The following is a 50,008-nucleotide window of genomic DNA, read 5'->3' on the forward strand; positions in this document are numbered from 1 at the left end:
AATCAACGGTCTACCCAGACCACCCCCGCGCCAGTGCTAGCTTTGCGTACCGTCACTTATTGCACTGAAAACGAGGAGACCCCGATACCGGGGCGGCCGGTCGTCATGCGCCCATACTTGGCGCGTGTCGTGGCTGACCTTGGTAATGATGATTTTCTTGCCGACTTCTCCCTTGAAAGCGTGATGGTGAACGCTGACCACTTCGCACCTGGCACCGGGCCGGAAGCCGCCCGCCGCTTCTTCCTTGGCGTACAACTCGGCGGCCTCGGCCGCCTTGATCTTCGCCTTTGCCTCGGCCGCCCACTTGCGGGCAATGAACGCCCGATGCGCCGGCAGCACAACATCGACCAGGACAAAACCCGTGGGCACCTCCACGGTCGCCGGCTCCCGGCGTGCCGGCGGGATCAAGTCGGCCGTCCAGGCGGGCAGGGCATAGCCGGCCAGCCGGTCGCGGCTTTCCGGCTCGATCAGCTTGGGCCGCTTTTCCTTGAGGATAGCCGCGAAGATCGCGGCCGCCACGGCATCGACGGTCATGCCGCCGCGCAGCCGGTCGAAGTGCGAGCGGTAGCCGGTTTCCGAAATGAATGGCTTGTCCAGGTCAACGGCATTGAACTCGAAATGGCTTCCCATGACGCCTACACCGCCACCAAAATCAACCAGAGCGCGCAGGCCCTCGACTTCGACCAGGAACTGGCCAGCCTGGCCCCAGCAAGGCACGTCACCAGGCGCGGCGCTGCAATGTCGGTCAATCACGCACCCAGCGGCCTCCGGGCCAGCCTGGCAACCAAAAAACGTCCCACCATTGAGTTTCCAGGGGTCGTCTCAGAAAACGGAAAATAAAGCACGCTAAGCGTGCGTGGAGGCTGGCACCCAGCGGTACAGCGTCGGAATGGACACGCCGAGGTTCTTGGCCACGTCCTTGGGCGGCACCCCGCTGGCCAGCAGCTTCTTGGCCGACTCGATCTTGCTGTCGGTCATCTTCGGCTTGCGGCCGCCTTTGCGGCCGAGCTGCTTGGCGACTTCCAGCCCGGCGCGGGGGCGCTCGACGGTCAGCTCGCGCTCCATTTCGGCAAGGCTCGCCATGACGTGGAAGAAGAACCGCCCGGATGGTGTGCCGGTGTCGATGGAGTCGGTGAGGCTCCTGAACTGGACACCGTGCTTGTGCAGATCGCCGACCAGATCGACCAGTTGCTTGACCGACCGGCCCAGCCGGTCGAGCTTCCAGACGACCAAAGTATCGCCTTCGCGCAGCATTTCGAGCGTCTTGGCCAAGCCAGGCCGGTCTGCCCGCGTGCCACTCACCTTGTCCTCGAAGACCTTTTTACATCCGGCCTTGCTCAAGGCTTCGCGTTGCAGCTCCAGGTTCTGATCCTGCGTCGAGACGCGCGCATAGCCAATCAACATGGCTTGTCTCGCGCCCGGTCGATGCGTTCCTGCATCGCCTGCATCACTTCTTCGTGGGTGTACGATCTGGCGTTGGCGTCGGTGGCTTGCCGCAGGGCTTCCTCAACCTCGCGCGTCATCCGCTCGTAATCCTCCGGCCACAGCGCTTGCTCCATGCGCAGCGACGCCTGACCCAGCAGGTGCAGCAGGCTGAACAGCCGCATGTCGTTGGTGGCGACGATGCGCTCCCGAATCTGCTCCTGAATAGCTTCGCTAGCCCGATGCGCTTGTGGTGTGGCAGTCCCCTCGTAGTCAGCGGGGAATTCCGCTTCCTCGGCAATCCTTGCCCAGGCGCTGGCCAGCGCCTCGATGGTTGACGTGCTCATTTCCGCCGCTCCTGTGCTCTTTGGCGAATCAACCGGCCAAGGGGCCTCGACGCGAAAACCAGCAGCATCACGCCTATCGGATACCAGGTCGAGAAGACCACCAAGGCATCGAAGGCTGGCCGTCCGGTGTTGGTAGGCAGTACGGCGGTCACAGCCATCAACCCGCCGACCGTCCAGATGATGCGCCACACGTAGGGCATCACGCGGGGCACGTAGCCGTCATCGAAAGCGGTCTGGTAGTAGCGGCGCAGGCCGCGCTCGGCAAGCGCCTGGCGCTGCCGCTCCGACAGCGCATCCGTCCGGCCATACCAGCGCCGGAATGGTGGACAGCGCAGCAGCAAAGGGGTGAAGAGGATCATCACCGCCACGATCGCGACACCCCACGCCATGACGGCGCCGGCATCGGGCCGCTTGGCGTTCTCGATCACGGGCGCGAAGACGCCCGGAGCACCGATCATCCAGAACAGCGCAATGTGCTGATGGAAGGAGAGCTTCATTTGCTCATCCACTTGCGCAGCAGGCGCTTTTTCAGGGAGGCGCGTTCTTGCGGGTTGCGTCCCTTGTGATTGGCGATGCGATCCGCCGTGGCGGCCTGGCGCTTGACGGGCCAGTAGGAGCGGCCATCCTTGCCCATCGACCAGACGCTGCTGGCCTGGTTTTCCAGCAGGGGCAGATGGGCGCTCAGGGCTTCGGGCGACGCGCTGGTCAGCGCCGTGCGCTCACGGGTGCGCCAGCGCTGATGCCAGAGCTTCTTGTCCTCGCGCTCGCTGCCGCAGGTCGTGTGCCCGACGATGGGTGTTTTGCGGCGGCTGCGGCTCATAACGTAGTGGTCTCCAAGAACATTCAGGACTGATCCCAGGCGTCGATGGTCAAGACCTGATCGGCAGGACAGGCGGCTACGCGGTCGGGAACTGGATGGTGTTCAGTCTCATGCCGACCCCATTCGATTGATCGCGTCGCTTGCGGCACGCTGCGACGCAAGGAGGTTTGCGACCTGGTTTAGCAGCCGTGTCCGCTGCATGTCTGTTACCTATCTCCCCGACCGCTCATTGGACCAACTCCAGAGATTGGGCTCTATCGCTCAGCCAATACGAAACCGGCATTGGCTGATGCCACAACCGAGACGAACACAAATGGCTCGGTACCTGTATTTCGCGCCCCGTGCACTTGGCCCGGTCTTGCCACGGCTATCTCACCTTCCCTGAGGGCACGAACAATCCCATTGCCCTGAAAGTAATCAGCCATTCCCGACAAAACAGTCCACGTGTCTTGGCCGTGAGGATGAATGTGAGCCGCAATTTCCTGCCCGGGATGGACATGCCAAACCACGATAATTGAGTCTCGGGTTTCAAGCACAACGGAACGAATAGGCTCGCCTTCGGACGGCTGAACATACTCGGCTACAGAAAATATTCTCGATTCAACAGTCATCGGAGATCCCTCTTTCACAGTGCCCCCAGACAGGCTGGAGATGAGTTCTAACTCGAATTTGAACGGGAGGCTGGTCGTGCGGTCGTGCAGTTGCCGATGAGCGTGTCGGCTGCTGCCTCCTTGCCCACCAGCGAACTCACGTCCGTTGCGGCCATCCAGAAGGTCTTGCCCGAGCGCGGCTCATAGGTCGCGGGATCGAACACGCCAGAGGGGCCGAACATCGGCGGCTTGATTGGTCATGGCTCCATGCCTTTGTCGTTACGGTCTTCATCGTCGGCATCCTGACGCACGGCGGGCAATTGCTGGAGCAACGCCGGCAGCCATTCCTGTACCGTCTCCCACACCACATCGAGGTTGATGTCGAAATAGCCGTGAGCCATGCGATTACGCATATTGCGCATGCTGCGCCACGGCACGTCGGCATGCGCCTGGGTGAACTCGACGTAGCCATCCATCACCTTTGTGGCCGCCTCGCCGATGACGATCAGGCTCATGATGACGGCCTGCTGGGTGCGCTTGTCGGCCAAGAAGTCGTCCTTGGCCATCCCTTCCACGAAGCTGCGCGCATCGGTTGCGGCCTGCTGAATGTGGTCGAGGTAATCGGGCAGGCGGTTCTCGCTCATATCGGTTGCGCCTCCGCGAGCACCTTGGCCCGGAACTTCGGCGGCAGGTCGCCGGGAGTCAGCAGATCGACGTCAACGCCGAGCAGCGATTTCAGTTCTTCTTCCAAATCGCCCAAGTCCAACAACGTGGCACCGGGCAGCGCATCGACCAACAGGTCGAGGTCGCTGCCATCCCGGTCGGTGCCATGCAGCACCGAGCCGAAGACGCGCGGGTTCGCGGCGCGAAAGCGGCCTACCGCTTCACGCACTGCGCTTCGCTTCATGTCAAGCACAACAGACGGTCGCATGGGCATCCTTTCTTATCGAAACTCGTTGAGATGATATGCAATCAAGAATAGAATTTCAAGAACTATTTTCGAGAATCGCAATGCCTTGATTCCCGTGCCGCGCCGGTTGCCTTGGCGGGCTTGTCACAAACCTACGTTTTCAAGAAGAAGGAAACCGCATGCCCCGCCGTTCGATCCTCTCCGCCGCCGAGCGCGAAAGCCTGCTGGCGTTGCCGGACACCAAGGATGAGTTGATCCGTCACTACACGTTCAGCGAAAGCGACCTCTCCATCATCCGGCAGCGGCGCGGCCCGGCCAATCGGCTGGGCTTCGCGGTGCAGCTCTGCTACCTGCGCTTTCCCGGCGTCATCCTTGGCGCTGATGAGCCACCGTTCCCGCCATTGCTGAGACTGGTCGCCAACCAGCTCAAGGTCGGCATCGAAAGCTGGGACGAGTACGGGCAGCGTGAGCAGACCCGACGCGAGCACCTGGTCGAGCTGCAAACGGTGTTCGGCTTCCAGCCGTTCACGATTGGCCACTACCGGCAGGCTGTCCAGTTGCTGACCGAGCTGGCCATGCAAACCGACAAGGGCATCGTGCTGGCCAGAGCCTTGATCGAGCACCTGCGGCGGCAGTCGGTCATTGTGCCCGCCCTCAACGCCGTCGAGCGGGCGAGCGCCGAAGCGATTACCCGCGCCAACCGGCGTCTCTACGACGCCTTGGCTGAGCCGCTGACGGACGTGCATCGCCGTCGCCTCGACGATCTGCTCAAGCGCCGCGACAACGGCAAGACGACGTGGCTGGCCTGGCTGCGGCAATCCCCGGTCAAACCGAACTCGCGGCACATGCTGGAACACATCGAACGCCTCAAGGCGTGGCAGGCGCTCGACCTGCCCTCCGGCATCGAGCGGCTGGTTCACCAGAACCGGCTGCTCAAGATGAGGGTCGGCAGGGATTCATGTAAAACCCAGCAGAAACGACCCTAAGTCTATGATTCCATTGGGATTATGGTGGCATCGAAGTTCAAGGGGCCAATCTTCCGCCGAAAATCCAGCGTGTAGTCACCAAACCGGTTGATGTGCGCCGTGCGGAACGGCGCCAGGCCGCCCAGGATCTCCAGCGTGATCTCGGTCCCCTCGTCGCGAAGCTCCTGCAGCACCTTCGTCATGCCCACCACGTTGTGCAGAATGATCATGTTGGCCACCAGGTGGTTGTACTTGATCACCTTGCGCTGCTCGTGCCGGATGTTCTCCGCAATGATCCCTTCTCCCCCAAAAAATGACCACTGAGCAAAGCCGTTGAACTGCTCGCTCTTATTGGTTTCGGCATGGATTACCTTGCGCAGCCCGACATCGCCGATGTAGCTCAGCAGGAACATGGTCCGGATGACCTTGCCAAGCTCTACAAACGCGAAATACAGCTTGTTCTTGCGGCTGTAGGTGCCGAGCCGGCGCAGGATCGCCGACGGCGTGATCTTGCCGGTCTTGATGGAAACCGCCACCCGCAGCATCGCCGGCAAATGCAGCTCAATCAGCCGCCAGTCGATCACATCGCTGAACAGCGCATTGATGTTGCGGTAAACATTGCCCGGCTCCGGGCGATGGAATTTGAGGTCTTGGATGCCCCGGATGCGCGGCATGAGCTGGATGCCCAGGAGGTGCGCCAGCGCGAAGACCGGGTAACTCTGGGCCTGGGTGTCCCCGTGAATCGTGTCCGGTCGAATGTCCGATTCGTTGGTCATCAGCCCGTCAAGGATGTGGATGCCCTCATAGGTGCCGCAGGAAATGAAATGGCTGAACAGCGCGATGAACTTGTCCGATACATGGTAGTAGCCGATACCGCCGTACCCACCATAGCGGATATGGTGCTCGGACAGTAGGTTTTGCTCGTAAAGATTCCACTTGGTGCCGTCCGCCGACGCGTGTTTGCCCGTGCCCCAGTAGCCTGGCAGCTCAAACTTGTTGTAGGCGTTGATCACCTTGACAATGGCCTTGTCCAGGAGGTCCTCGCTGACGTATTTCAAGTTCAGCCAGGAAATCTGCCGGCGGCTCAGACCTTTGATCGATTTGGCGGTCTGCACGGGCCCCAGGTTGCAGCCGTAGCAAAACAGCGTCGTGATGACGCGCATGCGCAGATCCTCCAGGCGGCTGTCGGTCCCGGCGAGTGGCCGGAACAGCTTGTGCAGGTCCAACCAGCGCTCGGTGTCGATCATGACGTCCACGATGCTGGCCGCCTCCATTCGCTCGGTGATCAGGGCGTCGATCCGCGCGGCCGCCTCGACGATTTCTGAGCGCGGCGGTTTCCGCAGGATCAGGCGGCCGTCGACGATCTCGGCATGGGCGTTTTCCGGGAAAGTGGCGTCGATGTCGTGGGCCCGCTGGGACATCGCCGATTTGAGCATCGCCACAAAGGTGCCGGGATCTGTCTCGATGCCGGTGACCTGGCCATAGTCGCCCACTTCTCTTTCAAAGGTTTCGTCATCGACCAACTGCTCGCGGTAATCGTCATAGCGCTCGCCGTACTTGATGAAGAGATCGCCCGACTTCAGGTCGTCTTTGACAGCATGCATGACCGCCAGTTCAAAATACCGGCGGTGGACAGCCTCCGCCCGGCCCTTGCCGGATGGACGGACCAACACCAACCGCTTCCACTGGCCTGACATCCAGCGGAAATCCTTGTCTTCAGTCAGGCCCAGCATGTCCAGCGGCACGATGTCCGCACGGTTGTCGCGCAGCTTGTAAAGGGCCTCGATCAGCCGCTCCGCTACCTGGTCCTCGCTGCTGGCCTTGGGCGAGGCGATGCCGATGCAGTTGAGCAACTGGGCCCGGACCATCTTGTAGGGCTGCAGCAGGAAAGGCAGATGGTTGCGGCCCGCATAGGCCAGGTGCTGTTCGCATTCGTTGAGCAGCTCGTCCACGTCGGCCACCAGGGTGGTGCCGATGGCGTCCACACGCTGCGTGTCGGTGCCCTCCAACTGGTAGGCGCCCAGGATGTCCTTGAGCTGGCCAACCAGCATGTCGGTTTTCTGGACCCGCTCCTGCTGGAAGGAGAGCAGTTTCTGCCTGGCGTTGTTTTCCAGGTTCTGCATGAGGCGAATAAACAGGTCCGCGGCGTCATCCAGCGACTGGGCATGCTGCGCCCGGATAAAGATCACCGCCAGGGCGTAGCGCTTTTGCGGTTTGAGCTCGGCCATCTCGGCCGCATTGAGGGCGCGCGCAAGGTGCCGGAACTGCTTGAGCTTGGGCACCGGCACGTCGGGCTTGGGAAGCTGCTCCACCAAGTACTGCAAGCGCCGGATGTGCTGGATGTAGGTACGCGTTTCCTTGTTGGTCGGCCGCTTGGGTTCGCGCTTGAGCATTTGCCAGGCGGAAACCGACTCGCCGGTGGCGGTTTTAAGCAAACTGTCGATCAGGGTCCGGGTATGGGCTGTCAGCTGGTTGGTGATTGCGGAGAAATACCGGTTGTTGCTCTTTTCCCGGGCTCGAAACGCCATCCGGTCCAGTGTCGAGAAGGCAGGCAATTCGTAGCGATGGTGGACCAGCTCCTCCAGCATCACGTTGATGATGTCGGCCACCGCGTGTTTGGTCTCGGCCGCCGTGTCGGCCACGACCTCCAGCCAGGCCAGGCCCGCCGGGTCCAGCGGTTTCACATTCAGGTGCCGGCGCAAAGCCGCGAAAAGCGCCGTGCGCGAGCCCGAGGCCTCGAAGCGCTTGAGGTCCGCAGCCGGGGGCGGCCGAACCACGCCCACCTGCTGCGCAATGTGCTCCCGGATCATTGGGGGCACCTCGGCCAGGGAAATGAAATAGCCCAGGCGCTGGAAGATCTTCAGATGGATCAGTGCCGCCATGCGCGGCAAGGCGCGCTTGCCGATGCCCGCAGCCAGGAGTTGTTCGTCCTCGGTCGGCGTGTAAAGCTCCGCCAGCTCACGCGGTGTCGGATCGAGTTTCAGGCTGGGATAGGCCGTCTCATGGAGCGTGGTCATTCGCGGGGACTACCCCGCCTGGCGGCGTTGCTACCCATCGCCTCAATCCCAATAGATGTCGGTGGCGGGTTCGTGAAACGAGGTTTCCAGCAGGCACTGGTTGTCCTCGGCGATTCGGTACATGTCATCGAGCAGCGTGGCGATCACCTCGTCCAGCAAGTCGCGGGACAGGTAGGGAACTGCCAGCTCGTAGAGCGTCCCCTCGGTGTTCAGGCGTTGCATGGCGAAACGCTCGAAGCAGGTTTGTTCGATTAGCCGGTGGCCACGAGCCAGGCCGCGCGACTGCTTGCTAAAGCGGGCCAGCACCAGCGTGACGCGCAGGACCGCCACGGTCGTCGTCCCTTCGGCCTGTTCGGTCAGCAACAACAAAGGCGGCGGTGGCTGCGGAACTGCCGGTGCCAGGGCCGTCAGGCCCTGCTCGAACCGAGCCTGCAAGCTGGAATCCGACGCATCGAGGTAGCGCATGGCCGATTTGACATCCTTCCAACCGACGTATTCCATCAGCTCTTTGATGTCCCAGCCGCTGGCGCGGGCCCAGCCGGCAAAGCCGCGGCGCAAGGAGTGACTGCTGTATTCCTCGGGCGACTCGACACCGGCTTCGGCGAACAGGCTGCGCAGTAACGGAATCAAGCTGTCGGCATGCAGGCTTTCGGCGGCCACATTCCCCCAGCGGTCAATCTTGCGAAACACCGGGCCCTCGGTCAAACCGGCCAGGTCGATCCAGGCATTGAAGGCCGTCACCGGGCACAGGCGGGACAAAGCCGGGCATCTGAAAACGCGGCCCTGCAGCTGCCGGTCGCCTTTGCTGCGGCCCAGGTAGCAGGCCATGCCCTGGCCCGGCGTTACCTCGGTGTTCTCAACGCGCAGGTTGACCAGTTCGTCGGAGCGAAAGCCGCGCCAGAACCCCAGCAACATCAGGCTGCGGTTGCGGGTGTGGCGCAGCAAGGCCGGCCGGTCGCCGGACCGCTGGGCGTTGCTGATCGCGACATCGAGCCACTGATCGATCTGCTGGAGCACCGCCAGCTCCAGGGGGCGCGCGCGCTTTTCTGGCACAGCGTGAATCGAGCGAATGCCTTTGAGGACCTGGCGCACCAGGGGCGACTTGGTGGGATCAGGAAAGCCTTGATCGCTATGCCAGCGGGACAGCGCCGCCAGGCGCTGGCGCAGTGTGTTGATGGCCAGGGTGGGCGCGTGGTCGGCCAGGTAGCGGGCGATGGCATCGGCGGTGGAAGGCAGCAGGCCTTTCCATTCGATTTCAAAATGGCGGATGGCCGAAGCGTAGCTCCGGCGCGTGTTGTCGCGCTCGGCAGCCTCAATATACTGGGCAAGACGGGTCATGTCACTGTCGTTAAGGCGTGCTTCTTTGAGCGGTCTGAAGGCAAGGATACTGGACACCACAGCAAGCGGCGCCGGAGATTTTCAGCGAGAGTACACGATTTGGGATACATCTGGAACGTCTGGTCCGCTGCGCACCTAGTAATGGCATTTTTTGAAAGTCGACATGAGTACCCGAATAAATAAACGGCGGATTTACAGGCTGTTTTATCACCGCTTCCACGGTGAATTCCTCTGGAGATCGAAAGAGGAACAGGCTTGGCTCGATGTGGCCTCTGTTGGCCGGGAATTTGGTAGCCCGGACTATGAGCGCCTTCAAGTCCTGGATCTCTATGCTGCAGGGAAGATGAACCGCGAAGATGCCATGCGCATGCTTGGCGTCAACAGCCTACAAGCGCTGCAGCAACAGATCTTGGCAGCAGGCCTTAATGTCCCGGTGCGCTGAAATTAGCCAATCGTTCGAAGACAGCGACGGCATCGATGGCGGGAGTAATGACGACCGCTCTTCTGGATCGACTCACCCACAGATGTCATATCCTTGAGACTGGAAACGACAGCTACCGGTTCAAAAACAGCTCTGCAAAGACTCAGCCCAAAAAGGAGAAAACCAAGAACTTATCCACATCGTGAGCACCTTCTGCTCACAAAGAGTGTGGGTCAATATTCGATGGAAAACTCGGGTCAGACTTCAGTGGAATTCAACAGCATAAGTTGGTTCGCCGGGCGATCGACGTGCGCTTTCTATCACCTGTGCTACGTTACTAGCTTTTACTTTTGAACCTGCAACCAGCACCATCGGCATATCAACAACCAACGAGAGGGGAACGAAATCATTTTGTGTATAGGGGAGCTTTTGGTACAGACTTGGGTTCGTCGCCAAAGTGGATTCGGTAGTTAACAACAACGTATTTCCGTCTGGAGCGGCACGTGCAACAAATTCAGCTCCAACAATGGTGCTCGCGCCAGGCTTGTTGTCGACGATAACCGTTCTCTTAAGTCTTTCTTGCAGCGCAATACTAAGAAGACGAGCAACTCCATCCGCTGCTCCACCAGGAGGGTATGGCACGACAATCCTTAAAGGCTTCTGTTCTTGCAGCTGCGCCATACTCAGCATCGGAACACTCAACAATAGGACAATGTGCGCAGTAATCACACGGCGTAGAAATTCCGAGGTCATAGATGAACTCCAGACTTTGTGAATATCGAAAAAGGAAGGCGCAGAATGATGCGCAAAGCGCCGCCTTAGAAAATAGTTGGGCTGGCTGGAATCGTTTAGGTGCTCCCAGCCTGCGAGTTTCAATCTACGGTGGCACCAGTGTCTTTAACGACTTTGGCCCATTTAATATCATCTGCTTTCATCAACGTCGCCAATTCGCTTGGCGATGACGGCGAAACCTCTATATCGATTGTCGAAAGCGACTTTTTGACACCATCATCGGATAGCGCCCTCCTAACGTCGGCATTTATCTTTTGAATAATATTGGCCGGAGTTCCAACAGGAGCAACTAACCCAAGCCAAACCTCGCTGTCAAAGCCCGGCACGCCGGATTCCGCTACCGTAGGAATCTGTGGAAAAGCCGCTAAGCGCTTTGAGCCGGCGACGCCGAATGCTTTCAGCCCTCCCGCCCTAACCTGAGGAAGCACCGTATTAGAGACGCCGAACATAACGTCAACTTGTCCCCCAACCACATCAGTGACTGCAGGCACAGCTCCACGGTACGGAATATGGACCAAGTCGGTTCCGGTCATATTCTTGAACAATTCGGCACTGAGGTGATGAGGTGTACCAACTCCCGCCGAGGCATAAGTCATCTTGCCACCCCTAGACTTCGCTAGGGCGATGAGTTCTTTTACATTAGTCGCCTTTACGCTCGGATTTCCGACGAGAATAATTGGAGCAATTCCCATCTTCCCAACTGGCGCGAACTCCTTAAACGCGTCATAGCCCGCTTTCCCAGGCGTATACAAATGTGGATTAATGACAAAGCTATTTGCAACCACCAACAGCGTGTAACCGTCTGGAGCGGATTTAGCCACCTCTTTTGATCCAATATTACCTCCAGCCCCAGGACGGTTATCGACTACAACAGCTTGACCCCAATATTGCGCGAGCTTTTGTCCGACAACGCGCGCGATGACATCATTACTACCACCTGGTGTAAAAGGAACAACAATCCGTACTGGCTTTTCTGGAAACGCAGTTGTCTGCGCGTATGCATGTAGCGAGTGTGCCGAAGCGTAAGCCGCTACAACTAAAGCAAAGCGCTGTACTAATTTATTCAATGTGCAATTCATTTTTTGTCTCCAATTAATCGAATCAATTTAATGGGCTCACGGCGCTAGACTGCACCGCGCAACGTATCCACGATCACATCCGCATCATCCGCACTCTCACCACGCCATCCCACATGCCCATCTGGTCGGACAAGTACAAGCTTTCGTTCGTATACAGAAAGAACCTCTGGATCTTGGATGCTCACCACAGTCAAAGGCACTTCGCGCCTACCAAAGGCGTCAGTAATCTTTGATATCTCACTGCTGTCACTATTAGCTAACACAAGAAGCGTGAAGCTCTTACCAAAAAGATCTAGAGTGGAACGACCGTCCTGCAGCCAGACATGTGGTGCGCGGGAGCCAGGTCTGGATGAAGGTATGTATGTCGAATACTCATCGGCTGTGGGAGGACTCCCATCTGACACGCAGATGGGAGAGTTCTCGTAGCGATGTCCAATCTGCAAGCCCAACGACTCCCACTCAACGCGGGTGGATTCACGCAACCTAAGCCCTACCTTTGCCCTCGCCTGCGCGCCTAGCTCAGTATCGTCACAGACGGCAGAAGGATCAGGCGTGTCTAACCACGATTTGAAGTTGAATGTAGAAAATCCAATATTGCGCGCGGCAACAGGCTTGCGTTCGCTTTCGAAACTTGAAAGCAACTTTTTACCTCCCCAACCATTCAGTATCCCTTCCAGCTTCCAACCCAAGTCAAGCACTTCTTGCATGCCAGTGTTCATTCCCATGCCACCAGTCGGTGACATGGTGTGAAGCGAGTCCCCAGCCAACACAACACGCCCACTAACAAATCTTTCAGCCAACATTTCGCTGCGGGCCCATGGCTGTACAGAGTGGATTTGAAATTCAATGCTGTCGTCACCCAACGCGCGACGGACCCAAGAATTTGCATCGAACGATGCCAAATCCATCTTCTCTTGATTTCCTAATACGGTGAGCCGCCATATTTCGCTTCCGTCCACAACCGTAAGGTTGCCCCAGGTTCCTTCAGGTCCGACAAAAAGATATCGCTCCGCGGGGCCCATTCGGTGTTTAGACGTCAGGTTGGGCGCTGAAATTAGTATGTTTATCGAATAGCTCAATAACCTCCCCTGAAGTTCTATTCCGAGCTGTTTTCGAACATTACTTGTTGCACCATCTGCACCAATGAGAAACTGGGATTTGAAGATCAGTTCTTGTTTGGTGTCTAAATCCATAACTTTCGAGGTAACGCCGTCTCCACTTTGTTCAAAAGATTCGAGGCGGCGTCGAAACACAACACTGCTATTAGGCTGAGATTGCGCTTTCTCCGTCAACATTGGTTGCATCCAAAGTTGGGGGCATCGTTGCTTTTTTTCTGGGGTTTCTTTTGGCGTCGGTGTGTCCTGCATGCTTGGATAAAACTCCTTATCCAGCATGAACCCATTCAAAGACGTACAAAAGACCATCGACAACTCATAGTCGTCTGGAAATCCACAATGCCGGATGTTTTCGGCAAAGCCCCAGCGCCTAAACATCTCCATCGTCCGAACAGCGACCAATCCCGTGCGCGGATGCTCGAGGGTGCCATCGCCCTGATCGATTAGGGTATTTTTTATGCCTCGCCAGCCAAGCTCAATAGATAGAGCAAGTCCTACCGGTCCTGCTCCTACTATGAGGACAGGGGTTTCAATCACGTTACTCAACTTGCCTCCTAGGTTTCAAATCCCCGCCTTCTGCGGTAGATAGCTTGAGTTGCGATGATGGCTATAAGGTGCTACGCTGTCCAATGAATACCAGAGAACAACAATATCTCTAACGTGAATATCAATACTTTTGACCTTAATCTGCTGCGCGTTTTTTCCGCTATTTATACGGAGCGAAACGTCTCCCGAGCGGCTTTAAAGCTAGGCATGACCCAGCCGGCAATTAGCAACGCCCTTATTCGTCTCCGGCGTAGTTGTGACGATCCACTGTTCGTCAGAACAAGCAGGGCGATGGAACCGACGTCTACTGCAACCGAGATGTTTCCGCCCATCAAGCAAGTGCTGTCGATATTGAAAGAATCCTTTGACCAGCCTTCAAAGTTCGATCCACTTACCTCGCAGCGCAGGTTCAAACTCCTGATGTCCGATGCAGGTGAAACGGTAATTTTGGCCAAGCTCATGGCCGCCCTGTATTTACAGGCTCCTCGCGTCGAGGTGGAGGCGGTGCAGATGCCTCACTCCTCCTATGCTCAGGCGCTAGAGGACGGTTCAGTCGATTTGGCTTTCGGCAACCTGCCGTTTCTCAAAGCGGGTTTCTATCAGCAAAAGCTATTCTCCGATCCGTACCTTTGCATTGCAAGCAAGCACCATCCTTTAGTGAAAAAGAAGAGTTTGAAATTGAGCGATTTTCTTTCCGCTCCGCATATCCTTGTAACGTCGGGGAATGCGGATGCTTTGGTGGAGCAAGCTCTCACAAAAAAGCGCGTAAAGCGGAATATCCCGCTTAGGCTGTCCAATTACCATGTCGCAGTGGAAATCGTCAGTAAAACAGGTTTACTGGCTACGGTTCCATTGAAGGTAGTGACGCCAGCAGTTCAAGCATTGGCACTACCGTTTTCAATTCAGCCGGCAGAGGTCAGGCAGTTTTGGCATCGCCGTGCCCACCACGATGTTGCAAATAAATGGCTAAGAAATCTTTTGGCATTGATGTTTGAAATCTCCGCCGACAAAGCATCTCTATAGCCCTCAGCTCGTTTGTGCGCCCATGAAGCGCGCACGTGGCCTTAGCATTGTGCCGGTAAGACGCTGTTCTGTCGCATGGGCTATCCAGCCAGCCGTTCTGCCAAGCGTGTGTATGAAAGCACCGCTGCCCAGCGGGAGGCCCAAAATATAACTTGTGAATACCAGTGCAGCAAAAATATTTGGGTATTGCCCTGTGGCGTTGGCATCGCCCAAAATGTTCCACAACCTGTAGGCATCTGGCGGCTGCGGCGTGAATTGTCGCGCCAACTCTAGAAGTACTGTTGCCCTAGGATCTTTGTCATAAAGAGGATGGCCAAAACACGGTAGCGCGGACGTGAACTTTGGGCTGTCGCCTCCAGGTTTTGTGGTGACTTCGGCAACCAGTCGCTCAACCTCTAAAGTTCCCCCAACTTGCATAGGGCCCGACTGTACTGAAAGTCCGGCAGCGACGCATGCAAATAAGTCGGCGCCGGTGGACGCACAGATTCTCACCGCAAAGGTAGGAGCCGACAATTCGTGCTCAGCCGAAAGCACAAGTGCAGCGTCTAGCAGTTGTATTGCCTGCTCGGTCGTCTCAATCGCAAATCCCCGAGCCAAACAATGCGCTATAGACTCTCCAGACGTTGGCTCCGAAAATTTTTGCTGCGGACCAAGAAGCCCAGCTGCACCGGCAAATAATTGGATCAGCGCCCTTGCGTTTGCACTCACGTCCGGTGCGTCCGGGTCATTAATGCCCAATTCCATTGCACTCAGTCCAGCGGCAATGAATGCTAATTGCCGTAGCGGTGAAGTTTGAGCGTAATAGCTCGAATTCTTCTCAAGAATGGCGCCAATGTTCAGCGATGCAAGGGGTTGAGGCCACGCGACGTTGCGAGTTCGCGGCAATCCCGTCCATAGGAGTTCAGCCACAAACTCGAACGACCTCTTTTGGGCAACAAGATCCAAGGCAAGATGTCCTCGATACCTTGGCCCGCGAGCCGTTATCTCGCTAATCCATGTTTGAACTATTGGCTCACCGTATCTCAGTGATTGAGACACAGTTGGTACGCCAGTTCTCGCCGCTGCGCGTGTGCGCAATTTTTCAACGTCCGCCTTTCGATAAAGTTTGGTTTTTGTGCCCTGCTTCTGCTGAGACTTGATCAAACCCCTACTGACGTAGGTATAAAAGGTTTCGCGCCGGACACCCAGAACCGATAGGGCTTCGGTGCTAGTGATGTACTGAACATCGTTAACTTCACGCCTCTTCCCTACCTGTTTATTTGACATCGCTTTGGGTGTCGGAAGTTGCTTGGTGCTGTTTTCCATCTGGTCGTCTTCCTGAGTTCCACCGTAGGTCGATTTGAAAGTCGATCTATACAGCGATCGACATGAAAGATAGCATTTATACCCTTAGCAGGCCCCAACGGGCATCTTTCAATCAACTTCTGAAAAAAAGGACCCCCGATGCAAACGGCAGAACACCAGCTCCATGACCTCCGGCCAAAATTTAAGAACACTCAACAGAAGCTTCTCACCGCACGCCATTTGCCAGGAGAGGTCTATAGCTCTCCTGAAATATATGCACTTGAAAAAGAAAAAATTTTTATGAAGTACTGGCTCTCTGTGGGCCGGGCAGAAGAACTTCCAAACGTTGGCGATTACTTCACTTTCAAAGTGATGAATGAATCCATCGTTGTATCGCGACCAACCCCCGACAAGATCGTGGCGTATATGAACCAATGCTTACACCGAGGTGTAGAAGTTGCCGAAGGAAGCGGTAACGCGAAGGAGTTCAGCTGCCCTTACCACGCATGGCTTTACGACGTAGGCGGAAACCTGGTCCTTGCGCCAGGCATGAAAGCTTCGGAAGTCGATCTGAAAAACTGCAGCATGCGACAGCTCAAACTGCATATCTGGCGGGGCTGGATTTTTGTCAATTTTTCTGCAGACCCGATACCATTCGAAGAATTTATTGCTCCGCAAGAAGAAAGCTTGTGGTGGTTTAAAACAGACGATTGCAAGTTGGCAGGAAAGGTTGTGATCGATGTGAAGTGCAACTGGAAATTTCTAGCAGAAAATCTGATTGACATTTATCACGTCGGTGTTATTCATAAAAGTACTTTTGGCGGGTTTGTTAAGGGGGAGCAGTTGAAGTTCCATCTCGAACCGAATGGGGCGTGGCACACGAGTTATGAAGCCCGCCCCCACTCCAAGAGCGGAGTTCAAGTATTCCCTACGTTACCTTGGGCTGAAGATAAGCCTTCTGGCATTGCTTGCAAGGCAGGCATCTACCCAAATCTGAACCTTTCTATGCGCGCAGACAGCGTTCGCATGTGGCACATATGGCCTATTTCTCCCAGCGAAACTAGGATTGTTTGCTATTTGCTTTTTCCGGAAGCGGCATTCTCAATTCCAAATTACGAAGCGGAAATGGAAAAGTACCGCAGCTTTGTCACCCAGATCATCGCGGAAGATTCGGTGATGGTTGAATCACTTCAAAACTCAGCAAGTTCCAAGTTCTTCGTTCCGGGGCCAATGTCACCCCTGGAGGAAGCTCTGTACCACATGGAAAATCACTACATTGACGTGATGACCACTGAATAACCATTGAAATGAACAACGACTGGATTAAAGCAGCAGAGGTCTCAGAAGTTGAATCAGATGGCACGTTTGGCGTTGAGCTTGGCGGGCAAGAGATTTGCCTGTACAAGCTCGACGATGGCATCTACGCGACTGACGGCAAATGCACACATGGGGACGCCTACCTAGCTCAGGGATTTATTGTGGAAGGATCTTTGATCGAGTGCCCGCTCCATGAGGGAACGTTCGACATTAAGACTGGTGCCCCAACAGGAGCACCGTGCAGCGTCGCACTGAAATGTCACAAAGTTAAGGTCACCGATGGCGTTATCTACATTCATCTTGACCGCTGAGCTTTGATATGAAAATTGTGATCGTCGGCGCAGGCCAAGCAGGCGGCTGGGTGGCGCGCACGCTACGTGACCGCTCGTTTCAAGGCGAGGTTGTACTGCTTGGCGCGGAGACGCTTCCGCCTTACGAACGTCCATCCCTTTCCAAACAACTACTTTCAGGAAAAGAAAACAAGCCACCATTCATTTTTGGCGATACCGAGTTGGATGCGGCACGAATCGATTTCCATGCAAATTGCATCGTTAAAAAAATCAATCGCGACGACAGGTATGTGGAATGTGCTAACGGTCTTCAATTTTCATATGACCGCCTGGTATTAGCAACGGGAGGAAGAGCGCGAGTTCCTGCGATTCCCGGAATCGATTTACCGGGCGTCTATACGCTCCGCACCGTAGAGGATAGTGCCAATATTTTCTCCCAGATTGCAATCGGGCGGAGGATGCTCGTTATAGGAGGAGGCTGGATCGGTCTTGAAGTAGCAGCTACAGCACGGGCAAAGGGAATGGAAGTTACAGTAGTTGAAGCCGGGGATAGACTCTGCGCGCGCTCAATTCCATCAGAGATTTCTGAATTTTTGTTGCAGAAGCATTCAGCGGCGGGTGTTTCAATTCATTTCAACACGTCAATCAATAGCATTGAACGCGAAAGCAACACGCTGATGGCAAATATTGGCGACGCTAGATTGCTTGCAGACATCATTGTTGTTGGAGTAGGCCTAATCCCAAACTCCGAATTAGCAAAAGACGCAGGATTGGCACTCGATAACGGCATCGTAGTGGATGAACGTGGTCAGACTTCCGACGCAGTTATTTATGCGGCCGGAGATATTACAAATCATCCGAATAATTGGATTGGCAAACGCGTACGCCTAGAGTCTTGGGCTAACGCTCAGAATCAAGGCATCGCGGTTGGCAGAGTGCTAAGCGGAGAAGAATTTGCTTACGATGAAATTCCTTGGTTCTGGTCTGATCAATATGACACCAACCTTCAAGTTATAGGAATACCACAACCTGAATGCGTAAATGTTTTCCGAGGCTCGGTCCACGATCCGGCATTTACGGTATTTCAGTTTCTCGGCGACCGTCTAGAAGCAGCAATAGCAATAAACAATCCAAGGGACATCAAACTCGCTAAGCGTTGGATGAAGGCGGGAAAATTTCCGCCAGTTTTTGCACTGGCTGACACGCAGACTAGGCTTGACAAGTTCTAATTGAGTGGGCTGGAGCCTAAGCTCTGCCGCTTGGTCGAAGACAACTTCGACCAAGCGTTGCTAAATTTTCACAGCCCATCAGAGCGAGCGTCCTCTCCACTGGGATTCCCCTGAAATAACGGACACTTTCTTAAACGCTGAAAGAGCGAGGAGAGTGAGAAATGGGAAATACCCGAAGAAAGTTTGGAGCCGAATTCAAGCGCGAAGCGGTCAGGCAAGCCTTGCAGCCGGGCAACGCAGTTGCCACTATTGCGCAGGATTTAGGCGTCCACGAAAGTGTGCTGCGTCGCTGGCTCAAGGAATACGGCTCAGGGCCGGCAGACAAAGCCACTGAACGACCTTTGAAGAACGCACAGACCCAGGAGATCGATCGGCTCAAACGCGAGCTGGTCCGGGTCAAGATGGAGCGCGACATCATAAAAAAAGCGCTCGGCTACTTCGCGAAAGACCCGTCGTGAAGTACGGCTTCATTGCCCGGCACCGTACGGTGTGGCCGGTCAGGGTGATGTGCCGGGTGATAAGCGTCTCAGCCAGTGGGTATTACGACTGGGCGGCGCGTTCGCCCAGCCAGCGCAGCCAAGCCAACGCACATCTGACGACACGCATCCGCGAGAGCTTTGCGGCCAGTGACCGTACGTACGGCTCACCCCGCGTCTGGCGCGATCTTCAGGACTGGGGCGAGGCCTGCTCAGAGAACCGGGTGGCCCGCCTGATGCAGGCTGCCCAGCTAAAGGCACGCAGCAAACGCAGACGGCTGCCCGGGGATACCGGTCAACGTCCTGGGCACAGCATTGCGGCCAATATCCTGGACCGGCAGTTTGAGGCAGCCGAGCCCAATCAACGCTGGGTAGCTGACTTCACCTACGTCTGGACGGCTGAGGGCTGGCTGTATGTGGCGGTGGTGCTGGACTTGTACTCTCGCCGTGCAGTGGGCTGGTCCATGAGTTCGAGCATGACGGCCCAGTTGGTGATTGATGCCTTGATGATGGCGCTGTGGAGAAGGGGCAAGCCCACATCGTTGATGCATCACTCCGATCAGGGCAGCCAATACACCAGCGAAGACTTCCAGCGCCTGCTGGCCGATCAGGGCATCACCTGCAGCATGAGTCGCCGGGGCGAGTGCTGGGACAATGCGGCGATGGAGAGCTTCTTCTCGACGCTGAAGATTGAAAGAGTGTTTCGCTCCAGGTACAAGACCCGGGACGACGCCCGTGCAGATATCTTTGACTACATTGAGCGGTTCTACAACCCCCGGCGTCGGCATTCGACGCTCAATGGATTGAGCCCGGTAGAGTTTGAAGAACGCTACGCAAGCTTAACTGTGTGTCCGTGATATTGAGGGGAGTCGTACTTTTTGTGCAAATCGGTGCGTTTAAGATCGAAAACTTGAATCAAATCAAAGGCTTATGCAGGAACACTTGGCGTGTCACCGTGCTTTCGTCAAGTGCTTGTTTTGCAACGGCTTTTTCTTGCCATCCGCACCGATTTGCACAAAAAGCACGATTACCCCGTTGCCCAAAGTCAATTCGTCTGCGGACGTCGCCCGGCTTTCAAATTACCTTGATGCGCTTGAGGTTCGCGAAGGTGTGGCGCAGGGCGCCATTGCCATCATGCCGGTAGCAACCGAAACGCCGCAGTCCCTGTTTTCGCTGGGGTCCTATGAAGCCTGCAGCCCGCGTCTGGCGGCCCTGACCTGGGGTGCGGAGGATATTGCTGCCGCCCTTGGTGCCAGCACCAACCGTGGCCCGGACGGCGAGTACGACTCCGTCTATACGCTGGCGCGTTCGCTGTGCCTAGCCGGTGCAGTGGCTGCGGGTGTGCAGCCGATAGACACCATATGGGCTGATTTTTCGGATGAGCCAGGTCTTGTCAGGGATTCGAAGCTCGCAAGGCAACGCGGGTTCACCGGCAAGATTGCCATTCACCCCAACCAGGTGGCCGCCATCAACGCGGCCTTCACGCCGGGTGATGACGAACTTGCCTGGTCGCGCAAGGTCATTGAGATTTTTGAAAGCAATCCCGGAATGGGGACGGTGGGTCTTGAAGGCAAGATGCTCGACATGCCGCATTTGAAGCAGGCCAGGCGCGTGCTTGAACTGGCTCAACGCTTTCGCGCCTGATACCCGGCATTGGGCCAGATGATCTGGCGGCCCGTTCTTTTTGATGTGGCTGGACGTCGACCCTGGACGTTCAGCCAGGTATCGAGGTGCGGGCTGTGTCGGCGCGAAAATGTCATGCAGCGCCACTCAGTAAGACTTCGGAAGCTGCAGTACCTTTTCTGCAATAAACGACAGGATGAGTTGCGGTGATACAGGCGCAATGCGTGGCAGCATCGACTCGCGGAAATAACGCTCGACGTGGTATTCCTTCGCATAGCCCATGCCGCCGTGCGTAAGTACGGCGGTTTCGCAGGACCGGTAGCCTGCCTCGGCGCAAAAGAATTTCGCGGCGTTGGCTTCTGCGCCGCAGGGGCGGCCCTGGTCGTAGAGCCAGGCGGCACGTTGATAGAGCAGGGTGCCTGCCTCCAGATCCACCCAGCGCTCCGCGAGAGGGTGCTGTATGCCCTGGTTTTTCCCGATGGGCCGGTCAAAGACGATGCGTTCGCCGGCATACCGTGCGGCGCGCTTGAGAGCGACCCGGCCGAGCCCGGTGGCCTCGGCAGCCAACAGCACACGCTCGGGGTTCAGCCCGTGCAGGATGTATTCAAAACCCCGGCCTTCTTCGCCAATGCGGTCTTCGACGGGAATCTCCAGTCCGTCAATAAACAACTGGTTGGAATCAACCGCCTTGCGGCCAAGCTTTTCAATTTCACGGATTTCAATTTTGGCGCGGTCAAGGTCGGTATAAAAAAGGCTCAGGCCATGCGTGGGTGATTTGACCTCTTCTATTGGGGTCGTGCGGGCAAGCAGCAGTATCTTGTGCGCAACCTGCGCGGTTGAAATCCATATTTTTTGACCGTTGACGATGTATTTGTCGCCCTTGCGCACCGCCATGGTTTTGAGCTTGAGTGTGTTCAGGCCGGTGTTGGGTTCCGTCACGCCGAAGCACGCCTTGACTTCGCCCTTGATGATGGGCGGTAACCAGCGTGCTTTCTGCTCTTCATTGCCGTGCATGACGACCGGGTGGAGCCCAAATACATTCATGTGAATGGCCGATGCCCCGGATAGTCCTGCGCCAGAACCCGAAACAGCCTCCATCATCACGCAGGCTTCGGAAATTCCCAGTCCGGCGCCGCCATACTCGGTGGGCATCGCGATGCCTAGCCAGCCGGCCTTTGCTATGGCGCTGTAGAAGTCCTCCGGAAAGCCGCCTTCGCGGTCCTTTCGTAGCCAGTAGTCGTCGTCGAAATCGTTGCATACCTCACTGATGGCATTCCTGATTGCGAGCTGGTCTTCACTGATGTCGAAATTCATGGGTGCTCCGGTGGAGGTGTCTGGTTGGCGTAAATGTTTACATATTATATGCAAGCAAACTATATAGATAAACCGCGAAATGAGCAGGTTCTAAGCTGGTGGTTTTTGGGTGAACCCTAGCTGGAAAACTGCGCCCGGCACAGTGAATACCCGCAACCTGCGCCGGGGTGGGATCGGTCGCCTAGTTGAATGGCAACTCGTCTTTGATGGCAAGCAGGTTCTTCTTGACCAGGGTGAGCATGTCGACCAGCGCGTGGCGCGGAGCAGTATCGAGGCCAGCGAGTATGCGCTCGCTCATTTCGTGGCTTTTCGAACGCATTTCCGTGATGATCTGCGTCCCTTTTGATGTCAGGTAAATGCGCTTGACGCGCCTGTCGTTGTCGTCGGCACGGCGCTCAATGAATTTCGAGACTTCCAGCCGGTCAATCAAACCGCCCAACGCGGCTTTGCCGATGTCCAGGACATTCGCCAGATCGCTCTGGATCATGCCGTCGTGGCGTGACAAGTGAGCAAGAATCCACCACTGCGAACGCGTCATCGCCATGGGCTTCATGAACTCGTCAAAGACGCTGCGCCTCAAGCGGGACACATCGTGCATCAAAAACCCGAGGCGGCTGTCCCAGTTGTCAGCCTCGGTGGGTTTGGCCCTGGACTTTGCGGGCGCTGCAGCTTTGGGAGGTTTCTGTTTTACGGCCGGTTTGGCAGGTTTTTTGGGCATGTCGCATTTTCTCCCTGTCGTCATGTCGTGCCGGTTGTTCCGGCCGCAAGATTGTGTGAATATTTTTATTTTACGCTAGCATCCGTTTTTCCACGCCAGCCGGCATGGCTTCAGGCAGGATCCCACGAGGTAGCGAGGAGCGGGGGCCTGCGACACAATAGGCTCATGCGAAAACATCTCTCGGAAACCACCGGTCTTCAGCGCCTGGCTTATGGCTTGTCGGGTGGTGTGCTTGCTGCCCTGACGCCACTGCCCACGGGGTGGGCATTTCGCGGGCTGCTGGGATGGTGTGTAGGGGTGTGCATTTACCTGGCGCTGGCGTGGTGGCTCTGCGTACGCTTTGATGCGAAGCGGACACGTGCGCGCGCACAGGCGCAGGACGAACCCAGTTCCGTGCTTTTTCTTGTATTGCTGCTGGCAACCATGGCCTGCGTAGCCGCCATCACTGTGCTCATGCAGCAAAGCCGCGGCCTGTCGGGCCTGGAACGGGGCTTCAACATTGGCCTGTCCGTGTTTGCATTGGCGCTGTCCTGGCTATTCATCCAGACCATCTTTACCTTCAGGTACGCGCACCGTTATTACCAGGAAGAGCAGCAGGGCGAGCCCGATGGCCCGGGCCTGGAGTTTCCCGGCGGACTGGACCCGGACTATTTCGACTTCCTGTATTACTCACACGTTGTCGGCATGACTTCGCAAGTGTCCGACGTACAGGTGACGTCACGCGAAATGCGCCGCCTGACATTGCTGCACGGCGTGCTGTCATTTGCCTTCAACATGCTCATCGTGGCATTGAGCATCAACGTGGTGGCGGGACTGCTGCAATAGCGGCAAGCAAGCGCGTCGCTTATCGCCGCGCTGCCTTTTCGCGCCCGGTTTGCTCATACCTGGCTTCAGGGCCGGACGGCGGAAGGACGCTCAGGAACAACTCGGCGATAAGCCTTCGCAGCCAGCGGTTGGCTACATCATGATGATTGCGCTGGTGCCAGAACTGCTTGATCTCAAAGCGGGGTGTCTGTATCGGCAATTGCAGCAATTTGACCTTGGGCATGGGGCGGATGTAGGTCATTACCGAGCCGGGCACGGTTGCCAGCAGGTCGGTTTGCTGGACTATCTCGGGCACCACCATGAAGTGCGGAACACGCAGGGCGATGCGGCGGCTTAAACCCTGGTCGGCCAGGTAGCGTTCGATAAACGTGGTGGTCGATGATTGCAGCGATACCGTGCTGTAACGCGATCCAGCCGGTTCGATCAGTACGTGCGACTCCTGTGAAAACTGCTCCAGGGACAGGCTGGCACCTACGCGCGGGTGCCCTTTCCGGGCGATGCAGATATAGGAATCCTCAAAAAGACGTTGCTGGTAGAAACCGGCCTTTAATGCCGGCAGGAAGCCGATAGCCAGGTCCGCCTCGCCCGATACAAAGGCGTCGTGGTAAGACTCGCGGGGCAGTTGCAGAACCCGCAGGTTGACATCGGGCGCTTCAGCCTTGAGTTTTGTAATGAGGCGCGGCAGGTAAACCATCTCGCCAATGTCGCTCATCAATATCTGAAAGGTGCGGTTACAGGTTGCGGGGTTGAACACCGCGGCCCCGTCCAGTGCTCCGTGAAGCAATGCAAGGCCATCCCTCACGGCGCCCGCGATCTGCTGCGCGAAAGGGGTTGGCTCCATGCCCGAAGGCACGCGCACAAAAAGCGGGTCACTGGAGATCTTTCGCAGGCGTGCCAACGCATGGCTCATGGAAGGTTGCGACAGTCCCAGCCTGAAGCCCGCGCGGGTCAGGTTGCCATCCTGCATCAACGCGTCGAAGGCCAGCAGCAGGTTCAAGTCAACTTTTCTGATGTCCACCGTTTGTCTCCATGCCGGGCGGCGATGCCTGGCATTATTCATTTTTCTAATCTAACAAATGCCAACCATCGATTGTATTGATTGACGGCCGGTGTTACCTTCGCGCCATTCACAGAGCAGGAGACAACAGGCTATGGCCCGTACGCGTAAAGCGCTCAAGTCCGATATGGGCTGGAGCAATAAAACCAGCATCACCGTCAAAGGGCTTGACCTTTGCGACGATGTCCTTGGCAAGCTCAACCTTGGCGACTTCGCCTTCCTCGAGATAAAAGGCCGCACGCCAACATCGCGGGAATCCTTGATCTTCAACGCCATGCTGGCCACCCTGGTTGAGCACGGCATGACGCCGATGGTGATAGCTGCCCGTCTGACCTACCTCGGCGCGCCGGAATCACTCCAGGGCGCTGTGGCGTCGGGCATCCTTGGCATGGGGTCCACCTTCGCTGGTACGGCTGAAGGTTCAGCGCGTTTGCTGCAAGAGGCGATCAAACCAGAGACCACCTCCGCCGAACTGCCGGCACTGGCTGAGGCTATTGTGGCCAGGCATGTGGCGTCGAAAATGCCCATACCGGGCATAGGCCATCCGCTTCACAAACCTGTCGACCCGCGTACACCGCGCCTTTTCCAGCTTGCGAGGGAAAGCGGCGTGAGCGGCAGGTATGTCGAGCTCATGACCCTGATTGCGTCAGTTGCCGAGCTTGCCTTCAACAAGCCCGGCCAGTTGCCGGTCAATGCAACCGGTGCCATAGGCGCGCTTTCCTCTGAACTTGAAATCCCCTGGAAGCTTTGCCGCGGCCTGGCTGTGATTGGCCGGACCATAGGCATCGTCGGTCATCTCGCCGAGGAGTTACGCAACCCGATTGCGCGCGAGGTATGGGAGCGCACCGAGGAAGAGTCCAGTGAGCACAACAGGGCCTGACACGGAAGACGAATGCAAAACCTCGGACTAACTGAAGAGCAACGCCTGATACGGGACAACGTGCGTGCACTTGCACGCGAGAAATTCGCGCCCGGTGCGGCTGCTGCCGACCGGCAATACAAGCCGCCGATCGAAAATTTAAAGATTCTTGTAGATCATGGCTACACCGGCATGTTCATGCCGGAGGAATATGGCGGGTCTGGCCTGGGCCTGATGGAAAACGTGCTGGTTGTCGAGCAGATTGCACGCTATTGCGCCAACACGGCCATGCTGTTTTCCTGCACCGACGGCGCCACGCCGCGCGCCATCCTCGGCATAGGTTCTGAAGACCACAAGGCCAAATACCTTGCGCGCATCGTCAAGGGCGAGTTGCTCACGGCCTGGAGCATGTCCGAACCGAATGCCGGTTCAGACGTCGGTAACGTCCAGACCAAGGCGGTGCGTGAGGGTGATGAGCTCATCATCAACGGCAGCAAGCTTTGGTGCACTGCCGCCCAGGTTTCAGACCTCTTTCTTGTCCTGGTGCGCCTGGATGCGGCCCCTGGCATGCGCGGCGTAGGCGCTGTGTTGGTGGAGCGCGATACACCCGGCTTCACCATAGGCAAGCACCTGGACCTGCTCGGTCTGCGCGGTACCGGTATGGCGGAACTGGTGTTCGATAACTGCCGTATTCCGGCGGGTAATCTTTTCCTCGAGGCGGGCCGCATGCGCGAACTTCTGGGCGTGCTTGACGCGGACCGCATCAGCGGCAATCCGCCGGTTTGCCTGGGCATCGCACAGTCGGCATTTGAAAATGTCGTGGCCCATGTGAAGGAGCGCCAGCAATTCGGCAAGCCGTTGGCCGATAACCAGGGGCTGCAATGGAAGCTTGCCGAAATGGCGATGGATATTGAAGCAGCGCGGGCTTTGCTCTACCGCGCCGCAGCGCGTGTTGATGAAGGTCATCCCAGCATCGTGGACACGTCGATCACCAAGGCCTACGTCAATCAGATGGCTGTGCGTGTGACCAACGAAGCCATGCAGCTTGCGGGTGCCTGCGGGTTGTCGGAAGAGTACCCCTACGAACGTTATTTCCGTGACGCTCGTGGCATGTCCATTGGCTACGGAACTGTGGAGATCCATCGTTCATCCATAGCGCGAGAAATCATCTCCGGCCGCTACACCGCCTGACGGCGCCTTAAACCAAGACAAGAGAAATCATGCCAACAAGAAACGATCAAATCATTACGCCCGACGGAAGTTTTGGCGCCTACATCAGCGTTCCGGACAAGCCTAACGGGCACGCTGTCGTGGTTGTGCAGGAAATATTCGGCGTGACACCGCACATTCGCGAAGTGACCGACCGTTATGCGCGTGAGGGTTACCTTGCGGTGGCGCCGGACCTGTTCTGGCGCGTTGAGCCCGGCTTGTCGCTCACCCATTCAAAAGAGGATATGCAGCGCGCTTTTTCAATTGTTGGGCAGTTCAGCGAAGAGCTCGGCGTCCTGGATATCGGTCACGCCGCAGCCTACGCCAAAGCGCAGCCGGGCATTACCGGCGGGGTAGCCGTGGTCGGGATGTGCCTGGGCGGCAAGTTGGCCTACCTTGCGGCTGCAAGATTACCGGTGGATGCGTGCATCGCGTTTTATGGCGTAGGGATTGAAAAGGATCTGGCCGAGGCTGGCGGTATTACTGCCCCGCTGCTCATGTTCTTTGGCGGCAAGGACAAGTACGTGTCTGCGCCCGTACGCCATGACATAAAAAAGGCGGTCTCCGGCAACGCGAAGGTGGCTATCCGTGTCTACGAAGAGGCAGACCATGGGTTTTACACCCGAGGCGAACCGGATGTCATCAAGTCGGCGCATGCCGAAGCAAAGGATTTCCTGAGTAAAAACCTGCCGCATGGCGCGGGGGCTGCATGACGCTATCGTTTGAAGACCTGCAGGTCGGTCAGCGCTGGGAGAGCACCGGCCGGACACTGACGGACGCGGACCTGACCATTGCCTGCATGACCAGCGGCGACTGGCACCCGATTCACGCCGATGCGGAATTTTCAAAAAACTCCGTTGCGAAGCAGCGCATATTCCAGGGCACTTATGGCTTGCACGTCGCCATGGCGCTGGCCACCCGCTTTCCTGAATTGGGCGACAAGGTTATCGGTGCGCTGGGACTCAGTGAGTGGCGCTTCAGTGCACCGCTGTTCGTCGGCGATACGGTTCACGTTGAAGTGGAAATCGCTTCAAAAAGACTGACTTCGCGTGCGGGGCGTGGCCTCGTCGAGCGCCGGATCACACTTAAAAAATCCGATGGCAGCGTTGCTCAGGAAGGCGTCGCCACCATGATGATGCATTGCGGGAGTGCGCAGCCATGATTCTCGGTGACGTCATCGAGCGCAATGCGCAGTGTTATGCCGATCACCCGGCCGTGCTGTTTGAAGGGCGAAGCATTACCCATGCCGAGTTTTACAGGCGCGTCAAAAAGCTCGTTAATGCCCTTGCAGCGTTGGGCCACCGCTCCCAGGACAGACTGGCCGTGCTTTCACGCAACTGCCCCGAGTACCTTGAGGTTTATGGCGCCGCTTCCCTTGGCGGCTTTGTAGGGCTTGGCCTGAATTACAGACTCTCGGCGAAAGAGCAGGCGGGCATCCTCGTGGATGCGCAGCCGGCAGTGTTCTTCTTTGAGCAGGAATACGCGGAGCGCGCGCAGGAGCTGCGACAACACCTTCCCGGAAATGTTGATTTCGTCTGCCTGGACGGCGCCGTGGCTGGTGCGCTTGACTACGAGACACTTGTGGCCGGAGGCTCTGAAGGCGCGCTGGCGTTTCGCGCAAAAGAGGACGACACGGTATTGCTGATTTATACAAGCGGCACAACCGGCGTACCCAAGGGCGTGATGCTGGGCAATGAAGGGCAGTTCGAGCAGGCACGGACGCAGGCGCTGTCACATGCAGCCGCGCAGACCGACCGCATGCTGATCGTGATGCCTTTCTATCACATAGGGGGTCCGACGGAGCTGCTTTCCTACCTGGTCGCGGGCGCCACGATTGTGCTGCACCGTACCTTTGATGCGGCCACAATACTGCAGAGCATTCAGGCATTGCGCGTCACCTCCGCGCATCTTGCGCCGACCATGATCACGATGATGCTGGAGGTGCAGGAAAAAACACCTTACGACCTGTCTTCCCTGCACACGGTCTGTTATGCATCCGCACCCATGTCGGTGGCCCTGTCAATACGTGCGCGGGCGGTTTTCGGTCCCATCTTCATGCAAATTTACGGCATGACCGAAGCTGGCCTGGGCACCACCCTGCTCAAGCACCAGCACATCCTGGAAGGCACGCCTGCGCAAACAAAGCGCCTGGCATCCGCCGGCCAGGCTTATCTTGGCACGGACCTGAAAATCCTGGCCGACGACGGAAGCGAATGCGCCGCAAGCGAAGTGGGCGAGGTGTGTATGCGGTCGATATCAGTGATGCAGGGTTACTGGCAAAAGCCGGAAGCAACAGCGGACGCGGTCAAGTCCGGCTATCTGCACACCGGTGACATGGGTTACCTTGACGAGGAAAATTTCCTCTTCATCGTTGACCGAAAAAAGGACATGATCATTTCGGGTGGGGAGAACATCTATTCGCGCGAAGTGGAAGAAGCCTTGCTCATGCATGCAGCGGTGTCAGAGGTCGCCGTGATTGGCGCCCCGGACGAAAAATGGGGTGAATCGGTCGCCGCGATAGTGGTGCTAAGGCCGGGCAAGCAGGCCACGGCCGACGAACTCTCGGAGCATTGCAGGACGCTCATCGCAGCCTACAAGCGGCCCAAGATCGTGCAGTTCGTTGAAATCATGCCGCGCATCCCCAGTACCAACAAGATCGACAAGCGTGCGCTCAGGGCGCCTTTTTGGGCCGGGCAGGGCAGGCAGGTGTCCTAGGCACCTGTCTGCAGGGCGAGGGCAGAAATGACCAGAAACACAAACAAGGAGACAAGACATGAGAGTTTTGAAAGCACTGATTCCGGTGATCGCATTGGCTGGAGTTTTTTTTGCAGATTACGCCAGCGCCCAGTCATTCCCGTCGAAGCCGGTAAAAATCATTGTGCCGTTCACCGCAGGAGGCCTCGCGGATGCACTGGCGCGCGGCATTGCGCAGGAGCTCGGGCGTGAATGGCCGCAACCTGTCGTGGTTGAAAACAAGCCAGGCGCCAACACCATCATTGCTGCGGAAGCGACCGCCAAAGCGCCGGCCGATGGCTACACCTTGTTGATGGCCAATGACCCGACGCTGTCTTCTAACCAGTATCTGTATTCAAAGCTGCCATATGACCCGGTGAAGGATTTCATACCGGTCATCAATGTCGCTGAAACCCTGCAACTGCTGGTGGCTGGGCCGGCTTTTTCCGGCAAGACGCTGGCCGACGTGATTGCAGTGGCGAAAGCAAAACCCGGCGAGGTCAGCTACGGGACCTACGGCGCCGGCAGTAAGGCGCATATCGACACGGAAGCGTTTGCGCGCCAGGCCGGCATCAAGCTTCTGCATGTGCCTTACAAGGGCGTAGCTGACGTTGTACCCGCGCTGTTGGGCAGCCAGATTCAAATTGCGATTGCCGGTGTGCCACCCGTTTTGCCACTGGTGCAGAGCGGGCAGTTGCGTGCCATTGCCATTGCTTCGCCGAAACGATCAGCCGTGTTGCCCAATGTCCCGACATTTACCGAAGCGGGTCTGAAAGACTTCAACGCCAGTGCATGGTTCGGCCTGGTGGCTCCGGCAGGCACGCCTCGCGCCATCGTGGAAAAAATTGCGGCTGATGTTTCAAAAATCATCGTGCGGCCCGAGTTCCAGAAAAAATATATATCGGGCGTAGGGCTTGAACTGCTCAACCAGGGTCCTGGCCAGTTTGCGGAATTCCTGCAAAAAGACAGGGCCGCCTATGCGGTGCATATCAAGAACATCAATGTGAAGCTGGATTAAAAAAAAGGAGACAGGTATGCGTTTATTTTTCAGAAAAGCGTTCATCGCCGCCATTTTTATAGGCTTTGCCGGGAGTGCGCTGGCGCAGGCAGGTGCATGGCCGTCGCGGCCGGTAAGAGTCATCGTTCCGTTCGCACCCGGTGGCACGGTGGATATTGTTTCCAGGCTGCTTGCTGACCGTCTCGGCACCTTGCTCGGCCAGCCCTTTATTGTCGACAACAAGCCTGGCGCCGGCGGCAATCTGGGAACCGAGATGGTGGTTCGCGCCCCGAACGACGGCTACACCCTGCTGATTAGCGGTGCGCCGACGCACTCCATCAACCCCCATCTCTATAAGAACCTGTCTTACGACCCGATTGCCGACATGGCTTCGGTCGCGCTTATAGGCACAGCGCCCAATCTCCTCATCGTCAACCCGCAGTTGCCTGTCAAATCTGTGCAGGAACTGGTGGCGCTGGCGCGCAGCAAGCCGGGAACCATCAGCTTTTCTTCTGCGGGCAACGGTACCAGCGGCCACCTGGCGGGTGAGCTTTTTCGCCGCCAGGCCAATGTGGACATCCAGCATGTCCCTTACAAAGGCCAGGCTGATGCCATTACGGCTGTCATCCGCGGCGACGTGGCGTTTGCTTTCGTGACCGTCGCCGGCACGCTGCAGCAGGTGAAGGCAGGGCGCCTGCGCGCCATTGCCATCACCAGCAAGGCGCGCAGTGCGCTGGCGCCCGAAGTGCCAACGGTGGTGCAGTCCGGCTATGCCGACTTTGATGTGCTTGCCTGGTACAGCATGTCGGCGCCCAAGGGCACCTCGCCTGAAATAGTCGCCCGTCTTACCCGTGAACTAGACAAGATCATGAAAGAGCCCGCCACGCTTGAGCGCTTCACGACGCTGGGGGCAGAACCCAGCTTCCTGAGCGGCCAGGCTTTTGTGGACTTCATGGTCAGGGACTCTGCCCGCTGGGGCAAGGTCATCCGCGACGCCAACGTGACCACCAACTAGGCAGGGCGTCTTTCATGAGGCTTGCCGCGCACTCACTGCACACCTACAGCCTGCCTTACGAAAGGCCGGTGCGCTGGAGCGACATCGTCGAGGAGTCCGCGCAATTCATTTTGCTGCGGCTGGACAGTGACACAGGGCACACCGGCGTGGCGGAGATGACCATCAAGCCGACCTGGACGGGTGCCTCGCTCGGTGGCCTTGTCGCGGCACTGCAGGATGTTTTTCTTCCGATGCTGAAAACGCTGGACATTGCCGATATTGCACTGGTGCGCAGCCGCATGGACGGCATACCGGAGAACCACGCTGCCAAGGCGCTGGTTGACAACGCGCTGTGGGACCTCAGCGCGGCTGTTGCCGGCGTGCCGCTTTACAAATCCTGGGGTGGCGCGCAGAGCGTTCCGGTGTCGTTCACCGTGACCCGGCAGGCGCCCGAAAAGATGGCGGCTGAAGCCGTGGAGATGGTCGAAAAATACGGCTTCCAGACATTGAAGATAAAAGGTGGGCAGGGCCTCAAGGCTGATGTCGATGTGCTGCAGCAATTGCGCGCGGCGATGGGTGCAAAAGTCCGTTTGTACGTTGATTCAAATGGCGCTTATCCCATGGCCGATGGCCCCGCATATGTGCGCGCCATGAGCGATGCGGGTGCGGAGGTGGTTGAAGACCCGTGCGTCCTGAGCCCCGATGCAGCTTTCACGCAGTTGCAGCAATCCACCCAGACACCGGTGCTGGTTGATTTTGGCTGCTGGTCCCCGCGTGACACGCGGCTTTTCATAACAGCGGGTGCCCGGGCCTTCAGTCTCAAGCCGGGGCGTTTCGGGCTGTCGGACACCCGCGCCATGAGCCAGTTGGCGAATGCCGCGGGCTGCAAAACGGTAGTGGGCATGTTTGGCGAAAGCGTGATCGGCACGCTGGCCGCGCTGCAGCTGTCGTCCACATTGCCAGCTTCGTCACTGCCTGCTGAAACGACCTGGTTTCTTTCAATGACGGAGCAGGTGACCGGTCAGGCGCTCACCATAAAAAATGGCGCGATCAACCTGCCGCAGGCCAGCGGGAGTGCCGCGCTGATCGACTGGAAACGACTGAAAAACTTTAGCAACTAGGAGACAAGACATGAAAAAATCTACCCCCAAGCCAAAATTCAAAATGCGGCGCCTGCTGCTCGCGGGTGCAGCAGCGCTCATGGCTGCAGGTGGCGTGCTCGCGCAAACCTACCCGGCTAAACCCATACGGTTCATTGTTCCCTACCCGCCGGGTGGCGGCACCGATATCGTGGCACGGCTGGTCGCTGCAAAGATGACCGCCAGCCTGGGTCAGTCCGTCATTGTTGACAACAAGCCGGGCGCCAGCACCATCATCGGAACAGAGATGCTCGCCAAGGCGCCGCCTGACGGCTACACCATTGGCCTGATCACGGATTCCCACGCCATCAACCAGGTGTTTTTCCCAAAGCTGCCCTACGATTCGATCAAGGACTTCGAGCCTATCACCCAGCTTGTTTTTGTGCCGCTGGTGCTGGTGGCGCACCCTTCCCTGAATGTCAAAACGGTTCAGGATCTGATTGCCGCGGCCAAGGCAAAACCCGGGAAAATAAATTACGCGTCTATCGGCAATGGAACACCGCACCAGATATCGATGGAGTGGCTCAAATCCATGGCCGGCATCAGCATGACCCACATACCGTACAAGGGCGTGGCTCCGGCATTGACTGACCTTGTCGCCGGACAGGTAGATGTCATGTTTACCGGTACATCGTCGGCCGGACCTTATGTCAAGGCCGGGCGGCTCAATGCGCTTGCGGTGTCGAGTGCAAAACGCCAGCCCTCGTTTCCCGACACACCTTCGGTAGCCGAGTCCGGATTGCCCGAGTTTGATTTCATGACCTGGTACGGCGTTGCCATGCCCGCTGGCACACCTGCAGCCATCACGCAGCGCATCAACCAGGAAATCGCGTCTGCGCTAAACCAGCCGGATGTGAAAGAAAGACTGGCCGCCCTTGGGGTGGTCGGTGCGCCTACGTCGCGTGCCGAGTTCGGGGCATTTATCAAAAGCGAATCCCAAAAGCTTGCCCGCATTGTCAAGGCCACCGGCGTGAAACCAGAGTGATGGATGCAGCACTGAAAACGGGGCAGGTGCTGTCGGGGTTTCGAGTCCTGGACCTTGGTAGCTTTATAACGGCGCCGTATGCCGCCATGCTGCTGGCCGAGATGGGCGCTGATGTCGTCAAGGTCGAAAAGCCTGTCACCGGCGACCCTTTCAGGGCGTTCGGTGACGGCCTTTACAGCTCGCACTTCCAGGCACACAACCGCAACAAACGCAGCGTTGCACTGGACTACACAAAACCGGCGGGCCGCGCCGCACTCGACGCGCTGGTGGCAAGCGCAGACGTCTTGCTGATCAATGTCAGGCCGGGCGTGGAAGAAAAGCTTGGGCTGGATGCCGCCAGGCTGCAGGCGATCAATCCCGCACTCGTGCACTGCGCCATCACCGGGTATGGTGCCGATGGCCCCTATGCCGAGCGGCCCGCCTATGACAACGTTGGCCAGGCGCTGTCGGGCTGGCTTTCAATGTTCCATGAAGGCCGCGACGCACGCGTTGCCGGACCGGCGGTATCCGATGCGTTGACCGGAATGTTCGCTGCCATGGGTATTCTGGGTGCATTGCTTGAGCGTGAAAAGACCGGCCGCGGCCGCAAGGTCGAGGTCAGCATGCTGGAGGCCACACTGGCTTTCGCCACCGAACCGCTGGGGAAAATGTTGTCGAGTGGCAAGCCGGTTCCTTTTTATTCGCGTGCGTCTTCTTCCCAATCCTTTTTGCTGACCTGCCAGGATGGCAATCGCATTGCGCTGCATCTTTCATCACCCGACAAATTCTGGCGCGGCCTGCTCAAGGCCATCTCGCGCGAGGACTTGCTGCAAAAGTATCCGGACCGCAAGGCACGCGTGACCGGGTATGACGACCTTGCCCTGGATCTTGCAGAAGTCTTTCTTGCGCAGCCGCGGGACTACTGGCTGCCGCTACTTGAGCAAAACGACGTCCCGTTCGCGCCCGAGCGGCGACTGGAAGAGCTTGAAGAGGACCCGCAGGTGCGGCATCTGGACGTTTTCTACGGTATGGAGCATCCAAGATATGGCACCGTTCGCGCGGCGCACCGTCCCGTGCGTTACGACGGCGACAACCACAGCAATTTCCTGCCGCCGCCCGATCTCGGCGAGCACACCCATGCAGTGCTGGCCGAGGCCGGACTGAAGGCCGCTGACATTGAAAAACTGCAACGTGAGGGTGCCATCTGATGGATTTCTCAATCCCCGAAGAACTGCGCATGCTGCGTGATTCCACGCGCAGGTTTGTAGAGAAGGAGTTGCTGCCGCTGGAGTCGCTGTACGCCAACGATGCCGACATTCCCGACGACGTGCGTGCCTCGCTGCAGGCCAAGGCCAAAGCGCTGGGTTTCTGGGTTTTCGACCTGCCGGAAAACGTTGGCGGCGGCGGGGTGGGCTACCTTGGCATGTGCCTGGTGTTCGAGGAGCTTGCCCGGTGCAACGTGCCTTCGTTCCGGGCGCCCACGGTGTTCACACCTTACCTTGGGTCCGTACTTTTTAGCTGCACGCCGGAACAGCAGAAAAAATACCTGCACCCCGTCATCGGCGGTGAAAAACGCACCTGCTTTGCCCTGACGGAGGCCAACGGCGGCTCTGACCCTTCGCAGATGCGGACCATGGCCGTGCGCGAAGGCGACAACTACCGCATCAACGGCAACAAAATCTTCATCACCGGCGCTGACAAGGCCGATTTTGTGCAGCTCTTTGCACGCACCGGTGACACCGCAGCAGGTGGCGGTGTGTCATGCTTTTTGATTGACCGCGGCACGCCGGGCATGCGGCTGGGGCAGAACTTCGAGTTGATGTCACCCGACCGGCCCTGGGAAATCGTGTTTGAGGACGTGGTCGTGCCGGCATCACAGATGGTCGGCGAGCCCGGCAAGGGCTGGGAGCTTGCACGCGGCTTCCTCGATGTGGGCCGCCTGATCCACGGCCCCAAGGCCATAGGCCGTGCCGAACGCGCACTTGAAATGGCGGTTGAGTACGCGAAGCAGCGCAAGACATTTGGCGAGCCGCTGGCCAACCGTCAGGCCATTCAGTGGATGATTGCCGACTCGGCAGTGGAGCTCAACGCTGCGCGGCTGATGACTTACCACGCAGCCTGGAAGGCCGACCAGGGCATGAACTTTCACGTCGAGGCATCACAGGTCAAGCTCTATGCGGACGACATGTACATGCGGGTGGTGGACAGGGCGATACAAATTCACGGCGGCATCGGCCTGTCGCGCGAACTGCCGCTGGAGTTGATGTTCCGCGATGCCCGCAGCCGCACGATTACCGAAGGTTCGTCGGAGATGCAGCGCACCATCATTGCGCGGGAGTTGCTGTCCGGCAAAACGCCGGTCAACCGCATCAGCGCCTGAGTAGTGCCGGGCGGCGGCCTGCTACTTACGGTGCTGCGCTGAGCCCCAGCCTGATCAGGCCGGTTGAAAGTGCCGTACCGCAGACAATGACCAGCGCGCAAAACACCATCCACGGCGTGATGGTTTCCTGGATAAAAATCGCGCCATAAATCACCGCAAACACCGGAACGAGGAAAGTCGACGACAGGGCACGCGGCGGGCCGGCATTGGCGATGATGCGAAAGAACAGCATATAGGCCACGCCGGTGCACATCACCCCCGCCGCTACCACGGCCAGCCAGGCATGCGCGCTCGGCATTTTGGCCGGCCACAAAAAAGCCGTGGGCAGGGCCATGGCGAGGCTGGCTCCGATCAGGCTTCCTGCGGCCGTCACCAGCGAGGGAATGCCCATCAGGTAGCGCTTGGTATAGCTTGCCGCAATCGCGTAAAAAATGCAGGCCACCAGGCAGGCAATCACGGCCCAGCCTGGCGCGACGCCGGAAGCATCGGGTTTGAAGCTCGCCTTGTCCCAAGCCAGCATCGCTATGCCCGCAAAGCCGGCGATGAGCCCGAGGACGCGTGAGGCGCCGGGCCTGTCCTTGAGCCACAGCCATGCGACCAGTGCGCCGAACATCGGCACCGTCGCATTCAGGATGGCCGACAGCCCTGTGGTTATCGATTGCAAGGCAAACGCAAAGCATGAAAACGGGATGGCCGAATTAAGAATGCCGACCACGAATATGCGGGCCCAGTGGCGCCTTAAGTCCGGCATCAGGCCGCGCCACCACACCACCGGCAGTAGAAAAAGCGCGCCCACACAAACGCGAACGGCGGCCGTCGGTAGGGGCCCAAACTCCGGTACTGCGGCGCGCATGAGAATAAAGGAAGCCCCCCAAATGGCCGACAGCAGGAGCAGGTCGGCCAGCCAGGGTTTGTGGACGTCAGTGTTTGCAGCGGAAGGCGGCAGCGTGCGTGTTGAATTCAAACCATGGTTTCCTGAAGCGCTCCTTCAAGTTTGAGCAGCGCGGTTTTTTTATCCAGCCCGCCTGCGTAGCCGGTTAGCGAGCCGTTCGCACCGAGCACGCGGTGGCAGGGAACGATGATGCTAACCGGATTGCGGCCGACGGCTGCGCCCACCGCGCGCACGGCGGCCGGGTTGCCGACGCGGCGGCTGACTTCGCCATAGCTCGCAGTGCCGCCCTGGGGGATGGCCAGCAGCGCCTGCCAGACCGCTTGCTGGAAGGCCGTGCCGCCCGACAGGTCCAGCGGCATGTCAAAGCTGGTGCGTTGGCCTGCGAAGTATTCCGTGAGTTGCCTCGCCACCAGCTTGATGACGGGATGATTCTTATCCTGCGGCCAGACGGGCATGTCGGCCAGTTCTTTGGGCATGTGCCGCTGGCCAACGAACCAGAGGCCGGCCAGGCCCTTGTCGGTGGCGGCGATGATGATGTCGCCCAACGGGCTGCGGAAGGTGTCGCGAACGATGGATGAATGGAATTTCATGATGTTTTACCTTGTTACGGCTGTTTAGGCCGATTTTTAGAGTCTTTTAGTGCTGTGGCGCCCTGTTTACGGGCGGAGATAGCTATAGTTTTAATAGCATTACGCGGATTCTTCTCAGGCGCTTCGATCTCCTGCGCGCCCGACCACGCACCGCTCCAGACGCGAATGACGGCATAACTCCGCCACGGTTTCCAGGCCACGGAGGCCGCTTCGGCCAGTTTTGCCGGCAGCTTCTGGCCCTGCACGCCGAGTGACTTGTGCAATGCCACGTCCCCGGCCGGGAATGCGTCCGGCCAGCGCAGTGCACGCATCGCGATGTACTGTGCCGTCCAGTCGCCTATGCCCGGCAATCCCTTGAGTTGCGCCAGCGTCGCCTGCACATCGGCACCGGCGTGAAGCTGCAACTGCCTGCTGGCAACGGCTTGTGCAATGCTGACGATGGCGGCCTGGCGCTGCCTGACGATGCCCAACTGGCCGAGCGCATCGCCGCTGGCGGCGGCCAGTACGGCGGGTGCCGGAAAGAGCCGGCTCAGCCCGGGCCAGGGCGTTTCAACCGGTTCGCCAAATTTCAGGACCATGCGCTGCGCGAGGGTGCGCGCGGCGGCCACGGTGATCTGCTGGCCCAGCACGGCACGCACGGCAAGCTCATAGCCATCGACGGTGCCGGGAACGCGCAGGCCATCGCCTGAAGGGAAATCCGCATGCAGCACGCTGTTGATGGCGGCCGGGTCGGCGTCGAGGTCGAACATGGCGCGCGTGCGGCGTATCACCAATGGCAAGACATCGCGCAGCGAATCGCTGACGTTGAGCACCAGTTGTGACCTGGCCTCGTCAAAGCGCATGCGCAACCAGCCGCTGTAAACCTTGCCGCCTGATTCCACGGCAAGCGTGCGGCCCATGATCTGGTTTGCACCGCTGCCTTCAAGGCACTCGATCGACAGCATCTGGCGTTTGGCGAAGAACGCCAGCATGGCCGGCACATCGTAGGGCGGGCGATAGCCGAGGCGAATGGTGACGCCGCTCTCAGCCGCGGCATTGCCTTCAACGCCCGCGCCGCCTTTGCGCCGCAGTTGTGTGGGATTGAGTTTGTAGTGCGCCACAAACTCCGCGTTGAAACGCCGCACGCTGGCGTAGCCGCTCATCAGCGCAATCTGCGTGATGGGCAGGTCGGTGTCGGCAAGCAGCTGCTTGGCAATGTGCAGGCGCCGTGTCTGCAGGTATTGCATGGGCGACACGCCAAACTGCATTTCAAAAATGCGCCTCACATGCCGCGCGCTGACGCCCAGGCGGTCGGCCAGTTTTTCTACAGAGGGCGCGTGCAGCGACGGGCCGCCCCGAGCAAGCGCAGCCCCCTCGGGGGGCAGAGAGCTAGGGGTCGTCTCAGAAAACGGAAAAAATCGTACGCTAAGGCCGACTGCAAGCGCTCAGGACGGCTTACCCGCGTTGCGGTAGATCGTCGAGCGTGAAATGCCGAACTGCTCAGCAATGGTCACGATGGGTACGTCGCCGGATTTCAGCAGTGCCTGGATTGTTCTCAAGTCTTTCACCGACAGCTTCTTCGGACGCCCACCGCTGCGCCCTCGCGCCCGCGCAGCCTTCAGTCCGGCCATTGTCCGTTCACGAATCAGATTGCGCTCGAACTCGGCCAGGGCACCGAATAGATGAAAAACCAGTCTGCCGGTAGGTGAGTTCGTGTCAATGTGTTCTGTCAGCGACTCGAACTCGATTTGACGCGTCCGTAGCGCGGCGGTGAGTTCGATCAAATCCTTCAAGCTGCGTCCTAGGCGGTCGAGTCGCCAGACCACCAGCGTATCGCCAGCACGCAGCGCTCTCAAGCACACCTCTAGTTGGGGGCGAGCCGCGCTTCGACCGCTGGCGTATTCCTCGTAGATCTCGGTGCAATTCATCAGCTTCAACGCATCGCGCTGCAAGTCGAGTGTCTGGTCGTCGGTTGATACCCGTGCATAGCCGATGCGCATGTTTCAAATCATCCATTCCATAGGTTTATGAAGCATTGATTATGCGACGATTTTTGCGTCACTTGCAAGCGTTGTTTTGTGCCAATGAGTCGGCGACCTCTACTTGTCGCAATAACCCTGGAATTTGACACAGGCCATTAAAACGAGAATAATAACGATTCGCATTAACAATTGTATGGAGAATCACCTTGAAGCTTGCCAAGTCCCTCGTCGCCGTCGCCGCACTGGCAGGCGCATTTTCACAACCTGCCGCTGCCGGGGAGTCGCCCTTTGGATGGATCTACACGGCTGATGTTCAGCCACCCGGGACCCGCCAATTCCAGCAATGGGTTGATGTGCAGACGAAACAGACCCTGGGCGATTACACGAACGTAAGACTACGTTCGGAAATGGAATTCGGCATCACATCAAAGTACCAAACCGGAATTTACTTAAATTCGCGGTACATCAACGCATACCAAAATCAAATGGATGGCACAACTGCTGGCCCAAACACTGACATCCCAGACAATTTTGATCCAACCTCTCGCTACAAGTTGAGCCGATTCGAGTCCGTGTCCTGGGAGAACGTCTATCAGATATCGAACCCTCTCGTCGATCCGATTGGTCTGGCGCTTTATGTCGAACCGACTTGGGGGCCACGAAACAAGGAGTTGGAGTTCAAACTCATCTTGCAAAAGAATTTCTTCGACGACCGTTTGATCTGGGCAACAAATCTAGTTACAGCTCTTGAAAACAACAAACGAGGGAGCCGTGTGGAAAAAGCTACTGAAGTCGATTTTCTGACTGGGTTGTCCTACCGCTTTACCAATAACTGGTCCGCTGGCTTTGAGGCGCGCAACCACCGCGAGTTCACAGGTTATGGTTATGGCGTTGCCAATCACTCGGCATGGTTCTTAGGGCCGAATTTGCATTACGCGACCAAGAACTGGTGGGTGACCGTAGCTTGGCGTCAGCAACTACCCCTAGCCAGTGGTTTTCAAGATGATCAAAAAGCGGTCATCAGCAATAGTCGTATTTATGGCGACGAGCATACGCGTAACCAGTTCATGCTCAAAGTCGGAGTGCCGTTCTAATCATGCGCTGGGAACCTTTCTTTGCTGTCCCGCTTGTTGTAATTTCAACAGCCAGTTGGGGCAATGTCTATTTTTCAACAGAGCAGGCTCAACAGGCCATGTTTCCAGGAGCTAAGTTCACTCAGATGAATTTGGCGCTAACCCAGGATCAGCGCGACGCGTTGCGTGCCCGTTCCGGTGTTTATGAGCCATTTCAGGAAAATCGCGTATGGGCCGTGGAGGGGCGAGGATTTTTCGTCATCGACCAAGTTGTGGGTAAGCATGAAATGATTACCTACGCGGTGGGTCTTAATGCCGATGGAAGCGTGAAGCAAGTTGAAATTCTCGAATACCGGGAAACCTACGGCTATGAGATTCGTGATCCGGCTTGGCGTAAGCAGTTTGTCGGCAAGACCGCCGCATCGCCTGTCAAACTGAACAAAGACATCACTAATATCACCGGCGCTACGCTATCTTCCAAGCATCTCACCGATGGCGTACGCCGCGTGTTGGCGGTATACGATACGATGTTGAAAGGGTTGCCAGGTGTCGGTCGTTGAGCGCATGCGCCCTTTGCTGGGCACATTCGTGACGATCCGGGCAGAAGGTGCTGCGGCTAGTGCCCAGGTGGAGTCGGCAGTCGAATCTGCTTTTCGCGCCATTGCTCGTGTCGATGGCTTGATGAGTTTTCATCGGCGCAGTAGCGATATTGGACGTTTGAATTGTGCGCGGCCTGGATCGATCCTGCGTGTACATGGCTGGACTTACCAGGTGTTGCGTGAGGCGCTGCGGCTTTGGCAGTGGAGCGGTGGCGTGTTCGATTGCAATGTCGGCGCATCTCTGATGCGCTTTGGCCAACTACCCAAGAATACTCCTGGCAAATCAGTCCGCCGCTTTCCCTATGGGGAAGCCATTTGCTTGAGAAACGACCGTTCGGTCAAACTGAATGCTCGCGTAGCACTTGACCTTGGTGGAATTGCCAAGGGTTTTGCTGTCGATCAAGCGGTCGAGGTTCTGCAAGCGCATGGCATGAAAAGCGGCTTGGTCAATGCTGGTGGTGATTTGCGCACTTTTGGTGCCGCCTCGCAGCCCGTGTGGCTACGCTGTCCAGACGATCCTTATCAGGCTCAACTAATCGGGACGCTGACCAATGGCGCGATAGCGACCTCTGCATCGTACTTTACCGACACAAACCGTCCAGGTGGCGCTGCGTCAAGTGCGATTGTGAACGCTAGGCGAGAACGAATCGTCACGATAACCAATAGTGTATCGGTGATCGCTCGCAACTGCCTGTTGGCCGATGGCTTGACCAAGATCGCCATTCTTCACGGGCGACTGCCTATGCGCCTCGCCAGATATGCACAAGCCAGGGTCGTGACACTATGACGACGCACCATATGTTTAGCATCCGCTTGCCCAAGGCACAACGCTGGGCGACTTACCTGGCACTGATCGTAGTCGCCGCCAGCGGGCTTATATGGAGCCTGCTCCACGATGTTCTGCAATGGGGTTGGATGCTCGCTGAGCGCCGCCTACTCACAGTTCATGGTGTGGCCGCTGCCATCGCACTTGTGATCGTCGGTGGTTTACTGCCGTTGCACATCCGGCTTGCGTGGCGTGTCAAACGTAATTTGGCATCCGGCCTCGTCGCGCTGTCATTGATGGCCCTGCTCGGTGCAACAGGCATGCTGCTCTATTACGGTGGCGAGGAATGGCGCGATTGGGTGCGATGGGGGCATATAGGTGTCGGCACCGTCGCCTGTTTGGCTATCCCAGCACACATTTGGCTTGGGCGTAGACGGGTGGCGCGCTTACCTGCGTCCGTGGCAGCGACGCCTCTTGGCTCAAAGGCTGAGCGTGTAACGGGATTGAGGTGACGCTAAATGCCACGTCGGTCGGTCCTCTCCGTCACTGAACGCGACAGCCTGCTGGTTCTGCCTGACGACAAAGATGAGCTGATCCGTCACTATACCTTCAACGAAACCGATCTGTCATTAATTCGGCAACGGCGCGGCGATGCCAACCGCTTGGGGGTGGCTGTGCAGTTGTGCTTGTTGCGTTTTCCGGGTCAAGGCTTGCTGACAGATACCATCGTCTCGGCATCGCTGCTGGGATGGATCGGGCGGCAACTGCGCATCGATCCGGCCTGCTGGCCGCAGTATGCCGAGCGGGAAACCACGCGCCGCGAGCATTTGCTGGAGTTGCGCACTTATCTGGGCATGGAACCTTTCGTTCTGGCGCACTACCGCCAAGCGGTGCATGCCGCGACCGAACTGGCTTTGCAGACAGACAAGGGCATCGTGTTGGCTGGCAGCGTACTCGATACACTGCGTCACCGGCACATCATTATTCCGGCGCTCGATGTTATCGAACGAGTCTGTGCCGAGGCGATAACCCGCGCCAACCGGCGCATTCACGCTGTGCTGACCGACTCCCTCGAAACCCTCCACCGTCCGCGCCTGGATGAACTACTCAAGCGCAAGGAAGGCAGCAAAATGACGTGGCTGGCTTGGCTACGCCAGTCGCCTGCCAAACCGAACTCGCGCCACATGCTCGAACACATTGAGCGTCTAAAATCCTGGCAGGCGCTTGACCTACCCGCTGGCATCGAGCGGAAGGTTCATCAAAATCGCTTGCTCAAGATCGCCCGCGAGGGTGGTCAGATGACGCCCGCCGACCTGGCCAAGTTCGAGCCGCAGCGGCGCTACGCCACTTTGGTCGCGCTGGCCATCGAAGGCATGGCCACCGTCACCGATGAAATTATCGACCTGCACGACCGCATCATCGGCAAGCTGTTCAACGCGGCCAAGAACAAGCATCAGCAGCAGTTTCAGGCCAGCGGCAAGGCGATCAATGACAAGGTGCGGCTGTATGGGTGCATCGGACAAGCCTTGATCGATGCCAAGCAAAAAGGCGGCGATCCGTTTGCCGCCATCGAGGCAGTCATGCCGTGGGACACCTTCGCCGCCAGTGTCACCGAGGCGCAAACTCTGGCGCGGCCTGCTGACTTTGATTTCTTGCATCACATTGGAGAAAGCTACGCCACCTTGCGCCGCTACGCGCCGCAGTTCCTCGACGTACTCAAGCTGCGAGCTGCGCCCGCCGCCAAGGGGGTGCTCGATGCCATCAACGTTCTGCGCGGCATGAACAGCGATAGTGCCCGCAAGGTGCCAGCCGACGCGCCAACCGCATTCATCAAGCCACGCTGGGCCAAACTGGTTCTGACCGACGAGGGCATCGACCGGCGTTACTACGAGCTTTGCGCCCTGTCGGAGCTGAAGAACGCGCTGCGCTCGGGCGACGTGTGGGTGCAAGGCTCGCGCCAGTTCAAAGACTTCGACGAATACTTGGTGCCGGTCGAGAAGTTCGTCACTCTGAAGCTGGCCAGCGAATTGCCGCTGGCCGTGGCCACCGACTGCGATCAATACCTGCGTGAAAGGCTGGAATTGTTGGAGGAACAGCTTGCCACCGTCAATCGCATGGCGGCCGCCAATGACCTGCCGGACGCCATCATCACCACCGCGTCGGGCCTGAAGATTACGCCGTTGGACGCGGCGGTGCCCGATGCTGCGCAGGCCCTGATCGATCAGACGGCCATGATCCTGCCACACCTCAAAATTACCGAGTTGCTGATGGAGGTCGATGAATGGACGGGCTTCACGCGGCACTTCACGCACCTGAAGACCGGCGACACCGCCAAGGACAAAACCTTGCTGATGACAACGATTCTGGCCGATGCGATCAATCTGGGCTTGACCAAAATGGCCGAGTCCTGCCCCGGCACGACCTACGCCAAACTGTCCTGGCTGCAAGCCTGGCACGTCCGCGACGAAACCTATTCAACGGCGTTGGCCGAACTGGTCAACGCACAGTTCCGGCAACCCTTCGCCGGAAACTGGGGCGACGGCACCACATCATCGTCGGACGGGCAGAACTTCAGAACCGGCAGCAAGGCAGAGAGCACCGGGCATATCAACCCGAAATATGGAAGCAGCCCTGGGCGGACGTTTTATACCCATATCTCCGACCAATACGCTCCTTTCAGCGCCAAGGTGGTCAACGTTGGCTTGCGTGACTCGACCTATGTGCTCGACGGCCTGCTGTACCACGAGTCTGACTTGCGTATCGAGGAACACTACACCGATACGGCAGGCTTCACCGATCATGTGTTTGGCCTTATGCACTTGCTGGGGTTCCGGTTTGCGCCGCGCATTCGTGACTTGGGCGACACGAAGCTGTTCATTCCCAAGGGCGATACTGCCTACGATGCGCTCAAGCCGATGATTAGCAGCGACAGGCTGAACATCAAGGCTATTCGCGCCCATTGGGATGAAATCCTACGACTGGCCACTTCGATCAAGCAGGGCACGGTGACGGCCTCGCTGATGTTGCGCAAGCTCGGCAGCTATCCGCGCCAAAACGGCTTGGCCGTCGCCCTGCGCGAGCTGGGGCGCATCGAGCGCACACTATTCATCCTGGACTGGCTGCAAAGTGTGGAGTTGCGCCGCCGCGTTCAGGCCGGACTCAACAAGGGGGAGGCACGCAACGCGCTGGCCAGGGCTGTGTTCTTCAACCGACTGGGCGAAATCCGCGACCGCAGCTTTGAACAGCAACGCTATCGGGCCAGTGGCCTCAACCTTGTGACGGCAGCCATCGTGCTGTGGAACACCGTCTATCTGGAAAGGGCCGCGAACGCATTGCGTCATCACGGCCAGGGTGTCGATGACGCGCTGTTGCAGTACCTGTCGCCGCTGGGCTGGGAGCACATCAACCTGACCGGCGATTACCTCTGGCGCAGCAGCGCCAAAGTCGGTGCGGGGAAGTTCAGGCCACTACGACCGCTGGCCTAGCCTTAGCGTACGATTTTTTCCGTTTTCTGAGACGACCCCAGCTACACGCAGTGAGGGAACGTGGGGGCGAGTAGTCAGTCCAGGCTTCAGGCTCGTCGAGCATGCGCGCCGCCTGGTGGGCGAGGATGTAAGAGGCGTCCTGTATGGACCAAACCACCGAATGCGGCGCAAGCTCGGGGCGGCAGCGCAGGCAGGGCCGGAAGCCCGCGCCCTCGGCCTGCGCGGCATGGCGGAAGAAGCGGCAGTTTTCGCGGCGCGGCGTTTTCACGCTGCACACCGGGCGGCAGTAAATCCCGGTCGATGTGACACCGGTAAAAAAGTTGCCGTCAAAACGCGCGTCCCGCGCTGTCAGGGCGCGGTAGCAATCGTCGTCGGCAAGCATGCAATCTGTGGACATGAAGGCAATGATACGCCGCGCCTAGCTCTTGACTAGCCGTTTTCGGACATGCGCACGGACCCTGTTCCGACAGGCCCTTCCGCCTGCCGGCGCCTACAATTAAGGCTCTTTCCCGATTCGCTCCCGGATGCCGCCTGACCCGGCTTCCCCACTGCCAGGAACCCCCTTCAATGCAAGCCAGCGCATCCATATTCAAGGCCTATGACATTCGCGGCGTTGTGCCGTCCACCATCAACGAGGAAGTCGCCGAGGCCTTGGGTAGGGCTTTCGGTACCCGCGCCCTGAAGGAAGGTGAAACCACCGTCGCCGTGGGGCGCGACGGGCGGCTCAGCGGGCCGTCCCTCAGTGCGGCGCTGATGCGCGGCCTGGCAGCGGCCGGCGTGAACGTGATTGACGTCGGCATGGTCACCACGCCCATACTGTACTTTGCTGCAAACACGCTCGCTACTTCCGGGATACAGGTCACCGGCAGCCACAACCCCAGGGACTACAACGGCTTCAAGATGGTGCTGGCTGGCCGCGCGATTTACGGCGATGACATCCAGGCCATTGGCGAGATGATGCGCAACGAAACATGGGTACTTCCGTCTTCACCAGGAAAAATCAGCCAGGCCGATGTGCAGGCCGCTTACCGTGAGCGCATCGTCTCCGGCATCAAGCTGTCGCGGCCCATGAAGGTGGTGATTGATTCCGGCAATGGAGTTGCAGGTGCGTCGGCCCCGGCGATTTTTCGCGCGTTAGGCTGTGAAGTGACCGAGCTGTTCAGCGAAGTCGATGGCAACTTCCCCAATCACCACCCGGACCCGAGCAAGCCCGAAAACCTGCGCGACCTGATTAACGCCCTGAAAACTTCGGATGCGGAAATCGGCCTGGCATTTGACGGTGACGGCGACCGCCTCGGCATCATTACCAAGGACGGCCAGAACATCTACCCCGACCGGCAGATGATGCTGTTCGCCCGCGACGTGCTGTCGCGTGTGCCGGGCGGCACCATCGTGTTTGACGTGAAATGCTCCCAACGCCTCGCGCCGGCGATTGAAGCGGCGGGCGGAGTGCCCTTGATGTACAAGACCGGCCATTCGCTCATCAAGGCGAAGATGAAGGAAGTCAACTCCCCGCTCGGTGGCGAGATGAGCGGCCACATCTTCTTCAAGGAGCGCTGGTACGGTTTTGATGACGGCACCTATGCGGGCGCGCGTCTGCTGGAAATCGTCAGCCGCTCGGCGGATGCCAGCGCCGTGCTCAACAGTCTGCCGACCAGTTTCAGCACGCCGGAACTGAACGTCCCCTGCAAGGAGGGTGAGCCGCACACAGTGGTCGAGGCGCTGATCAAGACTGCAAAATTTGCAGAGCCAGCGAGGATATCCACCATAGACGGTGTGCGTGTGGATTGGCCGGACGGTTTTGGTTTGATTCGCGCCTCCAACACCACGCCGGTGCTGGTGCTGCGTTTCGAAGGCCAGACACAGCAGGCCCTGGAACGCATTGAGGCTGACATGCTGGCCCTGCTGCGCAGCGTCAAGCCCGACGCCAGTTTTGCGGCGGCTGCGCATTGAGTCTCGCCGCCGTTTGCAAGCCGTCAAGAGACGTGCCCCTGGGTTTATGAAAATCCTTCTGGTCAAGCTTTCGTCCCTTGGCGACGTGGTGCACACCTTGCCGGTGGTGCAGGACATTCGCGTCGCCATGCCGGACGCTCAAATCGACTGGGTGCTTGAAAAATCCTTTGCGTCCCTGTTGGTGCCGCTGCTTGAAAACGGGGCGTTGCGCCGCATCATTCCGTGCGACATCAGGCGCTGGCGCAAGTCGCCTTTTTCCGCCGCGACATGGCGCGAATGGCGTGCGTTCAAAACGCAATTGCAAAGCGAAGCGTATGACGCGGTAATAGACCTGCAGGGCCTCACCAAGTCCGCGCTGGTGGCATGGCTGGCGCGGCTGGCGCCTGGCGGCAAGCGCTATGCAATGGCCAACCAGACCGAGGGGTCAGGTTATGAGGCGCCGACACGCTGGGCCGCCGATGTTGCCATTCGTATGGAGCCGCACATCCACGCCGTGCAACGCTCGCGCGAACTGGCTGCACAAGCCCTCGGCTACAAATTGCTTCCGGCAGCAGATTTCGGACTAAAAGAGGCTCAGGTGCCCGATAAACGGTCCATGTCGGCTATTAAAAACATAGCATTTGATATTCCGGCCAACACCGTCGTATTGGTACATGGCACCTCCCGTGCGGACAAGGAGTGGCCGCTGGACCACTGGGTTGCGCTCGGCCAGCGCCTTGCCGCTGCAGGCCACAGCATTGCGCTGGTGCACGGCAATGCGAAGGAGGCTGCAACCAGCAAGGCCATTGCGCGGGGTCTGGGAGACGCCCCGACGCTGTGGCCCGTGCTGCAAATCGATGGGCTGGCCGCAGCGCTGGCCCGCTCTGCCGGCGTGGTTGGTGTTGACAGTGGCGTCAGCCACATCGCTGTGGCGTTGGGCTTGCCGCATGTGCAGATCTATAACTTCGACACCGCGTGGCGTACCGGGCCGCCCGAGGCCGGAACGTTCCTGCAGCGCAGCGTTTTTGCACAACCCGCGCCTTCGGTCGATGCGGTGTGGCAGGCCTGGCGGGCCTGTGGGCAACAACCATCATGAACCGCATCATCCTTTCGCTTTATTCGCTGCTGATGTGGGTGGCGCAGCCTTTTTTGCGCGGCAAGCTGGCGCGCCGCAGCCTGCAGGAGCCCGGTTATGGCGAGGCCGTGCAGGAGCGCTTCGGCCACTACAGCCAGCCGGAAGAAGCGCAAGCTGATCTGGTCTGGGTCCATGCCGTGTCTCTTGGCGAAACGCGTACCGCGGCCCTGCTCGTCAAGGCCCTGCGCGCCGAACATCCGGGCCTGCGCATCCTGCTGACCAGCGGAACGGCGACTGGCCGAGCCGAAGGCGAAAGCCTGCTGCGCGAGGGTGACATCCACATATGGCAACCCTGGGACAGCGCCGCTGCCGTGGCGCGTTTTTTCGATCACTTCAAGCCGCGTCTCGGCCTGCTGATGGAAACGGAAGTCTGGCCCAACCTGGTGGCGGCAGCCGGCGCACGGGCGGTGCCGCTGGTGCTGGTTAACGGACGGCTTTCCGAAAAATCGCTGCGGAAGGCGCTGGCCATTTCGCCGCTGTCGTACCCGGCCTTTGGCGCTCTCGCTGCGGTATACGCACAAACAGGTGACGACGCCAAACGTTTCCGCCAGCTCGGTGTTGATGTCGCAGGCGTCTTCGGTAACCTCAAGTTTGATGCCAGGCCTGACATGGACCAGCAAGCCACCGGCAAGGCATGGCGGCAGGCGCTGGCGCGGCAGGTGGTGATGTTTGCCAGCTCGCGTGAAGGCGAGGAGGGCGCTTTTTTTAAAGAAATAAGTGCTACAGCCCAGCAGCGACGGGCGACACCAGCTATTGATGTGATAGCAGCCGATATCTTCCCGCCAAAATTTCTGATCGTGCCGCGCCATCCCCAGCGATTTGATGAAGTGCAGGCACTGGCTGAGCAGCACGGCTTGCGGGTGTCACGCCGTTCGGGTTGGGCAGCGGGTCCGGCAGACAGCGAAGAAGCCATGAGCGCCGACGTCTGGCTTGGCGATTCCCTCGGGGAAATGGCGCTGTATTACGCGCTCAGCGATGTCGCGCTTCTGGGCGGCAGCTTTGAGCCTCTGGGCGGGCAGAACCTGATCGAGGCTGCAGCCTGCGGTTGCCCGGTTGTGATGGGGCTGCACACTTTCAATTTCACCGAAGCGGCGGATCTGGCCGAGGCTGCCGGCGCGGCACGCAGGGTGGCCGACATGCCCGAAGCGGTGCACACTTCGCTCGTGCTGCTGGCACGCCCCGATGCGCATCAGGCCGCCGTGGCAGCCAGCTTTGCATTTACTGCTGGCAACCGCGGTGCCACGCAGAAAACGCTGGCCGCATTGCGACCCCTGCTCAGGCGCTAGCGCTTGCCCAGTACCTGATGACAGGTGCAATTGCCCCAGGCGTAGAGGTGCAGGTGATGCGCCCAGTCGCGCAGGGTGGCCCAGGCGCCGCCGGTTGCGACCTCCCAGGGCGTGAGCCCGAACATGCCGAGGCTGATGGACGGTTCCGCGGACACGACCGAGTGCCAGGTGCGGCGCGGTATGAAAAGCGCATCGCCGGCTTCGACGCGTGCGTAGATGCCTTTTGCATTTTCAAACGATGCCAACTCTTTCGCCTGCTGCGGCAGGCGGGAGACGTTGATGTCGCTCAGCGTCGCGCCCCAGTCGTATTTTTTGGCTGCGCACAGGTGTTCGCTCTGGTCGGGCGGGAAGAGCATGAACTCCTTGGTGCCCTTGAACTGGCAAAACCAGTTGTGCGGAAAGTCGTTGTGCAGGGGGTCTCCTCGTTTTCAGTGCAATAAGTGACGGTACGAAAAGCTAGCACTGGCGCGGAGGTGGTGTTGGTAGATCGTTGATT

The 50,008-nt window shown here is 58.3% G+C and carries 49 protein-coding genes and 4 pseudogenes; 29 read left to right on the plus strand and 24 right to left on the minus strand.

Annotated features, from left to right (window positions below; translation table 11 throughout):
- Positions 1-36 precede the first annotated feature (36 nt).
- The 9 genes from ACFQND_RS06090 to ACFQND_RS06130 all read right to left on the minus strand — a co-directional run bounded on the left by ACFQND_RS06090 (position 37) and on the right by ACFQND_RS06130 (position 4,110).
- Positions 37-753 (minus strand): hypothetical protein, encoded by a 717-nt coding sequence (locus ACFQND_RS06090; RefSeq protein WP_371437636.1) that lies wholly within the window; start codon positions 751-753, stop codon positions 37-39.
- Positions 754-846: 93 nt separating this feature from the next.
- Complete coding sequence (locus ACFQND_RS06095; RefSeq protein ID WP_019897068.1) at positions 847-1,404, minus strand: recombinase family protein; 558 nt, start codon at positions 1,402-1,404, stop codon at positions 847-849.
- The gene (locus tag ACFQND_RS06100; RefSeq protein WP_003100853.1) at positions 1,398-1,769 is read right to left on the minus strand and encodes a hypothetical protein; all 372 of its coding nucleotides are present in this window, start codon (positions 1,767-1,769) and stop codon (positions 1,398-1,400) included. The genes ACFQND_RS06095 and ACFQND_RS06100 overlap by 7 nt, the downstream gene beginning before the upstream one ends.
- Positions 1,766-2,266, minus strand: coding sequence for a hypothetical protein (locus ACFQND_RS06105; protein ID WP_003100856.1), 501 nt, complete (start codon positions 2,264-2,266; stop codon positions 1,766-1,768). Before ACFQND_RS06105 ends, ACFQND_RS06100 begins: the two co-directional genes overlap by 4 nt.
- On the minus strand, positions 2,263-2,589 hold the full coding sequence (locus ACFQND_RS06110) for a hypothetical protein (RefSeq protein WP_003100858.1): 327 nt from the start codon (positions 2,587-2,589) through the stop codon (positions 2,263-2,265). The genes ACFQND_RS06105 and ACFQND_RS06110 overlap by 4 nt, the downstream gene beginning before the upstream one ends.
- Positions 2,590-2,843: 254 nt before the next feature.
- Positions 2,844-3,200: a cupin domain-containing protein gene (locus tag ACFQND_RS06115; RefSeq protein ID WP_003465043.1), complete on the minus strand. Its 357-nt coding sequence runs from the start codon at positions 3,198-3,200 to the stop codon at positions 2,844-2,846.
- A 47-nt stretch (positions 3,201-3,247) separates the two neighbouring features.
- Positions 3,248-3,421 carry a hypothetical protein gene (locus tag ACFQND_RS06120; protein ID WP_003154411.1) on the minus strand — a complete coding sequence of 58 codons (174 nt, stop codon included), beginning with the start codon at positions 3,419-3,421 and terminating at the stop codon, positions 3,248-3,250.
- A gap of 15 nt (positions 3,422-3,436) precedes the next feature.
- Positions 3,437-3,823: a HepT-like ribonuclease domain-containing protein gene (locus tag ACFQND_RS06125; protein WP_003100872.1), complete on the minus strand. Its 387-nt coding sequence runs from the start codon at positions 3,821-3,823 to the stop codon at positions 3,437-3,439.
- The gene (locus ACFQND_RS06130; RefSeq protein WP_001247892.1) at positions 3,820-4,110 is read right to left on the minus strand and encodes a nucleotidyltransferase family protein; all 291 of its coding nucleotides are present in this window, start codon (positions 4,108-4,110) and stop codon (positions 3,820-3,822) included. The genes ACFQND_RS06125 and ACFQND_RS06130 overlap by 4 nt, the downstream gene beginning before the upstream one ends.
- Before the next feature lie 158 nt (positions 4,111-4,268).
- On the opposite strand from ACFQND_RS06130, the pseudogene ACFQND_RS06135 reads away from it, so the two are divergent.
- Positions 4,269-5,030 (plus strand): annotated as a pseudogene (locus ACFQND_RS06135) (DUF4158 domain-containing protein); the annotation flags it as partial.
- Positions 5,031-5,077: 47 nt separating this feature from the next.
- On the opposite strand, the gene ACFQND_RS06140 reads toward ACFQND_RS06135, so the two are convergent.
- Positions 5,078-8,071 carry a Tn3 family transposase gene (locus ACFQND_RS06140; RefSeq protein WP_377412626.1) on the minus strand — a complete coding sequence of 998 codons (2,994 nt, stop codon included), beginning with the start codon at positions 8,069-8,071 and terminating at the stop codon, positions 5,078-5,080.
- Positions 8,072-8,113: 42 nt separating this feature from the next.
- Positions 8,114-9,409, minus strand: a complete 1,296-nt coding sequence (locus ACFQND_RS06145) for a site-specific integrase (protein ID WP_371437638.1) — start codon at positions 9,407-9,409, stop codon at positions 8,114-8,116.
- A 163-nt stretch (positions 9,410-9,572) separates the two neighbouring features.
- Here ACFQND_RS06145 and ACFQND_RS06150 point away from each other — a divergent pair, with 163 nt between their 5' ends.
- Together ACFQND_RS06150 and ACFQND_RS06155 are read left to right on the plus strand one after the other, a co-directional pair.
- Positions 9,573-9,851 carry a hypothetical protein gene (locus ACFQND_RS06150; protein ID WP_371437639.1) on the plus strand — a complete coding sequence of 93 codons (279 nt, stop codon included), beginning with the start codon at positions 9,573-9,575 and terminating at the stop codon, positions 9,849-9,851.
- A 47-nt stretch (positions 9,852-9,898) separates the two neighbouring features.
- A pseudogene (locus tag ACFQND_RS06155) lies at positions 9,899-10,036 on the plus strand (ATP-binding protein); the annotation flags it as partial.
- A gap of 58 nt (positions 10,037-10,094) precedes the next feature.
- Here the strand turns inward: ACFQND_RS06155 and ACFQND_RS06160 are convergent.
- The 3 genes from ACFQND_RS06160 to ACFQND_RS06170 all read right to left on the minus strand — a co-directional run bounded on the left by ACFQND_RS06160 (position 10,095) and on the right by ACFQND_RS06170 (position 13,353).
- Positions 10,095-10,583, minus strand: coding sequence for a tripartite tricarboxylate transporter substrate-binding protein (locus ACFQND_RS06160; RefSeq protein WP_371437640.1), 489 nt, complete (start codon positions 10,581-10,583; stop codon positions 10,095-10,097).
- Between the two features lie 119 nt (positions 10,584-10,702).
- Complete coding sequence (locus ACFQND_RS06165; protein ID WP_371437641.1) at positions 10,703-11,701, minus strand: tripartite tricarboxylate transporter substrate binding protein; 999 nt, start codon at positions 11,699-11,701, stop codon at positions 10,703-10,705.
- Positions 11,702-11,745: 44 nt separating this feature from the next.
- On the minus strand, positions 11,746-13,353 hold the full coding sequence (locus ACFQND_RS06170; RefSeq protein WP_377412649.1) for an FAD-dependent oxidoreductase: 1,608 nt from the start codon (positions 13,351-13,353) through the stop codon (positions 11,746-11,748).
- A 123-nt stretch (positions 13,354-13,476) separates the two neighbouring features.
- On the opposite strand from ACFQND_RS06170, the gene ACFQND_RS06175 reads away from it, so the two are divergent.
- The gene (locus tag ACFQND_RS06175) at positions 13,477-14,385 is read left to right on the plus strand and encodes a LysR family transcriptional regulator (RefSeq protein ID WP_371435039.1); all 909 of its coding nucleotides are present in this window, start codon (positions 13,477-13,479) and stop codon (positions 14,383-14,385) included.
- Positions 14,386-14,388: 3 nt separating this feature from the next.
- On the opposite strand, the gene ACFQND_RS06180 is transcribed toward ACFQND_RS06175, so the two are convergent.
- Entirely contained in the window at positions 14,389-15,690 is a 1,302-nt protein-coding gene (locus tag ACFQND_RS06180; protein ID WP_377412630.1) for a citrate/2-methylcitrate synthase, read from the minus strand.
- A 138-nt stretch (positions 15,691-15,828) separates the two neighbouring features.
- On the opposite strand from ACFQND_RS06180, the gene ACFQND_RS06185 reads away from it, so the two are divergent.
- The 5 genes from ACFQND_RS06185 to ACFQND_RS06205 all read left to right on the plus strand — a co-directional run bounded on the left by ACFQND_RS06185 (position 15,829) and on the right by ACFQND_RS06205 (position 20,625).
- Positions 15,829-16,968 carry an aromatic ring-hydroxylating oxygenase subunit alpha gene (locus tag ACFQND_RS06185; protein ID WP_371435037.1) on the plus strand — a complete coding sequence of 380 codons (1,140 nt, stop codon included), beginning with the start codon at positions 15,829-15,831 and terminating at the stop codon, positions 16,966-16,968.
- 8 nt (positions 16,969-16,976) lie between these two features.
- On the plus strand, positions 16,977-17,297 hold the full coding sequence (locus ACFQND_RS06190; RefSeq protein ID WP_377412633.1) for a non-heme iron oxygenase ferredoxin subunit: 321 nt from the start codon (positions 16,977-16,979) through the stop codon (positions 17,295-17,297).
- 8 nt (positions 17,298-17,305) lie between these two features.
- Complete coding sequence (locus ACFQND_RS06195) at positions 17,306-18,505, plus strand: NAD(P)/FAD-dependent oxidoreductase (RefSeq protein ID WP_377412636.1); 1,200 nt, start codon at positions 17,306-17,308, stop codon at positions 18,503-18,505.
- 161 nt (positions 18,506-18,666) lie between these two features.
- Positions 18,667-19,838, plus strand: a protein-coding gene (locus ACFQND_RS06200) for an IS3 family transposase (RefSeq protein ID WP_371437643.1) whose coding sequence is annotated in 2 segments (ribosomal slippage) — positions 18,667-18,934 and positions 18,934-19,838 — 1,173 coding nt in all. Because the reading frame shifts where the segments join, the coding sequence is not laid out codon by codon here.
- A gap of 178 nt (positions 19,839-20,016) precedes the next feature.
- A complete protein-coding gene (locus ACFQND_RS06205; protein ID WP_371437644.1) occupies positions 20,017-20,625 on the plus strand; it encodes an HpcH/HpaI aldolase/citrate lyase family protein in 609 nt (202 codons plus the stop codon).
- Positions 20,626-20,751: 126 nt separating this feature from the next.
- Here ACFQND_RS06205 and ACFQND_RS06210 read toward each other — a convergent pair whose 3' ends face one another.
- Together ACFQND_RS06210 and ACFQND_RS06215 are read right to left on the minus strand one after the other, a co-directional pair.
- A complete protein-coding gene (locus ACFQND_RS06210) occupies positions 20,752-21,918 on the minus strand; it encodes an acyl-CoA dehydrogenase family protein (protein ID WP_371437645.1) in 1,167 nt (388 codons plus the stop codon).
- A 181-nt stretch (positions 21,919-22,099) separates the two neighbouring features.
- Positions 22,100-22,636 (minus strand): MarR family winged helix-turn-helix transcriptional regulator, encoded by a 537-nt coding sequence (locus tag ACFQND_RS06215; RefSeq protein ID WP_371437646.1) that lies wholly within the window; start codon positions 22,634-22,636, stop codon positions 22,100-22,102.
- 165 nt (positions 22,637-22,801) lie between these two features.
- Between ACFQND_RS06215 and ACFQND_RS06220 the strand changes: the two genes are divergently transcribed.
- Positions 22,802-23,461, plus strand: coding sequence for a DUF1345 domain-containing protein (locus ACFQND_RS06220; RefSeq protein ID WP_371437647.1), 660 nt, complete (start codon positions 22,802-22,804; stop codon positions 23,459-23,461).
- A gap of 19 nt (positions 23,462-23,480) precedes the next feature.
- On the opposite strand, the gene ACFQND_RS06225 is transcribed toward ACFQND_RS06220, so the two are convergent.
- The gene (locus ACFQND_RS06225) at positions 23,481-24,479 is read right to left on the minus strand and encodes a LysR family transcriptional regulator (protein ID WP_371437648.1); all 999 of its coding nucleotides are present in this window, start codon (positions 24,477-24,479) and stop codon (positions 23,481-23,483) included.
- A gap of 133 nt (positions 24,480-24,612) precedes the next feature.
- Between ACFQND_RS06225 and ACFQND_RS06230 the strand changes: the two genes are divergently transcribed.
- Genes ACFQND_RS06230 through ACFQND_RS06280 form a run of 11 tightly spaced genes read left to right on the plus strand, consistent with a single transcriptional unit; the run spans position 24,613 to position 35,793 of the window.
- A complete protein-coding gene (locus ACFQND_RS06230) occupies positions 24,613-25,398 on the plus strand; it encodes a citryl-CoA lyase (protein ID WP_371437649.1) in 786 nt (261 codons plus the stop codon).
- 12 nt (positions 25,399-25,410) lie between these two features.
- Positions 25,411-26,568, plus strand: coding sequence for an acyl-CoA dehydrogenase family protein (locus ACFQND_RS06235; RefSeq protein ID WP_371437650.1), 1,158 nt, complete (start codon positions 25,411-25,413; stop codon positions 26,566-26,568).
- A gap of 29 nt (positions 26,569-26,597) precedes the next feature.
- Positions 26,598-27,299: a dienelactone hydrolase family protein gene (locus ACFQND_RS06240; protein WP_371437651.1), complete on the plus strand. Its 702-nt coding sequence runs from the start codon at positions 26,598-26,600 to the stop codon at positions 27,297-27,299.
- Positions 27,296-27,748 (plus strand): MaoC/PaaZ C-terminal domain-containing protein, encoded by a 453-nt coding sequence (locus tag ACFQND_RS06245; RefSeq protein ID WP_371437652.1) that lies wholly within the window; start codon positions 27,296-27,298, stop codon positions 27,746-27,748. Before ACFQND_RS06240 ends, ACFQND_RS06245 begins: the two co-directional genes overlap by 4 nt.
- Positions 27,745-29,301 (plus strand): class I adenylate-forming enzyme family protein, encoded by a 1,557-nt coding sequence (locus ACFQND_RS06250; RefSeq protein ID WP_371437653.1) that lies wholly within the window; start codon positions 27,745-27,747, stop codon positions 29,299-29,301. Before ACFQND_RS06245 ends, ACFQND_RS06250 begins: the two co-directional genes overlap by 4 nt.
- 58 nt (positions 29,302-29,359) lie before the next feature.
- Positions 29,360-30,337: a Bug family tripartite tricarboxylate transporter substrate binding protein gene (locus tag ACFQND_RS06255; protein WP_371437654.1), complete on the plus strand. Its 978-nt coding sequence runs from the start codon at positions 29,360-29,362 to the stop codon at positions 30,335-30,337.
- Positions 30,338-30,353: 16 nt separating this feature from the next.
- Positions 30,354-31,331 (plus strand): Bug family tripartite tricarboxylate transporter substrate binding protein, encoded by a 978-nt coding sequence (locus ACFQND_RS06260; RefSeq protein WP_371437655.1) that lies wholly within the window; start codon positions 30,354-30,356, stop codon positions 31,329-31,331.
- Between the two features lie 14 nt (positions 31,332-31,345).
- Positions 31,346-32,431, plus strand: coding sequence for a mandelate racemase/muconate lactonizing enzyme family protein (locus ACFQND_RS06265; protein WP_371437656.1), 1,086 nt, complete (start codon positions 31,346-31,348; stop codon positions 32,429-32,431).
- Positions 32,432-32,441: 10 nt separating this feature from the next.
- Entirely contained in the window at positions 32,442-33,434 is a 993-nt protein-coding gene (locus tag ACFQND_RS06270) for a tripartite tricarboxylate transporter substrate binding protein (protein WP_371437657.1), read from the plus strand.
- A complete protein-coding gene (locus ACFQND_RS06275) occupies positions 33,434-34,621 on the plus strand; it encodes a CaiB/BaiF CoA transferase family protein (RefSeq protein ID WP_371437658.1) in 1,188 nt (395 codons plus the stop codon). The genes ACFQND_RS06270 and ACFQND_RS06275 overlap by 1 nt, the downstream gene beginning before the upstream one ends.
- Positions 34,621-35,793 (plus strand): acyl-CoA dehydrogenase family protein, encoded by a 1,173-nt coding sequence (locus tag ACFQND_RS06280; protein ID WP_371437659.1) that lies wholly within the window; start codon positions 34,621-34,623, stop codon positions 35,791-35,793. The genes ACFQND_RS06275 and ACFQND_RS06280 overlap by 1 nt, the downstream gene beginning before the upstream one ends.
- Positions 35,794-35,818: 25 nt before the next feature.
- Here the strand turns inward: ACFQND_RS06280 and ACFQND_RS06285 are convergent, their stop codons facing one another.
- The 4 genes and pseudogenes from ACFQND_RS06285 to ACFQND_RS06300 form a co-directional block, all read right to left on the minus strand.
- Complete coding sequence (locus tag ACFQND_RS06285) at positions 35,819-36,757, minus strand: DMT family transporter (RefSeq protein ID WP_371437660.1); 939 nt, start codon at positions 36,755-36,757, stop codon at positions 35,819-35,821.
- Positions 36,754-37,275, minus strand: coding sequence for a methylated-DNA--[protein]-cysteine S-methyltransferase (locus tag ACFQND_RS06290; protein WP_371437661.1), 522 nt, complete (start codon positions 37,273-37,275; stop codon positions 36,754-36,756). The genes ACFQND_RS06285 and ACFQND_RS06290 overlap by 4 nt, the downstream gene beginning before the upstream one ends.
- Positions 37,276-37,289: 14 nt before the next feature.
- Positions 37,290-38,591 (minus strand): annotated as a pseudogene (locus ACFQND_RS06295) (AlkA N-terminal domain-containing protein); the annotation flags it as partial.
- Between the two features lie 108 nt (positions 38,592-38,699).
- A complete protein-coding gene (locus ACFQND_RS06300) occupies positions 38,700-39,254 on the minus strand; it encodes a recombinase family protein (RefSeq protein ID WP_293595761.1) in 555 nt (184 codons plus the stop codon).
- 188 nt (positions 39,255-39,442) lie between these two features.
- On the opposite strand from ACFQND_RS06300, the gene ACFQND_RS06305 reads away from it, so the two are divergent.
- The 5 genes from ACFQND_RS06305 to ACFQND_RS06325 are packed head-to-tail and all read left to right on the plus strand — an operon-like array spanning position 39,443 to position 45,159.
- Entirely contained in the window at positions 39,443-40,330 is an 888-nt protein-coding gene (locus ACFQND_RS06305; protein WP_293595760.1) for a DUF6662 family protein, read from the plus strand.
- Positions 40,331-40,332: 2 nt separating this feature from the next.
- Positions 40,333-40,869 (plus strand): FMN-binding protein, encoded by a 537-nt coding sequence (locus ACFQND_RS06310; RefSeq protein ID WP_293595759.1) that lies wholly within the window; start codon positions 40,333-40,335, stop codon positions 40,867-40,869.
- Positions 40,856-41,695, plus strand: a complete 840-nt coding sequence (locus ACFQND_RS06315; protein WP_293602085.1) for an FAD:protein FMN transferase — start codon at positions 40,856-40,858, stop codon at positions 41,693-41,695. The genes ACFQND_RS06310 and ACFQND_RS06315 overlap by 14 nt, the downstream gene beginning before the upstream one ends.
- Positions 41,692-42,186 carry a hypothetical protein gene (locus ACFQND_RS06320; RefSeq protein WP_293602084.1) on the plus strand — a complete coding sequence of 165 codons (495 nt, stop codon included), beginning with the start codon at positions 41,692-41,694 and terminating at the stop codon, positions 42,184-42,186. The genes ACFQND_RS06315 and ACFQND_RS06320 overlap by 4 nt, the downstream gene beginning before the upstream one ends.
- Before the next feature lie 6 nt (positions 42,187-42,192).
- On the plus strand, positions 42,193-45,159 hold the full coding sequence (locus ACFQND_RS06325; protein ID WP_293595756.1) for a Tn3 family transposase: 2,967 nt from the start codon (positions 42,193-42,195) through the stop codon (positions 45,157-45,159).
- Positions 45,160-45,223: 64 nt separating this feature from the next.
- Here ACFQND_RS06325 and ACFQND_RS06330 read toward each other — a convergent pair.
- Positions 45,224-45,556, minus strand: a pseudogene (locus tag ACFQND_RS06330) (Ada metal-binding domain-containing protein); the annotation flags it as partial.
- Between the two features lie 170 nt (positions 45,557-45,726).
- On the opposite strand from ACFQND_RS06330, the gene ACFQND_RS06335 reads away from it, so the two are divergent.
- From ACFQND_RS06335 to ACFQND_RS06345, 3 genes are read left to right on the plus strand one after another with little or no spacing between them, the layout of a single operon-like run.
- The gene (locus ACFQND_RS06335; protein ID WP_371437662.1) at positions 45,727-47,112 is read left to right on the plus strand and encodes a phosphomannomutase/phosphoglucomutase; all 1,386 of its coding nucleotides are present in this window, start codon (positions 45,727-45,729) and stop codon (positions 47,110-47,112) included.
- Between the two features lie 46 nt (positions 47,113-47,158).
- Positions 47,159-48,187 carry a lipopolysaccharide heptosyltransferase I gene (gene waaC / locus ACFQND_RS06340; RefSeq protein WP_371437663.1) on the plus strand — a complete coding sequence of 343 codons (1,029 nt, stop codon included), beginning with the start codon at positions 47,159-47,161 and terminating at the stop codon, positions 48,185-48,187.
- Positions 48,184-49,512, plus strand: coding sequence for a 3-deoxy-D-manno-octulosonic acid transferase (locus ACFQND_RS06345; protein ID WP_371437664.1), 1,329 nt, complete (start codon positions 48,184-48,186; stop codon positions 49,510-49,512). The genes waaC and ACFQND_RS06345 overlap by 4 nt, the downstream gene beginning before the upstream one ends.
- Here the strand turns inward: ACFQND_RS06345 and ACFQND_RS06350 are convergent.
- Complete coding sequence (locus ACFQND_RS06350) at positions 49,509-49,925, minus strand: cupin-like domain-containing protein (protein ID WP_371437665.1); 417 nt, start codon at positions 49,923-49,925, stop codon at positions 49,509-49,511. The genes ACFQND_RS06345 and ACFQND_RS06350 overlap by 4 nt on opposite strands.
- Between the last annotated feature and the right edge of the window lie 83 nt (positions 49,926-50,008).

It is taken from the genome of Polaromonas aquatica (genome assembly GCF_042659145.1).
Lineage (GTDB): Bacteria > Pseudomonadota > Gammaproteobacteria > Burkholderiales > Burkholderiaceae_C > Polaromonas > Polaromonas aquatica.

Bases quoted from the DNA above. Each gene is read 5' to 3' on its own strand.
- ACFQND_RS06095 (WP_019897068.1), bottom strand. From the start codon at position 1,404: ATGTTGATTGGCTATGCGCGCGTCTCGACGCAGGATCAGAACCTGGAG.
- ACFQND_RS06100 (WP_003100853.1), bottom strand. From the start codon at position 1,769: ATGAGCACGTCAACCATCGAGGCGCTGGCCAGCGCCTGGGCAAGGATT.
- ACFQND_RS06105 (WP_003100856.1), bottom strand. From the start codon at position 2,266: ATGAAGCTCTCCTTCCATCAGCACATTGCGCTGTTCTGGATGATCGGT.
- ACFQND_RS06110 (WP_003100858.1), bottom strand. From the start codon at position 2,589: ATGAGCCGCAGCCGCCGCAAAACACCCATCGTCGGGCACACGACCTGC.
- ACFQND_RS06115 (WP_003465043.1), bottom strand. From the start codon at position 3,200: ATGACTGTTGAATCGAGAATATTTTCTGTAGCCGAGTATGTTCAGCCG.
- ACFQND_RS06120 (WP_003154411.1), bottom strand. From the start codon at position 3,421: ATGTTCGGCCCCTCTGGCGTGTTCGATCCCGCGACCTATGAGCCGCGC.
- ACFQND_RS06125 (WP_003100872.1), bottom strand. From the start codon at position 3,823: ATGAGCGAGAACCGCCTGCCCGATTACCTCGACCACATTCAGCAGGCC.
- ACFQND_RS06130 (WP_001247892.1), bottom strand. From the start codon at position 4,110: ATGCGACCGTCTGTTGTGCTTGACATGAAGCGAAGCGCAGTGCGTGAA.
- ACFQND_RS06140 (WP_377412626.1), bottom strand. From the start codon at position 8,071: ATGACCACGCTCCATGAGACGGCCTATCCCAGCCTGAAACTCGATCCG.
- ACFQND_RS06145 (WP_371437638.1), bottom strand. From the start codon at position 9,409: ATGACCCGTCTTGCCCAGTATATTGAGGCTGCCGAGCGCGACAACACG.
- ACFQND_RS06150 (WP_371437639.1), top strand. From the start codon at position 9,573: ATGAGTACCCGAATAAATAAACGGCGGATTTACAGGCTGTTTTATCAC.
- ACFQND_RS06160 (WP_371437640.1), bottom strand. From the start codon at position 10,583: ATGACCTCGGAATTTCTACGCCGTGTGATTACTGCGCACATTGTCCTA.
- ACFQND_RS06165 (WP_371437641.1), bottom strand. From the start codon at position 11,701: ATGAATTGCACATTGAATAAATTAGTACAGCGCTTTGCTTTAGTTGTA.
- ACFQND_RS06180 (WP_377412630.1), bottom strand. From the start codon at position 15,690: ATGGAAAACAGCACCAAGCAACTTCCGACACCCAAAGCGATGTCAAAT.
- ACFQND_RS06185 (WP_371435037.1), top strand. From the start codon at position 15,829: ATGCAAACGGCAGAACACCAGCTCCATGACCTCCGGCCAAAATTTAAG.
- ACFQND_RS06190 (WP_377412633.1), top strand. From the start codon at position 16,977: ATGAACAACGACTGGATTAAAGCAGCAGAGGTCTCAGAAGTTGAATCA.
- ACFQND_RS06195 (WP_377412636.1), top strand. From the start codon at position 17,306: ATGAAAATTGTGATCGTCGGCGCAGGCCAAGCAGGCGGCTGGGTGGCG.
- ACFQND_RS06210 (WP_371437645.1), bottom strand. From the start codon at position 21,918: ATGAATTTCGACATCAGTGAAGACCAGCTCGCAATCAGGAATGCCATC.
- ACFQND_RS06215 (WP_371437646.1), bottom strand. From the start codon at position 22,636: ATGCCCAAAAAACCTGCCAAACCGGCCGTAAAACAGAAACCTCCCAAA.
- ACFQND_RS06220 (WP_371437647.1), top strand. From the start codon at position 22,802: ATGCGAAAACATCTCTCGGAAACCACCGGTCTTCAGCGCCTGGCTTAT.
- ACFQND_RS06230 (WP_371437649.1), top strand. From the start codon at position 24,613: ATGGCCCGTACGCGTAAAGCGCTCAAGTCCGATATGGGCTGGAGCAAT.
- ACFQND_RS06235 (WP_371437650.1), top strand. From the start codon at position 25,411: ATGCAAAACCTCGGACTAACTGAAGAGCAACGCCTGATACGGGACAAC.
- ACFQND_RS06240 (WP_371437651.1), top strand. From the start codon at position 26,598: ATGCCAACAAGAAACGATCAAATCATTACGCCCGACGGAAGTTTTGGC.
- ACFQND_RS06245 (WP_371437652.1), top strand. From the start codon at position 27,296: ATGACGCTATCGTTTGAAGACCTGCAGGTCGGTCAGCGCTGGGAGAGC.
- ACFQND_RS06250 (WP_371437653.1), top strand. From the start codon at position 27,745: ATGATTCTCGGTGACGTCATCGAGCGCAATGCGCAGTGTTATGCCGAT.
- ACFQND_RS06255 (WP_371437654.1), top strand. From the start codon at position 29,360: ATGAGAGTTTTGAAAGCACTGATTCCGGTGATCGCATTGGCTGGAGTT.
- ACFQND_RS06260 (WP_371437655.1), top strand. From the start codon at position 30,354: ATGCGTTTATTTTTCAGAAAAGCGTTCATCGCCGCCATTTTTATAGGC.
- ACFQND_RS06265 (WP_371437656.1), top strand. From the start codon at position 31,346: ATGAGGCTTGCCGCGCACTCACTGCACACCTACAGCCTGCCTTACGAA.
- ACFQND_RS06270 (WP_371437657.1), top strand. From the start codon at position 32,442: ATGAAAAAATCTACCCCCAAGCCAAAATTCAAAATGCGGCGCCTGCTG.
- ACFQND_RS06275 (WP_371437658.1), top strand. From the start codon at position 33,434: ATGGATGCAGCACTGAAAACGGGGCAGGTGCTGTCGGGGTTTCGAGTC.
- ACFQND_RS06280 (WP_371437659.1), top strand. From the start codon at position 34,621: ATGGATTTCTCAATCCCCGAAGAACTGCGCATGCTGCGTGATTCCACG.
- ACFQND_RS06290 (WP_371437661.1), bottom strand. From the start codon at position 37,275: ATGAAATTCCATTCATCCATCGTTCGCGACACCTTCCGCAGCCCGTTG.
- ACFQND_RS06300 (WP_293595761.1), bottom strand. From the start codon at position 39,254: ATGCGCATCGGCTATGCACGGGTATCAACCGACGACCAGACACTCGAC.
- ACFQND_RS06310 (WP_293595759.1), top strand. From the start codon at position 40,333: ATGCGCTGGGAACCTTTCTTTGCTGTCCCGCTTGTTGTAATTTCAACA.
- ACFQND_RS06320 (WP_293602084.1), top strand. From the start codon at position 41,692: ATGACGACGCACCATATGTTTAGCATCCGCTTGCCCAAGGCACAACGC.
- ACFQND_RS06325 (WP_293595756.1), top strand. From the start codon at position 42,193: ATGCCACGTCGGTCGGTCCTCTCCGTCACTGAACGCGACAGCCTGCTG.
- ACFQND_RS06335 (WP_371437662.1), top strand. From the start codon at position 45,727: ATGCAAGCCAGCGCATCCATATTCAAGGCCTATGACATTCGCGGCGTT.
- waaC (WP_371437663.1), top strand. From the start codon at position 47,159: ATGAAAATCCTTCTGGTCAAGCTTTCGTCCCTTGGCGACGTGGTGCAC.
- ACFQND_RS06345 (WP_371437664.1), top strand. From the start codon at position 48,184: ATGAACCGCATCATCCTTTCGCTTTATTCGCTGCTGATGTGGGTGGCG.